We start from the raw sequence: 56,756 nt of genomic DNA on the forward strand, positions 1-56,756 counted from the left end.
GGGCAGGTGACCGGGGTCGACATCAACCCGTTCGCGGTGGCGATCGCCCGCTTTCGGCTGCTGATCGCTGCGATGAAGGTGTGCGGACTGACCAAGCTGGAGCGGACGCCGGCATTCCCGGTCCGGGTGGCGACCGGCGACTCGCTGCTGCCCTGGGGCGCGTTCCGTTCCCGTGCGCAGGGCGACCTCTTCGCCGCGTCCGAGGGGCGGCAGGTCTTCGCGTACGAGAGCGAGGACGCCGACCTGCTCAAGGACTACCTGGCCGAGAATCAGTACACGGTGGTGGTTGGCAACCCGCCCTACATAACCGTGGCCGACCCGGCCCGTAACAAACTTTACCGTGACATCTACCCGACAGTCTGCCACCGCCAGTATGCGCTGACCGTGCCGTTCGCCAAGCGCTTCTTCGACCTCGCCAAGCGGTCCGACGAGCATGGCGAGGTAGCTGGGCATGTCGGCCAGATCACCGGAAATGCCTTCATGAAGCGCGAGTTTGGCAAAAAGCTTATCAACGACTACTTCGCGCACGAGGTCGAACTGACCGAGGTCATAGATACCTCCGGTGCATACGTCCCCGGTCACGGTACGCCGACCGTGATTCTGGTTGGTCGCGCCAACAAGCGTCGCCGCTCACCCAGCCTGCGCACGGTCTTCGGCATTAAGGGAGAATCGTCCACCCCAGCCAATCCTGCAAGCGGCACGGTCTGGCAGGCGATCGTCAACCAAGTGCAGCAATCGGGGTCCGAGTCGGACTGGGTTAGCGTTGCTGATTCACTCCGCACCCAATTTGCTAGCCATCCGTGGAGTCTCAGCGGCGGTGGTGCTACGGGTCTATTGGAGCGAATTGAAAGCGCTGGGCGAGCGAAAGTTGGAGACGTTGTCACGGCAATTGGGCGAGTAACGCATACCGGTATGGATGATAGCTATTTTGCCCCCAATGGAAGTTGGCAGCGCTATGGCGTCGAGCATTCATCGGTTGTTTCGCTCGTTGCGGGCGAAGCTGTTCGGGATTGGGTTATTGCGCCGGAAACCGAGGCGCTATTCCCGTATGATGCAGACCTTCGCCCGTCGCTGCGGGACGAAGCGACCCGGCGGATCCTCTGGCTTACGGCAAGTGTCCTATGGCGTCGGCGTGAACCCGGAGGTACGCACGAAGAAATTGGTCTGACCTGGTTTGAGTGGAGCCGCTGGCACCCGGAGCGCTTCCTTGTTCCCCTTGGTATCGGGATGGGTGAGGTAGCGACACATAACCATTTCGTGTTGGACCGCGGCGGGAAGATTTTTAACCGTACTGCACCAGTCATGAAACTGTCAGGAGGGGCGAGCGAGGATGATCACTTGCGACTGCTTGGGCTGCTAAACAGCTCGACCTCTTGCTTCTGGCTCAAGCAGGCTTGCTTCCCGAAGGGTGGTACTGCGAACTCCAGTGGGGGAGGGAATCGGTGGAGTCCCGAGCCCTGGTTCGAAAGGTATGCGTTCAACGCATCCAATGTCGAGCGGTTTCCGTTGCCGGGGGCGTACCCGTTGGGGCGGGTGCGGGAGTTGGATGGGCTGGCGCAGCGGCTCGCGAGCTTGACCCCGGCGGCGGTTGCCGCGTCGGGGGTGCCCACCCGGCAGCGGCTCGCGGAAGCTGAGGCGGAGTACCACTCGGTGCGGGCGCGGATGATCGCGCTTCAGGAGGAGTTGGACTGGGAGGTCTACCGGCTCTACGGACTGATAGACGAGGACCTGACCTGTGACAACCCGCCCGAGTTGGCGTTGGGGGAGCGGGCCTTCGAGATCGTGCTGCATACGAGTGGGGCGCAGACCGAGTGGTTCAACCGGCACGGGTCGAAGCCGATCGACCGGCCGCAGCCGCACTGGCCGGCGGAATACCGATCCCTCGTGGAGCGGCGGATCGCCACCATCGAAGCGAACCGGCACATTGGGCTGATTGAGCGGCCGGAGTGCAAGCGGCGTTGGTCCACCGACGGGTGGGAGAAGATGCAGTCGGCCGCGTTGCGGGACTGGCTGCTCGACCGGTTGGAGGCGCCGGAGCTGTGGGGTGGGCAGCCGACGCCTTTGTCGGTGGCGCAGCTCGCCGACCGGGTCGGCAGCGATCAGGACTTCCGGGCGGTGCTGGACCTGTGGGTCGGGCACGACAACTACGACCTGACGAAGACGCTCGGCGTGCTGGTCGCCGACGAGCATGTGCCGTACCTGCCGGCGCAGCGTTACAAGCCGGCCGGGCTGCGTAAGCGGGCGCAGTGGGAGCGGACCTGGGCGTTGCAGCGCCGGGAGGACGCGGGGGAGAAGGTCACGATCGAGGTGCCGCCGAAGTACGCCTCGGCGGACTTTCTTCGGCCGTCGTACTGGCGGGCGCGCGGCAAGCTCGATGTGCCGAAGGAGCGGTTCATCTCTTACCCGCAGGGGGGGCGGGACAGCGACGGCAGTGAGCTGCTCGGTTGGGCCGGGTGGGACCACTTGAAGCAGGCGCAGGCGCTCGCCACTGTCTACCTTGACCGGAAGACGCAGGAGGCGTGGCCGGCGCACCGCCTGCTGCCGCTGCTCGCTGGGCTGGTCGAGATTGAGCCGTGGCTGCACCAGTGGCACTCGGGTGAGCAGCCCGGCTTCCCCGGGTCGCCCGCCGAGTTCTTCACCGACTTCATCAACGCCGAGCTGGCCCAGCTCAGCTCCGACCGTTCGGCGTTGGCGCTGCTGCGCGGGGTGCCCGAGCTGCCGTGAACTATCCGGGCTTGCTCGACTTGGCCGCAACGTGCGCACAGGCGGCTTTTCCTTACCACCGAAAGGCACCTGCATGGCACCACCAACCAAGATCCAGAATGCGGATGAGGCCATTCGCTGGATCAAGGAGGGCCGATCGTACGCCTGGATGACAGCGGAGCACGAGCGGAAGTACAACATCAGGATCAGCGCGTCCGGATGGAGTTACTTCCGCGGCAAGAATGGTCTCGACGTGCGTGCTGTCTCCGATGAGGAGTTGGTGCCGTGGTCAGTCAAGCACGAGCACCGCAACAACTACTACCTGTACTGCCTGCGGCAGGAGGGCCGGCGACGTCACGGCAAGAAGCTCGATGAACACGCCGAGACTCGGGTCAACGCCTTTCTGCGCGACCTGGCGGAGCAGCGCGTGGTGGTTGATTACGATCCGAGCACGGAGAACGGCTTTCGCCTTGTTCTACGAGAGGCGCAGGACGAAGGCAGCCTGGTCCGACGGCCCGCGAAGACGGGTGCCCGAAGGCGGCGGGGCCCGCAGTAGGAGGACGGCAGCCGTTCTTTTGACTAGCTTTCGTGGCGACCGAGCCGGGTTGCCTCGGATCGCCGCAGTCGCCAATCCTTCGTACGACCCGACTACCGGCAATTGATCAATCCGGTCTCCACGTGTTCGAAGCGTGGTTCAGGAGGGCCGTGGCCAGCAGTTGCCGTGAATCTTCTACGGAACTCTTCGGTTGGTCACGGGCCCCGTGGTCGGATGTCTCCCACACGCTCCTCATCAGCCTTCGTACTTCTGGAATCGCATGCATGTGCTCAAACCAGACATCGGTGGCTCTGCTTACGCTTTTCGTTGAATAGCGCTGCTCGCGATCGCGCCAACCGAGTCGGTAGGCACCGCCTTGAGAAAACGAGGAGACGCTCACCAGCCCACCTTCCAGGTCGGCGATCTCCCTGCCGTCGCTGACGCTTCCGCGAATGAAGGAGTGTTGGCTCAGCGACCGATCCTCCCACATGGATCGCTCTGGGCCGATTGAAGCGACAGCGGTCTGCATTTTCACGCCTGGAAGAATTCCCCGCCATCCGAGCCACGGATCGTAGGTGGGCTGCCGAAAGCCTACGAAGCCATTAAAAGGGTCGTCCTGGTGAAAATCAGTCACGATGCAGTTGGTGTAGACGCCGAAGAGGAGGAGCGCCGGTGTATCGAAGACGTAGAAGACTGATCCCTGCTTGCGCCGCTCCTCGGCCGCGTCCCGAGCAGACGCCTGATTCAAGAACATCGCGGCGCTTCCCTGGTAGCTGCGGATCCACTTCGAGTGCCATGCGTTCCGACCCTCAAGGAGAAGGGTGACTCGCTTGGGCGCAATGCCCACGAGTACGTCGTGCTCGTCGCCATCCTCCGGCCACTGGTATGGGCTGATTCTCACCGCTTCTCCTCGACCGTGGATCATGACTTAGGCGTGGACGCGAATCGTACACCGCGGTAAGGAGCTTTGTGCCTTGCGCATGGTCGGTTCGCCGGCCGTCCACGGCCGCAGGCATTCCACGTCCGGTTGCCACCGCCGCTGCGGTCGTTCGTGCAGTTGTGGTGCCTATTAGCTGACGATTTGCCATCTATCGTTGCCCGCCACAACTCCATGATCGACGGATTAGGGGAACGGAGGGCGGCGAATGAGGGCCGGAGTTGAGTAGGGAGGGAGGGTGCCAACGAGCGTGATGACAGGCGGGCATCAATATGCCTCAGAGTCATCACGCTCAAAGTGAACAGTGTCGTGCGGTCTGCTGGCCGAGTTGGCGTCGCTGGCTGGGCAAACACGGCGAGGGGATGCCGACAGGCGGCTTCCCCTCAATAAGTCGGCGTCAGTTGCCGAACGTCTCCCGCTTGACGTTGGCGACGAAGGTCGACCACACGCTCGGGTCGAACGTCAGCACCGGGCCGGTCGGGTCCTTGCTGTCGCGCAGCCCGACGACGCCGGGAAGGTTGTCGGCGACCTCGACACACTCACCGCCGTTGTTGCTGCGGGTCGACTTGCGCCAGACGGCACCGGTCAGGTCAGGCACGGGAGTACTCCTCTGCGACTTGCTGGATCAGATCCTTCGATTGGGACTCGTTGAGGGCGCGGCTGGTCATGTCGGCCCAGATCATGTTGTAGGCCTCAGTCTCGTGCGGCTTGTCCAGGTAGATCGCCCCGGTCGCGGCCTCCAGGTACGTCACCGGCGGTTCCGCCTCCTTGCCACTGCTGTCCCGCGGGAACCCCAGGATCGAGAAGGGGCCGGTCATCGCTCCGGCGTGGAGCCCGGCAGAAAAATTCAGCACCTGCACGGTTACGTTGGGTAGCTCCGCCGCCTTCAGGATCTGGTGTAGCTGCTCGGCCATGATCGTGGCGCTGCCGACCGGACGACGCAAGACTGCTTCGTTGATTATTACTCTGAGTTCCGGGGCGGAAAACCGCGTGAGAAGTGCCTGCCGCTCCACCCGGAGCTGGATTGCTCGCTGCTGCCCGTCGTGGTCCTCCGCCTCGATAGCACCGCCGGGCATTCGGAATAGCTGCTCGGCGTAGGCGCGTGTCTGAAGCAGGCCGGGCACCAACTCGGCTTGGTACTGCCGGATGGTGGAGGCCGCAGCCTCCAAGCCGATGTAGAGCTGGAACCAGCGGGGCAGGCCGGAGCCGATGTAGTCGTGCCACCAGTTCTTGTTCTCGCGGGTGGCCGCCGCCATCGCGAGGACCAACTCAATGTCGTCGTCCGAAGCGCCGTAGAGCTTGAGCATCTCCTTGACGTCCGCCGCGCGGAAGCGGACGTTTTCGGCACCACTCTCGATCCGGTAGAGGGTCGCTCGCGCTCGGTCCAGCTCCTCGGCGGCCTTCTCCATCGTCAGGCCGGCGGCCTTGCGAAGTGCTTCGAGCTTCCTGCCGAGCTGCCGCCGAAGCATGGTCGATCCCGTTACGGCCTGTGACACCCCTGCCTCCATGCTCAGGTCGCGGTTGACACGCGTCCGCCCAATTAGACGCTCCCGATGTATCAGAAACAATAGACACGTCACACTCCGCTGTCCTATCGATATCCGAGCATGTAAGACAGCGATTGTTAGACGTTGCATCTGACTCGAGGCGGTGCTTGACTGCCCAGGCGGCCACTGTGGAGCTATCGCTGCTCAGCCGCCATCTGTGCCCTGCTGTCGTACTGCTATTTGAAGGCTGCGGTGGCAAGTGCCGGGGTGGGTCCGCCGGTGCGGGGTGGGCCGGTGGGCTCACCCCATCCACGGGTCAATCTCGACGGTGAGAGGCAGGTCCTGTCATGCGCGTCTTCTTCCGGCGTGCCCGGAGTCGCCAACGGTCGGTCAGCGGGCCGACCTGCTACCGCTCGGTGGTCTACCATCCGCTGCGGCCCTGGCAGGTGCGCGAGCGGGGTTTCCGGCCGACTCCGCTCGGCCGTCGCGGGCTCGATCCGCAGGAGGTGCGGAAGTTCCTCGATCGGGTCGCCGGTGACCTGGCCGTGGTCTACGACGCGCTCGCGCAGAGTCGCCGGGAGACCGACCGGGTCAAGGACGCGCTGCGCCGCTGGCAGTCCCAGCAGGCCCGCGCCCGCAACGAGCGGGGGTACGACCGGTGACCGAGCGTTGGGTCATCCACCTGCCGGTGGTCGTGAACGACCTGGTCTCCGCTCAGCGCCTCGCCCGGGTGGTCGCGCACTGGACGCACGTCCTGCCGCAGACCGACCCGGGCGGCACCACCGTGTCGGCCGAGGACGCGCAGAACGTACGCCACTGGGTCTTCTGCGACCGGCTCTTGCCGGGCGGCCGACGCTGCCTGCTCCGGCCCGACCACGACGGCGGGTGTTCCCGGCGTTTCCGGCGGCGATGAGCGCGGCGGGACGGATCTCCTGAGCGCCGGACCGGCGGGCTGGGACCTGCGGCGATGACACCTTAGGATCGGCGGGTTGCCGGTGACGCCGGCCTCACGGGGCGCAAGTGCGAGGAGCGGTGATGACCCTGCTACGGGACGTGATCGAAATTCCGACCTCGGTCGGCGACGGTGACTTCGTCGTCCGCGCCGCCGAGGGCGCCGACCTGCGCCGCTACGTGGTCACCGACCAGCTCCGGGACAACTTCGCCGAGGCGCTGCGCCGAATCGGCCACGCCGTCACCACCGGCCGCTCCCAGGCGATGTTCCTGCACGGCTCGTTCGGCTCCGGCAAGTCGCACTTCATGGCGGTGCTGCGGGAAGTCCTCCAGCACAACCCCGCCGCCCGCGAGGTGCGCGGCCTGGCCGAGCCGGTCCTCGCCGCCGACCCCTGGCTGCGCGACCGCAAGCTGCTCACCCTCACCTTCCACATGCTCGACGCGCGCTCCGTCGAGCAGGCCGTCCTGGAGGGCTACCTCAACCAGATCACCGCGCTGCACCCGGAGGCGCCCGTCCCCGCCGTACACCGGTCGGACGCGATGCTCGACGACGCCGCACGGCTGCGCGAGCGGATGGGCGACGACGCCTTCTTCGCGGCGCTGCGCGACGGTGGCGGCGCACCCGCGGCCGGCGGCGGCCTCTCACTCGCCGCGCTGCGCGCCCAAGCCGACGGCTGGACCCCGCAGAGCTACGCCGCCGCTGCGGCGGCGGCGCCCGGCACCGAGCAGCGGGACCGGCTGGTTAGCGCGCTGACCAGCACGTTCTTCACCGGTGCGGTCCGCAGCGGGGAGTACCTCGACCTGGACACCGGCCTCGCAGTGATCACCCGGCACGCCAAGGCTCTCGGGTACGACGCGCTGGTGCTCTTCCTCGACGAGCTGATCCTCTGGCTCTCCACCAAGATCAGCGACCACACCTTCGTCAACACGGAGGGTGCCAAGCTCAACAAGCTCGTCGAGTCGGCCGACGCCACCCGGCCGCTGCCGCTGATCTCGTTCGTCGCCCGGCAGCGCAACCTGGAGGACTTCCTCGGCCCCCAGGTCGGCGGCACCGAGCGGGAAGCCCTCGCGCACGTCATGCGCAGCGTCCAGGGCCGCTTCGGTGAGATCGTCCTCGCCGACACCAACCTGCCCGAGATCACCGAGAAGCGGCTACTCAAGCCGCTCACCGACGAGGGCCGGGCGGTCATCGACAACGCCTTCGCCGCCGTGAAGGGCAACCGGGAGGTCTGGGACGCCCTGCTGCTCGGCGCCCAGTACGGCGACGCCGGAATCGGCTCCGACGCCGCCGCCTTCCGCAAGCTCTACCCGTTCTCGCCCGCGCTGGTCGCCACCCTGGTCGCCCTCTCCCAGGCGTTGCAGCGCGAGCGCACCGCGTTGAAGGTGATGACCGAGCTGCTCGTCGACCGCCGGGACACCCTGCGGGTCAACGACCTGATCGGGGTGGCCGCCCTCTTCGACCCCCTGGTGCTGCACGGCGAGCTGCCCGACCGGCCCAAGCTCAAGCAGCTCTTCCAGGCCGCCCGCACCCTCTACACCCAGAAGCTGCGCCCCATCCTGCTCAACCTCAACGGCATCACCGAGGAGCAGGCGGCCGGCCACCAGCAGTTCCAGCTCGACGACAAGCTGGTCAAGACGGTGCTGCTCGGCGCGCTGGTGCCCGAAGTGCCGGCCCTGCACAACCTCACCGCCGCCAAGCTGCACGCGCTGAACTTCGGCTCGATCACCTCGCCGATCCCCGGCTACGAGCGGCAGATCGTGCTCAACCGGCTCAACCGGGTCGCCGACGGCGCCGGCGAGCTGCACCTCACCAAGACCCCCGACCCGGTGGTCAGCCTCAAGCTGCACACCGTCGACTACGACAAGCTGCTCGACCTGGTCCCCGAGGACGAGGCCACCACCACCGGCGTCCGGCAGCAGCTCATCCGGGAACTGGTCACCGCGGAGATGGGCATCGCCGGCGCCGAGGGGCAGCTCGGTGAGCTGCTGCACTCCCGCGACTGGCGTGGCCGGCGGCACACCGTCCAGGTCAAGTTCGGCAACGTCCGCGACCCCGACACCATGCCGGTCTCCGCGCTGATCGCCACCGGCGAGGCGTGGCGCGTCATCATCGACTACCCGTTCGACCCCCAGGGCTACGAGCGCGTCGCCGACCGCGCCCGGATCGAACGCCTGGAACGTGGCTCCCGGACCGTCTTCTGGCTGCCCTACTTCCTGACTGACGAGCTGATGGGCAAGGTTGGCCAGCTCGCCAGGATCAATTACCTGCTGGGCAACGGCACCGGCGACCGGCTCAACTCGCTGGCCGCCGACTGGCCCCTCGCCGACCGGCAGCAGGGCCGGGTCTACCTCCAGCAGCGCCAGACCCAGCTGCGCGGCACGCTGATCAGCGCCATGATGCAGGCGTACGGGTCGGCGACGTCGCGCGGCTCCGACGTGCAGGACGACACCATCGGCGTGTTCCACACCCTCGCCGAGGGCCTGCACGTCGGCGACCCCCGAGGCGGCACCCTCGCCGAAGCGTTCGCCAACCTCACCGGCGAACTCCTCGCCTGGTCCTACCCGGGCCGTCCGGCCATGCCGGACGACGAAAAGCCCGTCACCCGCAGCGAGATGACCAAGATCCTGGAGTACGCCCGGCTGGCCGCCGCCGACCCTGCCCGCGGCGTCAGCGTGCCCAACCCGGTCGACCAGCGCATCCTCCGGCGCGTCTGCAACAACCTGCGCCTCGGTGAGCTGATCGAGGGCCGCTACGTGCTCAACACGAGCACCTGCCGGTGGAGTCAACACCTGCTTCAGGCCGCCGCCAACGAGGGCTACACCGACCACTTCCCGGTGCACGTGCTGCGCCGGCTCATCGACGAGCCCGCCGCGTTCGGCTTCGACCGGGAGCTGCAAAACCTGATCATCGTCGTTTTCGGGCTGGAGCAGCAGCTCGCCTGGTACCAGCACGGCGGCAAGGTCGACGTGGGCAACCTCGCCCTCGTGCGCGACGAGCTGGAGCTGCGCCACCCACCGATGCCCGACGAGCATGCCTGGGCAGATGCGGTCCGCCGGGGCTCGGCGATCTTCGGCGGCGTGCTGCCCGTCTGGCGGACGCCGGCCAACCTCGGTGAACTCGCCGGAACGCTGCGCACGGCGGCGAGTACGCGCACGAAAGCGGCGGGCGACCTCGTCCAGGCGCTCGAAGCCCACGCCGACGTGCTGGGCCTGGACATCTCGGCCCCGACGGGCCGGCTCGCCACCGCACGCCGCGCGGCCCGACTCGTGACCGAGCTGGCCACCGAGCGCGACGACGTGGTGCTGGTCGAGACGGTTGCCCGGGCCGACCTGGGTGACGTCGACGACCAGGCCGTCGGAGAGCTGCTCAGCCAGGCGGGCATCATCCTCACCGCCATGGCCCGAGGCCACCAGTGGTCCCTGCTCCAGGCGATCTCGGCCAGGGCTGCTCACGACGAGCAGGCGCAGGCAATCATCGGGCAGCTCCGGGAGGTCGCCCGGCACCAGCAGCACGGGCAGGACCTGGTGGACGCCCTCCAGACGGCAGTCGACGCGTCGGCGGCGCTGCTTGCCACCAACCCGCCGCAAGATCGCACCGTCACCCCCCGCGACACCACGCCAAACGGCGGGGGGACCATCCCCACCGTCACGGTGCCGGGGCAGCAGCCCCGTGAGTCCGGCCCTGTCGGGGTGGTGCCCGCGAATGGTGGCGATGGCGGGCCGGGCCGTGCGGCTGAGATCGAGGGGACCGGTGGGGCTGGGCCGGTCGCGGTGGCCGGTGGCGATCGGCTGATCGCGGTCGCCCATCAGCGTCGCGAGGTCGCCGATGCGGCCACCTGGGAAAAGGTCGCTGCCGAGATCGCGGCCGAGGTCACCGCCGGGCGGCGGGTCACTGTCACCTGGGAGATCCGGTGACCGGCTCGGCGGCCGGCCGCCTCGCAGACCGGCGAGCCGGCGCGGCGGGATCCGCGGCCGGTCGTAATGAGGTGACATCGTGAGCGTGCCAGTCGGTGTGGCCCCGCCCGACGCGATCCGGCGCAAGGTCGAGGCGTGGCTGGCCGAGGACGACCCGGCGGACGCCATCGCGCTGACCGCCCGCCCCGACGGGCCGGCCGAAACGGTGCTCAGCATCAACGGCTGTCGGGTCCGGGTCGTCCCGTGTCCCACACCGCTGGCCGCCCGCGCCGCCCTGCACGACCGGGCCGACGGCGAACGGCTGGTCCTGTTGACCGAGCTGACCGACAGCGAACTGGGCGACGGGGTCCTCGCCCACCTCAGCAAGCAGACCGTCCGCAAGATCGACCCGTGGGATCTGGTCCGGCAGATGTTCGGCGGGGTGGGCGCCCTCGACCCCACCCTGGTCCGGGTCGGACGCTGGGTCGCCAACGCGCTCACCGACCACGCTCCAGCCGACGGCTGGCCCGCCCCGCCCGGCGCGATCCTCACCCGCGACCACGCGCTGCGCAGCCTCACCTCCGAACTGCTCGACCTGCCACCCGCCGAACTCGACGACAGCGGCCTGGTGCAGTGGAGCACCGACGCCCGGCGGCAACTGCGCTTCACCCAGCTGCCGGAGGCCGTCGCCGACGGCATCACCGCGTACCTGACCGGGACCGCCGGCCATGCCGCCGTCCCGATGATGGCCGCCGTACGCGCCGGAAACGGCGTCGACGTCATTCCGCTGGGGCTGCTGGCCGGGCTGCTCTGGCCCGCTGGAAGCGAGCGGGCCGCCGAGGTGGAGGCTGCTGTCGGTCGTACCCGACTGGAGCCCCGATTCGGTGGGCTCCGGCCCAGCCCGCAGCAGGCCGAGTCGCTGCACCAGGCGGCCGAGGCGTGGGTCTACCGGACGCTCGAGTCGGGCGACAACGGCCGGGACGAGGCGATGCGGCTGCTGCGTCGGGCCGAGGCGATCGCCGCTGAGGTCGAGATCACCGCACTGCTCAGCGCCTCGACAGTCCTGCCCAGCGGGTTCGTTCAGCGACTGCGGGCCTTCGCCGACGCCGTACGACTCGCAGTGCCGGCCGGTGGGTCGGCATTTTCGGCGGCGGTGGCACGGGCACAGTGGGCCCTCGCCAGGATGGAGGAGCACCGGGCCGCCGAGCCGCGGCGCGTCGAGACCGCCCGGATGGCTGTCCGCCTGCTGCGCTGGCTGCACACCACCGACGGCCCGCCACCGGCCACGCTGCTCGACGCGTTGCACCGGCAGGTCCGGCAGGACGGCTGGGTCGACAGGGCCCGGCTCGACGTCTTCGCCGGGGACCCCGACGCGCAGGTCGCCGAGGCGTACCGACTGCTGCACCGGGCTGTCGACGCCCGCCGCTCTCGCCACGACCAGCAGTTCGCCACGCTGCTCGCCGCCGCCACCAGCGCCGAGACGGAGCCCGGTGCGCTACTGCGCGTCGAAGACGTGCTCGACCGGGTGGTCCAGCCGATCCTCGACACCGGTCGCCGGGTGCTGCTGCTCGTCATGGACGGCATGGGTGTCGCCGCCGCGACCGAGCTGGCCGAGTCCGTCACCCGGACCGGCGCCTGGGTGGAACTCACCCCCGACGGCGGCCCCCGCACGGGCGTGCTGGCGGCTTTGCCCACCGTCACTGAGGCCAGCCGGTGCAGTCTGCTGAGCGGGCGCATCGCTGCCGGCGGCCAGCAGGCCGAGCGGAAGGCGTTCCGGCAACGGTTCGCCGCCGGACGGCTGCTGCACAAGTCTGCGCTGCGAGCCGGAGCCGGAGCGGCCCTCGACCCGGACGTGCTCGCCGCCCTCGACGACAAGTCGATCCGCCTGGTCGCCGCCGTTGTCAACACGATCGACGACGCGCTGGACCGCAGCGACCCGGGTACCACCGTCTGGGGCGACGACACCATCACCGCCGTCGCCGACCTGCTGACGTCCGCGAGCGACCCGGACCGGGTGGTCGTCATCGTCTCCGACCATGGCCACGTCGTCGACCGAGGCCCCGAGTCGGTCACCCTGCCCAGCGCCAGCAACGAGAACCGGTGGCGACCGCCCACCGATCCGCCCAGCGACGCCGAGGTGGCCGTCGCCGGCAGCCGGGTAGCGCTCGGCGGCGGATCCGTCGTCCTGCCCTGGCGAGAAGAGGTTCGGTACGGGCCGCGCAAGGCGGGCTACCACGGCGGCGCAGCGCCGGCGGAAGCCGTCATCCCGCTGCTCGTGCTCATCGCCGGTGACGACTCCGCCGTGCCCGGCTGGGCCGGTGCGCCGGTGGCCAGCCCGGACTGGTGGCGGGAACCGCTGACGGAGAGCACATCCCTGCCGGCTGAACCCCCGCCGGCAACCCGGCGGCGCCCGCGCAAATCCGTCGAGCACCAGACCGACGGTCTGTTCGACCTGACGCCGGCCGTCGTCGCGCCGGCTGCCGCACCGCAGCCCGTACCCACCGCGCCCGACGCGGTGGCGGCCCTGCTCTCCAGCGAGCGCTACGCCCAACGGCGCGACCCCCGGCTGCCCCTGGCCGACGAACGGGTCGCCGCGCTGCTGAACACGCTGATCGCCGGCGGTGACCGGGCGACCCTCGACACCCTCGCCGCGCGGTCCGGCGTACCGGCGCACCGGATCAATGGCACGATCACGGCGTTGCGTCGGCTCCTTCAGGTCGAGGGATATCCCGTGCTTACCCTCGACGCGGACGGCCGTACCGTTCACCTCAACCGCGCGTTGCTGATCGAGCAGTTCGAGCTGGAGCCGCGGTGACCGTGGAATTGTCGGCCCGCCGGCGCCGGGACATCGTCGACGCGCTGCGCCGCGGGGTAGTCCCGAGCAACGGACTGGACGCACTCGCGGTCGGGCTGGACCGGTTCACCACCGCGCTGGACGACGACCTGGAACGGGTCGCCGGCGGCGGGAGCGTCTTCAAGGCCGTGCGCGGCGAATACGGGGCCGGCAAGACGTTTTTCACGCGGTGGCTGGCCGAACGCGCCAAGCGACGGGGCTTCGCCGCTGCAGAAGTGCAGATCTCCGAGCTGGAAACACCACTGCACCGGATGGAGACCGTCTACCGGCGGCTGGTCGAACACCTCAGCACCGAGCAGTTCGCCCCAAGCGCCTTCCGACCCGTACTCGATGGCTGGATTTTTGCGCTCGAAGAGGACGTCCTCGCCGGCGGCGCGGTCACCGAGGACGATGCCGAGGCGCTGGACCGAGCCGTCGGCGAGCTGCTGGAACGCCGGCTGGGCGACATCTCGCGGAGCACCCCGGGCTTCGCCGCAGCCCTGCGCGGTTACCGAGCCGCCAGTGCCAGCGGTGACCACCTCACCGCCGACGGATTGGCAGCCTGGCTGGGTGGGCAGCCGCACGTCGCCGCGTCCGCGCGGCGGGCAGCTGGGGTCAAGGGCGACCTTGACCACTACGGCGCGCTGAGCTTCCTCCAGGGGCTCCTCACCGTTCTGCGCGACAGCGGCCACCAGGGGCTGCTACTGGTGCTGGACGAGGTCGAGACTCTGCAACGGGTGCGCTCCGACGCCCGGGACAAGGCACTGAACGCTCTCCGGCAGCTCATCGACGAGGTTCACGCGGACCGGTTTCCGGGACTCATGCTCGTGATCACCGGGACGCCCGCGTTCTTCGACGGCCCGCAGGGCGTCCAGCGGCTCGCGCCGCTCGCGCAACGTCTCGCCACCGACCTCGGCCCCGACCCGCGTTGGGACAACCCCCGCGCCACCCAACTGCGGCTATCCGGGTTCACTGTCGACGCCCTGGTGGAACTCGGCAGCCGGGTCCGAGACATCTACGCCAGCGCACAGGTCGACGCTCGGGTGGACGACGACTACCTCGCCACACTGGCCCGTGCCGTCACCGGCGCGCTCGGCGGTCAGGTCGGGGTGGCACCCCGCGTCTACCTCAAGAAGCTCGTGGCGGACGTCTTTGACCGGGTGGACCAGTTCGCCGACTGGGAGCCGCGGCGACACTACGCACTCACCCTGCGGGCCGACGAACTGACCGAGGTCGAACGCAACGCCGCCGCTCGCGCCGACGACATCGAACTGACGCTCTGACGTGTTGCCAGACCTTGACCCGGTCGTGGTGCACCACGTGGTCAACACCCTGGGTTGGCGAGACCTGCGTCCATTGCAGCGCGCTGCGATCGCCCCGGTGCAGGGCGGTCTGGATGCGCTCCTGCTCGCCCCGACGGCGGGCGGCAAGACGGAGGCCGCGCTGTTCCCGCTGCTGTCCCGGATGGCCGCGCACCCCTGGACCGGTACGTCAGTGCTCTACCTCGCCCCGCTGAAGGCGCTGCTCAACAACCTGGAGCCTCGGCTGGAGCAGTACGCCGGTTGGCTCGGGCGGCGGGTGGCCCTCTGGCACGGGGACATCGGCGCCTCGCGGCGGCGGGCCGTGCTCTTCGAGCGGCCGGACATCCTGCTGACCACACCTGAGTCACTGGAAGCCATGCTGGTCAGCGCCAACGTCGACCACCGCCAGTTCTTCGCCGGTCTGCAAGCGGTGGTCATTGACGAGGTGCACGCCTTTGCGGGAGATGACCGAGGTTGGCACCTGCTCGCCGTCTTGGAACGGTTGGCCCGGGTGGCTGGTCGGCCCCTGCAGCGGATCGGCCTATCCGCCACCGTCGGGAACCCCGACCATCTGCTCACCTGGCTCCAGGGCTCCGGCGCGGGTAGCCGGCCGGCCCAGGTCGTCGCACCCGAGGCGGTCCATATCGCGGGTGGCGTACCAGCGGGCGAGATCGAGCTGGACTATGTCGGCTCGCTCACCAACGCCGCGGCCGTGATCGCCGCCCTGCATCCGGGCGAAAAGCGGCTGGTCTTCTGCGAATCCCGGCAGACAGTCGAGGAGCTCGGACAACTGCTACGGGAGCAGGGCGTTACCACCTTCCTGTCGCATGCGTCGCTGTCCGTGGACGAGCGGCGCCGCGCGGAACAGGCGTTTGGTGAGTCACGAGACTGCGTCATCGTTTCCACCAGCACACTCGAACTCGGCATCGACGTTGGCGACCTGGACCGCGTGATCCAGATCGACGCGCCAGCCACCGTAGCGTCCTTCCTGCAGCGGCTCGGGCGCACCGGTCGCCGTCCGGGAAGCAGCCGGAACTGCCTGTTCCTGACGCTCGGTGGCCAGCCGCTCGTGGAGGCGGCCGCGCTGCTCCTGCTCTGGTCACGAGGTTGGGTGGAGCCGGTCACCGCACCGCCGGAACCTCGGCACATCGTCGCGCAACAGGTGCTCGCGCTCTGCCTTCAGGAGCATCGGATAGGTGCGGAGACCTGGATCCAGGCATGGAATGAGCTGCCGCCCTTTGAGAAGAACGCCCGACCGATCGTTCGACACCTCGTCGAGCACGGCTATCTGGAGCAGGACGAGGGCATGCTCTTCATCGGTCCCACCGCCGAGGAGCGGTTCGGCCGTCGCCACTTCATGGAGATGACGGCCGTATTCACCGGGCCGCCCGAGTTCACCGTCCTGCTGGGCCGTAGCGAGCTGGGTCGGATCGATCCCAGCCTGCTCACCGAGGAGGTCCGGGGCGAACGCCGCCTGCTGTTGAGCGGCCGGAGTTGGCGCGTTACCTACATCGACTGGCGCCGTCGGCGGTGTTTCGTCGAACCTGCCGACGGCGGCGGACGTGCCCGTTGGACGGGCACCGGGTGGGCGTACCGCAGTCACGAGATCACCCGGGCGATGCGTGAGGTGCTGCTGGGAGCGGAGCCTCCGGTCACCCTCACCCGTCGTGCGGTGACTCGCCTGGCGCGGGAGCGCGAGGAGAAACTGCACCTGGTGCATCCCGGTGGCACTGTCATTGTCCGCGAGAGCGGCGGTGACCTGCGCTGGTGGACCTGGGCGGGTTTCCGGACGAACGCCACGTTGACCGCCACGCTGGGCGAAGTCGTCGATCCGGTGGAGCGGTTCGACGGCAACAGCATTCGACTACGGGAAGACGTCACACCTGCGAGCTGGCGGGCACTCACCGCGGACGCTGCCACCCGACTGTGCCTGCCCGAGGTCAACGACAAGGCCGTAGACGGTCTCAAGTTCGGCGCGGCCCTGCCGAAGCGGTTGGCCGCGGCCACGCTGGCTGCGCGCCTGGCTGACCTGGACGGGGCTGCCGTGGTGCTGGACGAGCCCGTGCGGTTCGTCATCGTCTAGCAGTGGCTGCACTGGTTCCTCAGTGAGTGTCGGCAATGGGCGGGGTCAGCGGCGGGGGGTTTCGCTGGCGATTGTCGCCTCGCGGGGCAGGGCCGCCGCGCGCAGCGCCCAGTCCAGCGCGTAGTCGGCGATCGGCTCCCAGCCGGGTTGTCCGACGGTGAAGTGCGATCGGCCGGGGAACTGCTCGTACGCGGTGAGGGCCCGGGACTTCTGGTAGAGCCCGGCGTTGGCGCGGACCACCGACGCCGGCACCACATGGTCGGCCTCGCCGGCCATCAGCAGCAGCGGTGCCCGGTCGTTGCGCCCGACGTCGACCCGGGCGGGTGAGCGCGGGTCGACGTTGGCGAAGGCACCCTCGAAGAAGACCCGGCCGGCGCCCGGGACGGCGTAGCGCTGCCAGGCCCGGTCGGACTCCTCGCGGTTCATCGTGTTGCCGAAGGTGTAGGCGAAGTCGTCAGGGGTGAACGGGACGGCCTTGCTGCGGTTGGCGGGGCTGCGCAGGATCGGGAAGCCCGAGCGGAGCTGACTCAGCGGCACCTTGAGCACCCCCTTGATCGCCGCGGGATGCACCCCCACCACTGCCGCGCCGAGACCCCGGTCGGCGAGGACCTGGGCGAACAGGCCGCCGAACGAGTGCCCCATGATGATCGGCGGTCGGGGCAGCGCCCGGATGATCTTGTCGTAGTGCGCGACGATGGTGGCCATGCTCTGCTCGGCGATGGGGCCGGGGTCGTCGCGCAACTGCTCCACGGACCGGTCCATGCCGGGCCAGGCTGGGGCGATGACGTGCATGCCGCGTTCGGTGTACCGCTGGGCCCACCCCTCCCAGCTGCGCGGCGTCATCCAGAGCCCGTGGATCAGCACGATCGTGTCGACCTGACCCTGCGGCGTGGCACCCATCGCGTCCTCCCGGTGTCGCGGCTTCGGCCCGGCGGTTACCCGCTGCCGGGCGTGGAAACCCTCCGGGGCAACGGGCCCCTGACAAATGTCACGGTCGGAGCGTGACGACCGCTCCGGGCATCGGGGTACGCGCCGCCGGAGCATGACTGGCATGACCAGTACCCATCCGGCTGTCGAGTTGGACGGCCTCACCAAGAGCTTCGGCGCGGTCACCGCTGTCGACGGGTTGAGCCTTCGGGTGCAGCCCGGCGAGGTGGTGGCGTTCCTCGGCCCGAACGGCGCGGGCAAGACCACCACCATCGACATGCTGCTCGGGCTGTCCCGCCCGGACACTGGCACCGTCCGCATCCTCGGTGGCACCCCTGACGACGCGGTGGCCCGAGGTCGCGTCGCCGCCGTACTCCAGACCGGTGGGCTGCTCAAGGACCTCACCGTGGGCGAGAAGGTGCGGATGACCGCGCACTTCTACCGGCACACCCGCCCGGCGGCGGAGGTGCTGGAGCGGGCCGGTATCACCGACATCGCCGACCGGGTGGTCGGGCGCTGCTCGGGTGGTCAGCAGCAGCGGTTGCGCTTCGCGCTGGCCCTGCTGCCCGACCCGGACCTGATGGTGCTCGACGAGCCGACCACCGGCATGGACGTCGAGGGTCGGCGGGACTTCTGGCAGGCGCTGCGCCGTGACGCCCGGCGCGGACGGACAGTCATCTTCGCCACCCACTACCTCGACGAGGCGGACGCGTACGCCGACCGGATCGTGCTGGTCCGGCAGGGACGCATCGTCGCCGACGGCACCACCGCAGAGATCAAGAACCTGGCCGCCGGCCGTACCGTGCGGGCCACCCTGCCCGGTGCCGACCAGGCCGCGCTCGCCGCGCTGCCCGGCGTGGACGCCGTCGAGGTGCGCGGCGACAGCGTGCTGGTGCGGACCGGCGACTCGGATGCCGTCGCCCGGCACCTGCTGACCCGGACCGCCGCCCGGGACGTCGAGATCACCTCCCGCAACCTCGAGGACGCGTTCCTCGCCCTGACCACAGCGCAGACCGGAGCCTGAGATGACCACCCCCACCCCCACCCGCGCCGCTGTCACCGAGCCGGACCGTCGGCTGCCCGCCCTGGGCGGGTTCGCTCCCGGCGCCCTGGGCATCGAGCTGCGCCGGGTGCTGCGCAACCGCCGCACCCTCGCCTTCACGCTGATCATGCCCGGCGTCTTCTTCCTCATCTTCGGCCTGCCGCAGGGCGGGCAGTCACTGGACAACGGTCGGCCGGTGACGGCGTACGTCATGATCAGCCTGGCCGTCTACGCGGCCATGGTGGCCACCACCAGCGTCGGTGGCGCGGTGGCCACCGAGCGGGCCCTGGGCTGGAGCCGGCAACTGCGGCTCACCCCGCTGCGCCCGGCGGCGTACGTGGCGACCAAGCTCATCACCGCGATGAGCCTCGGCCTGCTCGCGGTGGTCGTCGAGTTCCTGGTGGGTGCCGTGGCCGGCGTCCGCGTCCCGGCGTACGTCTGGCTGCTGTCCGGGCTCGCCGCCTGGGTCGGTTCGCTGGTCTTCGCCGCGTTCGGTCTGTTCATCGGCTACCTGGCGCCGGCCGAGAACGTCATGCAGATCATCGGCCCCGTGCTGGCGGTGCTGGCCATGTTCGGCGGGCTGTTCGTCCCGGTCGAGGTGCTGCCAGACGTGCTCCAGCAGGTCGCGAAGTTCACCCCGGTGTACGGCATGGGCGTGCTGGCCCGTGCCCCGCTGACCGGCGACGGGGTGAGCATTGCGGCGGTGGCGAACCTCGTCGTCTGGGCGTTGCTCTTCGGTGTCGGCGCGGCCCGGCTGTTCCGCCGGGACACCGCGCGGGTCTGAGCGACCGCGACCGCTAGCGTGAACCCGATGGACCTCCCGACCGGGCAGCCGTGGCCGGTGAGCCGCCACTGGCGGGTCACCGGCTGGCTGCTGGCCGCCGTCTGGCTGTTCTTCCTCAACGTGCCGCTCGCCACCGCGCTGCACCAGCCGGAGCTGTGGCGGCGGCTCCTCGGTGTGGTGGCCCTTGTCGTCTTCGGCATCGGTTACGTGTTGCTCTTCCAGTGGGCGCGCAAGCTGCGCCAGTCACTGTCGCCCATCCCGACCGGCCGGGCTCGGGCCGGGCTGGCGCTGCTGCTCGCGGTGGGCCTGGCCAGTGTCCCGGGCACCGAAGGGGACTGGCTGGCCACCCTGGTCTACGTGGCCGCGGCAGCGGTCTTCCTGCTGCCGCTACGGGAGGCGTTGGCCGTCGTCGTGCTCTGTGCGGTGACCCCCGTGGTGGCGTCCCAGCTGGTGCCGGGGTGGGAGGCGGAGAACGGCATCGTCTTCGCGGTGCTGCTCGCCTCGTTCGCCATGTTCGGGGTGGCCCAGTTGGCACAGCGCAACAGCGAGCTCCGCGCCGCCCAACAGGAGATCGGTCGGCTCGCCGTCGCCGAGGAGCGGTCCCGTGCCGCCCGCGACCTGCACGACATCCTCGGGCACTCGCTGACCGTGGTGGCGATCAAGGCCGAGTTGGCCGGCCGTCTGATCGAGGTCGACCGGGAGCGGGCCGCCACCGAGATCGCCGAGGTGGAGGCGCTGGCCCGGGCCGCGCTGGCCGACGTACGACAGACGGTCGGGGCGTACCGCGAGGTCAGCCTCGCCGCGGAGCTTGCCGGCGCCCGCTCCGCGCTGGCCTCGGCGGGCATCGCGGCGGACGTGTCGGCCGAGGTGCCCGAGCTGCCGCAGGAGTGGGACCGGTTGTTCGGCTGGGCGGTACGGGAAGGGGTGACCAACGTGGTCCGGCACAGCGGGGCGCGGTGCTGCGTCATTCGGGTACACCCGGATCGGGTCGAGATCAGTGACGACGGTGGCGGGCCGTCCACTCCCGACCCGAGCGGGCACGGGCTGGTGGGCCTGCGGGAGCGGGCGCGACGGCTGGACGCTGTGGTGACCGTCGGCCGGCGGCCGACGGGCGACGGTTTTCTGCTGCGGGTGCACGCGCCGGGGGAGGCCCGGTGAGCGGCGGCTCCACGCCGATCCGGCTGTTACTCGCCGACGACCAGGCGCTGGTCCGGGGTGCACTGGCCGCCCTGCTCTCGTTGGAGGAGGACCTGACAGTGGTCGCCGAGGTCGGCCGGGGCGACGAGGTGGTGCCCGAGGCCCGACGTAGCGCTCCGGACGTGGCTCTGCTGGACGTGGAGATGCCCGGCCTGGACGGGATCGCCGCCACCGCGGCGTTGCGGGCCGCGCTGCCGACCTGCCGGGTGCTGGTGGTGACCACCTTCGGTCGACCCGGCTACCTGCGGCGGGCCATGGAGGCCGGTGCGAGCGGTTTCGTGGTCAAGGACACGCCGGCCCGGCAGCTCGCCGACGCGGTCCGCCGGGTGCACGCCGGGCTGCGGGTGGTCGACCCGACGCTGGCCGCGGAGACGCTGGCCGCCGGGATCAGCCCGCTGACCGAGCGGGAGACCGAGGTGCTGCGGACGGCCCGGGGCGGTGGCAGCGTCGCGGACCTGGCCAGGGCGTTGCACCTGTCCGAGGGGACGGTACGCAACCACCTGTCGGCGGCGATCGGCAAGACCGGTGCCCGCAACCGGGCCGACGCGATCCGGGTCGCCGAGCAGAACGGCTGGTTGCTCGGCGACTGACAGTGCGAGCCGGTGCTCAGGTGCTCAGGCGGTCGGCGGTGGGGCGGCCAGTTGGTCGACGACGACGACGCTGCTGCCGGGGCGGACCTCGGCGAGCAGTTCCCGTTGACCGCTGCGGGTCAGCCGGATGCAGCCGTTGGTGGTGTTCTCGCCCAGCTCGTCGTCGTTGTGCCAGGTGTGCACGCCGATGTGCGCGCCGCGCAGCCCGGACGGCACCGACTCGGGGTCGTCGGGCACCGACCCGAGGGCGTAGATGTCCACCCCGCCGTAGACCTCCTCCGGCGGTGGGGTGCGGCCCAGGACGAAGGTCCGCCCCAGTGGAGTCTCCTGGCCCGACTGGCCGAGGCTGACCTCCCAGGAGCGCACCGCCTTGCCGGCCCGGTACCAGGTGAGCCGGTGGACCTTGCGTTCCACAACGATCTGGTCGCGCAGCGCCACCGTCTCGAACCCGCCGGGCGGCAGCCAGGCGAGCCGGCGGTTGGCCGAGGGCAGCAGGACCGCCGTCCAGCCGGCGCGCCGCTGGGCGATCGGCATTGTCAGCTCGACGCCGCGGATGGTCGGTTCGAGGAAGGCACGCGGCCGACCGCCGGGCGCGTCGTACGCGGCGATCCGTCTCGTCGGGTGCGCGCCGTCGGCCAGCGGTGTGACGTCCATGGTGAACGGATCGGCGGGGAACCCGCCGGGGGCGGGGTCGTAGTCGACCACCGGCAGCCCGTCCGGGGCGGGCGCGGCCGGGGGGATCGACTCCTCCGGGCTCTGCTCCACACTGCTCGGAGTGGGGTCGGCTGCCACCACGTCGCGGTCGTCGGGGGCCGTCGAGCTCGGGGTGAGGGCCTGGCCGACCAGCAGCGCGGTCACCAGCAGCGCGGGTACGCCGATGGCGGCGGCCACCCAGACGCCGCGACGGCGGTACGGAGTCTTTCGGTCAAACGGCACGAAACCACTCTATGGTGGCGGATGCTTCGGGGCCCCCGGTTCGGCGAGACCCGCCGTCCGGAGGCCCCGATCGCGTCAGACCCGCGCGCCGATGTGGATGGCCACCGCGTCGTGCGCCGGCACGTTCGCCGCGAACCAGCCGTTACCGTCCACCGTGATCACCGGACCGCTGCACGTCCCACCCGCGTAGGTGCCGTGGATGACGTCGCAGTACCGACCGGCGGGCAACCCCGTGTAGTAGGAGCGGCCGTTCACCGCGGCGTCCTCGTCGTTGACGGTGAGGAAGCCCTTGCCGCTGCGACTGAACGCGATGTGGTTGTTGCCGTTGTCGTACCAGTTGGCCACGCCGGCACCCTCGGTGGCGTTGCGGAAGCCGACCATGTTGGCGATCACCGGCCAGCGGTGCTCGCACTCCCAGCCGGAGTAACAGGTGGCGTTGAGCGTCTTGTTGGCGCCGTCCGACGGTGGGCCGGCGTCCCGGTTGCTGAAGGTGTAGCTGGACATGACGGTCGGAGAGCCGTACGGCCAGGCCAGCATGAAGGCGTTCGCCAGCGCGTAGATGCCCCGGTCGCGGTAGGTCAGCACCCCACCGGAGTCGCGCTGGGTGTCGTGGTTGTCGACGAACACCGAGGCCGGGCCGGCGGGCAGGTGCCCCCAACCCTCGCCGAAGTTGCGCAGGTACGCCAACCGCTCGGAGCGGAACACCCGGGCCAGGTCCTTGCCGTAGCGGAACTCGTGCACGTCACCGTTGCCGGTGTACTCGGTCGGCTGGACCGGCTCGCCGGCACCGTAGATGACCTCCTGCACGATGTACGCCGAGCGGGACAGCTTGCCCCTGATGGCCGCGATGTCGGCGGCCGGCATGTGCTTGCTGGCGTCCATCCGGAAGCCGTCGACGCCGAGCGAGAGCAGGTCGTTCAGGTACGAGGCGATCTTCGTGCGGACGTAGTCCGACTCGGTCTTCAGGTCCGAGAGGTTGACCAGTTCACAGTTCTGCACCTCGTACCTGTCGTTGTAGTTGGCGATGTCGTCGCCGCCGTTGCGCCCGCAGTGGTGGAAGTCCTGGGTCTGGTAGATGCCCGGGTAGTCGTAGTGCGAGTAGGACGAGCCGGCCCAGCCGGTGCCGCCGTTGTCCTGGCCGGACATGTGGTTGATCACCGCGTCGACGATCACCTTGACCCCGGCCGCGTGGCAGGTGTTCACCATCGACTGGAACTGGGCCCGGGTGCCCTTGCGGGACTCGATCCGATAGCTGACCGGCTGGTACGCCAGCCACCACTGGTTGCCCCGCACGTGCTCCTGCGGGGGCGAGACCTGCACGTAGCCGTAGCCCTTCGGGCCGAGGGTGCTCTGGCACTCGCTGGCCACCGAGGGCCAGTTCCACTCGAAGAGCTGGACGATGACCTTCTTGCCGCCGGACGGGGCGGCGGCGGCCGGGGGTGCCGTCACGGCGGTGGGGACGAGCAGGCTGACGAGCAGGCCGAGGGCGAGGAGCGTCGAACCACGTCGACGTCGGTGCATGGGGACTCCTGACGGGAGCGGGAGCGGGAGCGGGGGTGGTGGTGCGGTGGGGGAGTGCTATCGGCTTGCCGGGATCTTGCAAGCCTGACTGAAAATTGCTGAAAGGTTACAAGCGTGTTGCGAGGACTGTCAATGCATGGGCATTCGTCACTGTCCTGATCGGTGGGTGGGAGCGGGTGGAACGCACTGCCGCGCCCCTCGGTTCGATTTCGGCCGAGAAATTTCCTTCCGCAGGTGATCCGCGCGCCCCGCCGGCCCGTACTGGATGGGGGAGCAGGGGTCGGCCGGTGGTGCGCCGCCGCGAGACGATCGAGGAGCAGATGGCCCGGGCAGAGCAGGACAAGAAGGCGGCGACGGTCCGGACCAGCGCCAGCAGTCGGGGGGTGCGCGCGCCGTCACGGTCGGCGAGCGCCCTGCTGATCGCGTCGGTGCTCGCCGCGCTCTGGGCGGCGATCATGCTGACCGGCGTTGGCCAGACGGCGTACGCGTACGGCTTCTTCTTCACCGAGTTCTTCGCCGGGGTCATCTCCCTGGTGGCGTTGAGCCTCACCGTGATGCTCGGTCTGCTCGCCACCGACCGGCTGGTGCTGCGCATCCCGCACCGGGTGCTGATGCAGTCGGCGCACCGGGCCACCGGCGTGCTGGGCGTAGCCGGGCTCGGCTTCCACGTCCTCACCAAGGTCGCCACCGGGCGGGCGGCGGCGACCGACGCGCTGGTTCCGTTCGTCGGCGGCCGCGGGCTCTACATCGGGCTCGGCACCGTGGCGGCGCTGCTGATGGTCAGCGTGATCTGGACCGGCATCATCCGCGCCCGCTTCGCCGGCGTCGGTCCGAAGTGGCTGTGGCGCACGCTGCACTCCACCGCGTACCTGGCCTGGCCGTTCGCTGTCTTCCACGGCCTCAACGCCGGTCGGGCCGCCGCGCCCTGGGTGATGTTCAGCTACCTGGGCTGCATTCTGCTGGTGGTGCTGGCCCTGCTGGTCCGGTTCTCGGTCAGCATCGGTCGGCGCAGCCGCGAGCAGCACCAGGCAGCGGTGCGCAACGCGGTGATGATCGGCCGGGCCGAGGAGGCGAAGACCGCCAGATCGCTGCTGGCCGGGTTGGGTCGACGCCCGAAGGCCGCCGAGAAGCGTCCCGCCTGGGCGGACACCACGACCGCCACCTGGGCCGCGCCGGCCACGCGGCGCGACCCGGAACGGTTCACCGTCCCGGTGGTGCCCGAGCCCGGTTCCCTCGTCGAGCCGGCCCGGCCGAGCCGTCGTCGGCGGGAGGAGGAGCCGGCCGCCCGCCGCGACACCGAGCGGTCCTCGCGCGGCCGACGTGCCGAGGAGGAGTCGACGACCCGCCGGTCGGCCCGCCGCAGCGTGGAGGAGACCGACACCCGTCGACGGGACGAGGAGGAGGTCGAGCCGGTGACCCGGCGGCGCGCCTCGCGTACCCGCGACGAGGCCGTGCCGACCGGACGGCGCCGCGTCGAGGAGCCGGCCGCCGAGCGGTCCCGTCGCCGGTCCCGCTCCGAGGACGACGGCAGCCGTTACTCGGCGCCGCCGCTGCCGGCCCTCGCCGAGCCCGAGGAGCCCTGGGACAGCCCGCGCCGGTGGCAGGCCGACGAGCCGATCTCCGCCGGCCCGGTCTCCAGCAGCCCGATCTCGTCGGCGCCGCGCAGCGGCAGCGGCCGGCACAGCGTCGACGACGACCTGCCCGAGGAGCCGGACTACTGGCGTCCGCCGGCCCGGTACGTGCCGGACGAGGTGGCGCCGCCCGTCGACGACACCCCGACCCTTGTCGACCTGGCGTCCCGCCGCGCCAAGCGGGCAGCCGGCGAGGGCAAGTCCAAGCGCCGCAAGGCCAGCGCCGACGCGGTGGACGGGGCGTACTGGGCCGGGCTGCGGGGTGAGGCGAAGTGATGCGGACCGCCGTGCCACCCGTCGCCTGTGTGGGCGAGCCCCGGCTCACCGCCGGCTTCGCCGAGTACGGCCGACTCGACCTGCGCGCGCACGAGGAGGTGCACGGACCGATCGGCCCGATGGAGCCCGCGCAGCTGCTCCAGCTCGCCGAGGGCATGCAGCTCAAGGGCAAGGGCGGGGCGGGGTTCCCGTTCGCCCGCAAGATGCGCGCGGTGCTGGAGTCCTGCGAGCGGCAGGACCTGGCCGCCGTGGTGGTCGTCAACGCCACCGAGGGGGAGCCGGCCAGCTGGAAGGACAAGGTGCTGCTGACCCGCGCTCCGCACCTGATCCTGGACGGTGCCGCGCTGGCCGCGTACGCGCTGGACGCCGACGAGATCGTGATCGGCGTGGCGGACGACGGGGTCGGCCGGGACTCACTGATGGACGCGCTCGACGAGCGCCGGATGCCGGTGCAGACGACGATCGTCACAGTGCCGCACCGGTTCATCTCCGGCGAGGGCGGCGCACTCGTCAACGGCATCAACGGGCTGCCGCACATCCCGCCGGGCACCAAGAAACGCTCCAGCGACTCCGGGGTCAGCGGTCTGCCCACCCTGCTGTCCAACGCCGAGACGTTTGCGCAGCTCGCCATCGGTGCCCGACTGGGCCCGTACGAGTACGCGGCGCTCGGCACCGACGACGAGCCGGGCACCGTGCTGCTCACGGTGACCGGCGCAGCGGGCCGACCGGCCGTGGTGGAGTGCACCGCCGGCATGCCGCTGCGCGACGTCCTCGACCTGTGCGAGGTGCCGGACGTCCAGGGCATCCTCATGGGCGGCTACCACGGCAAGTGGATCACCCAGGAGGCGGCGGAGAAGGCCGAGGTCTCCCGCAAGGGCCTGGCCGCTGTCGGCGGCACCCTCGGCGCGGGCATCATCGTCCCGCTCGGCGTCGACACCTGCCCGCTCGGTGAGGCCGCCCAGGTGGTGCGCTACCTGGCCGGCGAGTCCGCCGGCCAGTGCGGGCCGTGCAAGATGGGTCTGCCGGATCTGGCCCGCGCGGTGGACCTGGCCGTGGCCGGCAGCCAACCGGCGGACGTGGTGCGCGCCGCCGCCGGCGAGGTGAAGGGCCGGGGCGCGTGCAGTCACCCCGACGGCACCGCCCGGTTCGCGCTCTCCGCGATCGAGGTCTTCGTCGAGGACCTGCGGCTGCACAGCACCGGCGACGGCTGTGGCCGGCGGGTCAAGGGCATGATGGGGCTGCCGGGCGCACCCGATGCGAATCCGCAGAAGCTCACCCTGGACTGGTCCCGCTGCGACGGGCACGGCCTCTGCGCGCACGTCGTACCGGACTTCATCCGGCTCGACGCCAACGGATATCCGGCCTTCCCGGCCACCCCCGTGCCGACCTGGCTGCGCGAGGGCGCGCTGAAGGCGGTCAAGGTCTGCCCGGAGTTGGCTCTCCGACTCGCCAAGGCGGAATAGCGAAGCGTCAGGCCCACCAGGGGTCCCTTCCGGACCGGAACGGAGAAACGGATGCGGATCAGCATGGCGTGGACAGGGGCCGGGCAGTTGCGCCGCGGGACCGCGGCCGGGCAGTTGCGCCGGGCCGCTGCCGCCGGGGCGTTCGTGGTAGCCCTGTTGGGTGTCGCCGCCTGCACCGGCACCGCGCCGGGTGGGCCCGCCGCCGCCGGGTCGGCCCCGGCCTCGACCGATGCCTCGTCAACCACGACCGGGGCGCCATCCGCACCGACCGGGGCAGCGTCCACGCCGACCGGCGGGCCGCCGGCCGCTCCGGCGCAGGTCCCGGACGTGCTGCGCTTCACCGGGACCACGCTCGGTGGGGCGGCGTTCGACGCGGCGCGGCTCGCCGGCAAACCGGTGGTGCTGTGGTTCTGGGCGCCGTGGTGCGCCACCTGCGCCAGCCAGGCCTGGACGGTGGCCGAGATCGAACCCCGATACCGCGACACCGTGCCGATCGTCGGCGTCGCCGGGCTGGGCGAGCGGAAGGCCATGAAGGAGTTCGTCACCGAGTTCGACCTCGGCGCGACGACGCAGATCGAGGACACCAGGGGCGCGCTCTGGAAGCGGTTCAAGGTGACCGAGCAGAGCATCTTCGTGGTCATCGACCGGAACGGCGCAGTCGTGCACCACGGCTTCCTGGACGGTGAGGCGCTCACCGCCAAGGTCGCCGCACTGGCCGGGGCGTGACCGCCACACTGCTGCTCGCGCTGACCGCCGGCATGCTCGGCGCTGTCAACCCGTGCGGCTTCGCGTTGCTGCCCGCGTACCTCTCGCTGTTGGTCGCCGGGAAGTCGGACACCCGCGGCGCGGTCGGCCGCGCGCTCACCGCGGCGGCCGGGCTGACAGTGGGGTACGTGCTGGTGTTCGGCGCGTTCGGCCTGGCGCTGGCACCGCTGGCCGGCTGGCTGCGACCCCGGCTGCCGTGGCTGACAGTGGCGCTCGGCGTGCTGCTGGTGGTGGCCGGCTGCTGGTTGCTCGCCGGTCGGCGGCTGCCCGCCCCCGGCTGGTCGGCCCGGGCACCTCGGCTGACCCGCTCCTGGCCGTCGATGGTGCTGTTCGGCGCCGCGTACGCGTTGGCGTCACTCGGCTGCGCCATCGCGCCGTTCCTGGCCATCGTGGTGACCAGCCTCCAGGCCGGCTCGACCGGTCAGGGGTTGGCGCTGTTCGGCGCGTACGCCCTCGGGATGGGTCTGGTGGTCGCGGTCGCCGCGCTCGGGGTGGCGCTGGTGCGCGACGGCCTGGTGGCCCGGCTGCGGGTCGCCGGCGCGCTGGTGCCCCGCCTCGGTGGACTGGTGCTGCTGGTCGCCGGCTGCTACGTCGCCTGGTACGGCTGGTACGAGCTACGGCTCGCCGCCGGCCGCCGGGACGCCCTGGACGACCCGGTCGTCCGGGTGGCCGCCCAGGTCCAGCGAGCCCTGGCCGACACTGTGGATCGCGCGGGCCCAACGGTCCTGCTGGCCGCCCTGGCCCTGCTCCTCCTGGCCGCGCTCCTGGTGAAGCGCGCCCACCGCCCGACCCCAGCCCTTGTTGATCATGAAGTTATCGCCGTGACACGCCGGGGCGACGGGCAATAACTTCATGATCAACCATGAGGGCCCGGTGGGGATTGACCACGGCGGCGGGGCCGGTGCGGACGCACCGGGCCCGCCGCCGTCGACCGCTTCGGGGGCCGGCTAGCGCAGGGGGGTCAGACGGTCGGTGCCCAGGCGGTCCTGGAGGACCTTGGGGACCAGGACACTGCCGTCGGCCTGCTGATTCTGCTCCAGGATGGCCGGGAAGAGCCGGCTGGTGGCCAGTGCCGACCCGTTGAGGGTGTGCACGAAGCGGGTCTGCTTGCCGCCCGGCTCGCGGTAACGGATGGCCGCCCGACGCGCCTGGTAGTCGCCGGCCCAGGAGACCGACGACACCTCCTTGTACTTGCCAGTGCTCGGCATCCACACCTCGATGTCGAGGGTCTTCTTCATCGAGGCGCTGGCGTCACCGGCCGAGAGCAGCGTGCGCTGGTAGTGCAGTCCCAGCCCTTCGACCAGGCTCTCGGCGTGGGCGAGCATCTCCTCCAGCGCCGCGTCGGCCTGCTCCGGCAGGGTGAACTGGAAGATCTCCACCTTGTTGAACTGGTGCCCCCGCACCGTGCCGCGCTCGTCCGAGTGCGAGCCGGCGGACTCCCGCCGGTAGCACGGGGTGTACGCGAACGCCTTCAGCGGCAGCTTCGGCGTCTCCAGGATCTCGTCCTGGTACGCGCCGAGGATCGCCGTCTCCGACGTGGGCAGCAGGAACTGCCCGCGCGGGGCGGACGCCGAGTCCAGGTGGTAGACGTCGTCGTAGAACTTGGGGAACTGCCCGGCGGCGAAGCCGGCCGAATCCAGCAGCAGGTGCGGCGGGAGCAGGAACTCGTAGCCGGCCCTGATGTGCTGGTCGACGAAGTAGTTGAGCAGCGCCCACTCCAGCCGGGCACCGACCCCGGTGTAGATCCAGAAACCGGACCCACCGAGCTTGACCCCGCGCTCGTAGTCGACCAGGCCCAACGCGCGGCTCAGCTCCACGTGGTCGCGGACCTTCTCGATCGCCGGCGGCTCACCGAAGGTCTTCACCACCCGGTTGGCTTCCTTGCCGCCGGCCACCACGTCGTCGCTGGGCAGGTTGGGCAGCTCACTCATCGCGTCGCGCAGCCGGGCCTGCACCTCGTCCAGCTGGGACTCCAGCTCGGCGAGCTGCTTACGCTCCGCCTCCGGTGCGGCGGCCTGCGGCTCCTCGCCGGCCCGCTTCGCCAGCGCGTACGCCCGGGCCTCGGCCTTGCGGCGCTGCCGCTCGGCGTCGATCTCCGTGATCAGGGCGCGGCGTTCCTGGTCGAGCCGCTGGATCTCGTCCAGGGCACGGGTGACCTCGGCGGGATCCAGACGCTTCGCCAGCGCGGTCGCCACCGCCTCGCGATCCTTCCGGATCAACTCCATGTCGAGCATGCTGCTCCGTACGCCTCCGTCCGGGGTTCACTGGTGAACCATCAGATGCTACCGTCGCGGCCCTCTCGGCCCGGGACGGGGAGGTTCTCCAGCCGGATCGGCATCAGCACCGAGTAGGTGTCGACGTCATCGGGTCGGCGTACGGCCAGCGGTGCGATCGGCCCATCCAGCTCCAGCACCAGTTGCGGCGCGCCGGCCGCGTTCAGCGCGTCCAGCAGGTAACCGCCGTCCACCCCGACCCGCAGCGCGTCGGTGCCCAGGTCGGCGGCGGGAAGCAGCCGCAGCCCGCCCTGCTCGTCGACGCCGAGCACGGTGACCGGCCGGGTCGTGCCGTCGTGGTCGAGGGCGACAGTGGGTGCCGCCGGGTCGGCCAGCGCGGCGCGCAGCGCGGCCACGTCCACCGGGATCCGGCGCGCGGTCGGCCGCTCACCGACGGACTTACGCAACAGCCGGTGGTAGTCCGGGAAGTCGTACGGCAGGGCGGCGGCGGTCAGCGTGCGGTCGGCCACCCGCACCCGCAGGTCCATGCCCGCCACCGTCAGCCGTACCGGCCAGGTGTCGCCGGTGTCGAGCAGCGGCCGGAGCTGGTCGACGAGGGCGACCGGCAGGAACACCCGCACGGGCGGCCCGTCGACGTCGGCCCCGGCCCGAGCCAGCGCGAGCCGGTACCGGTCGGTGGCGACGAGCCGGACGCCGTCGGACTCCACGTCGAACAGCACCCCGGCCAGCATCGGCAGCTCCGGATCGACGCCGACGGCGAAGCGCACCGCGTCGAGCGCTGCGGCCAGGGCGGTGGGGGTGACCAGGAGTGTGGTGGCGGTCGGCGGGGCCGGGTCCACCAGGGCGCGGAGCCGGTCGACCTCGCGGCGGGCGTCGCTGAGCCCGTCGGCCAGCCGACGTAGGTGCGCGTCGAGCAGTTGGTGCACCACTGCCGGCTCGGCGCGTACCGCGGCGGCGATCTCCGGCACCGGCATGCCGATCCGACGCAGCCCGGCCACCAGCCGGGCCGGCGCGATCTGCCCCTCGGTGTACCAGCGGTAGCCGGTCACCGGGTCGACCAGGGTCGGCTCCAGCACCCCCGCCGAGTCGTAGAAGCGCAGCGCGCTGACGGTCAGGCCGCTGGCTCGGGCCAGCTCGCCGATGCTGTGCAGGTCACTCACGCTGGGCATCCTGCCCCCTCGACCCGGTTGAGGGTCAAGCCGCAGGTTCCCGCGTCTCCTGCTTGAGCACCCGGAAGGTGAGGCCGGCCCGGACGAGCCGGTCGAGCAGCGCGTCACCCATCGCGGCGACCGGGGTGAGCTGACCGGCGGTCGACGGCAGCTCGTCGAACGCCAGGCACAGCGCCGACTCGGCGAGCATCTTCGCCGTCTCGTCGTAGCCGGGGTCACCGCCGGCGACCTCGGTGACCACCCGCTGCCCGCCGCCGGTGCCGACGAACCGGACCCGGAACCAGGACGACGCTCGCTGCTCCGCGGTGGGCCCCTGCCCGGACGCGAGCCGGCCGAGCAGCCAGCGTCGGCTGGGCGGCAGCTTCACCAGCCCGATCAGCGCGCCGAGCCCGGCCGCGCCGGCCAGCACGGTGGGCAGCCGCTTCACGGCGGCGAAGTGCCGGTAGCGGAAGTCCGGGCCGTACTCCGCGCGGGCCGCAGCCGAGCGGCGGACCACCTGCGGGTCGATGGTCGGCAGCGGCACGGTCCAGATGCCCAGCTCCGCCGAGCGGGCCAGCCGGCCGGGCACCGCCCGGACCCGCCGGTCGGTAGGGCGCGGCTCGACCGCCCGACGGTCCCGGGCGGCCTGGCTGGCCTGCCCGGCACGGGAGAACGCGGTGAGCGCCGAGTGGTAGGTGCCGGCGGAGAACCGACCGCCGGCGCGCACGTACCCGTCCACTGTGATCGGGACGTCGGTGGGCAGTTGCTTGACGGTGAACCAGACGCCCAGGTCGTGCGGGACGGAGTCGAAGCCGCAGGCGTGCACCAGCCGCGCGCCGGTGCGTGTCGCCTCGGCGTGGTGACGCACGTACATGAGGTCGACGAACTCCGGCTCGCCGGTGATGTCCAGGTAGTCGGTGCCGGCCCGGGCGCAGGCCCCGACCAGCGGCTCCCCGTGGTGGATGTACGGGCCGACAGTGCTGGCCACCACCCGGGCGCTCTCCGCCACCGCCCGCAGGGACTCGGCGTCCGTCACGTCGGCGGTGAGCAGCGGCAGGTCGGCCAGGCCCGGGTCGATCGCGGCGAGCCGGTCCCGCACGGCGGCGAGGCGCTGCGGGTTGCGCCCGGCCAACGCCCAGCGCAGCTCGGCCGGCGCGTGCCGGGCCAGGTATTCGGCGGTCAGGCCGCCGGTGAACCCGGTCGCTCCGAACAGCACCACGTCGTACGTTCGCTCGCCAGTCATCCTCAGAGTCTGCCATTCGTGGTCGCCGATCAGCGATCACGAGGAGGCGGTCACGGTGTGAACACGGCGCGTACGCAGCCGTCGGCCCGGTCCCGGAACAGCGCGTACCCCTCGGGGCCCTGCGCCAACGGCAGCCGGTGGGTGGCCAGGTGTTCGGTCCGCAGCTCGTCGCGGGCCATCCGGTCCAGCAGCATCGGCACGTCCCGCAGATCCGGCCGACCGGCGCCGCGAAGCGTGAGTCGCCGCTCGGTCAGCGCGCCCAGCGGGAACGCGTCGACGAACCCGCCCGTCGCGCCGAGCACCACCACCACACCGCTCTTGCGGCACGCGTGCACGGCCTCACGCAGCGCGTCCGGTCGGTCGGCGTGTTGGCCACCGAACCGGTCGGCCCTCGACCGGGCCGGCGGCGTGCCGACCGCCACCACGCACACGTCCGGCCCGCGCCCACCGCTTCGGTCGCGCAGTTCGGCCGCGACGTCGGTGTGGCGGTAGTCGAGCGGCTCGGCGTCGGAGTGCCGCTCGGCCATCCGCAACCGCTGCTCGTGCCGGTCCACGACCAGCACCCGGGCGGCTCCGCGCAGCACCGCCGCCCGGGCGGTCACCTGACCCACCGCCCCGGCGCCCCAGATCGCCACCACGTCGCCGGGACGCACCGCACCCAACTCGGCGGCGAGCCACCCGGTCGGTGCCACGTCGGCCGCGAACACCGCCCGGTCGTCGGCGACGGCGTCCGGCACCCGGAAGGCGCTCACATCGGCGTACGGCACCCGCACGTATTCGGCGTGGCCGCCCGCGAAACCGCCCGCCGCCCGGGGCCGGCCGAAACAGCCTGCGTCGGAGCGGGCCCAGTCGGGGTCGGCGCTGGGCAGGTCGGCGTGGGCGTTGTCGCAGCAGGAGTGCAGGCCCTGACGGCAGTACCAGCAGCCGCCGCAGCCCACGCTCGCACCGACCACCACCCGGTCGCCGGCGCGGTGTCGGCGGACCCCGGGGCCGACCTCCACCACCTCGCCCAGGAACTCCGCGCCGAGCACCTCGCCGGGCCGCAGCAGCGGGTGCCGGCCGGCCAGCAGCGGCAGGTCACCGCCGCAGGTGGCGCTGCGCCGAACCCGGACGATGACGTCACGCTCGTTGCGCAGCTCCGGGTCGGGGACCTCGCGTACGGCCAGTTCGTCGGCTGCCACCCAACAGAGCGCTCTCACCCGGGGACCCCGGGGCGGTCCAGCGCCGAGCGGTCCGCGCGGAGCACCTCACCGGTCTCCACCCGTTGCTTAATCTGGCGCAGGGTCCGGCGGACCAGCAGACCCGGGTCGTCGCCGACGACGTGCGCGGCGAGCCCGGTGGGCGGGGTGACGCCGGCCAGCGCTCGGGCGGCCAGTTCGGTGCCCCGGTCACCGGGCGCCGGGCGCACCCGCACCTCGACCGCCCCGTCCAGGCGACGCAGCGGCTCCGGCCAGCGGCCCTCCGGCAGCACCTGCTCCGGCGGCCGGTCGACGGTCACCACCTCCCACCGGGCCGACGCTGCGGCGTCGCCGTCCGCGCCGTGCCGGCCACGCGCCGCGGCGTCACCGTCCGCGCCAGGCCGGCCACCCCGACGGGGTACGCGCAGCAGCCGCGCCGCCCCGGCCAGCGCCGCCCCACCGAGTGCGGGTCCCGCCCGCGCCAGCCGTCCCATCGGTACCACCCGTCCTCCCGGTGCACGTCCCCCGATCGTCGGTCGCACCCGGGTGAAGCGCGCTCGCCCGGAAGGGGTGAACCGGCCCGTGCCGGGTAACCGCTCGCCGACCGGGGGCGGAGCGCGTGGTGGGGGTGGGGCTGGGTGCCGGAACAGGATCACGTACGGGTCGAACCGGCATCGGGGCCACCGCTGTTGGCGTCCCGGCTGACGCCGGCCGTGCCGCCGGAGCCGGTGGTCGCCCGGCCCCGCCTGCTGCGCCGGTTGGACGAGGGCAGCGCGGGACCGGTCACCCTGGTCGCCGCTCCCGCCGGCTGGGGCAAGACCACCCTGCTCGCGTCCTGGACACGGTTGGGCGGCGCGCCGCCCGACGTAGAGCCGGGCGGGATGGTGCCGGACTCCGGTGACCTGTCGGTCTCGTCGGCTGACGTCCCGGTCTCGGCGTGGATGTCGGTGGAGGCCGGCGACGACTCCGACCGGCTCTGGGCTTACCTCGCCGCGGCGCTGCGTTCGGCGACCGGGGCGACGGAGGGCGGCCCGGTGCCCGACCGGCCGCCCCGCCCCGACCAACTGGAGGCGCTGGCCGCCATGCTCGCCGCCGCCGACCGGCCGGTGCTGCTGATCCTGGACGACCTGCACCGGGTCGCCGACCCGGCGGCGTTGACCGGCCTGGAGTTCCTGCTGCGGCATGCCGGGCGGCGGCTCCGTCTGGTGATCGGCGCGCGGGCCGGACTGCACCTCCCACTGCACCGGCTTCGTCTCGCCGGCGAGCTGACCGAGATCGGCCCGGACGAGCTGGCGTTCACCGACGACGAGGTGGCCGACCTGCTCACCGCCCACGCCGCCGCGCTGCCGGCGACCGCGGTGCGCCGGCTGCGGGAGCGCACCGGCGGCTGGCCGGCCGCGCTGCGCATCGCCGCCCTCGCGGTACGCGGACAGTCCGACCCGGAACGCTGGGTGGGGCAGTTCGGCGGAGACCACCCGGAGATCGCCGGTTACCTGCGCGAGGAGGTGCTGGCGACGCTCGACCCGGCCGAGGAGGAGCTGCTGCGCCGTACCGCAGTCGTCGACACCGTCTGCGCCGACCTGGCCGAGGCGCTGACCGACCGCGCCGACGCCGGGCAGGTGCTGGCCGACCTGGCCGGGACCGGCGGTCTGCTGCACCGGGAGGACACCCGGCCGCCCTGGTACCGGTACGACTCCCTGCTCGCCGAGCTGCTCCGCGCCGACCTCGCCCGGTTGCCCGTCGACGAGCTACGCGACCTGCACGTCCGGGCCGCCAACTGGTACGCGGGTGACGGGCGGCCCGCCGACGCTCTCCGGCATGCCCTGGCCGCCGGCCGCTGGGACCTGGCCGGTGACCTGTTCGTCGCGCACTGGCCGGAGCTGACCCGCTACGACCGGGACCCGGTGCACGCCCTGGCACCCACCCCGCCACCGGCGGAGGTGATCAGGGCCGACCCGGAGGTGGCGCTGGCCTGCGCCGCCGAGCGCGCGTACGCCGGTGACCTGCCGGCCGCCACCGGTCACCTGCGGGCCGCCGCCGGTCACGCCGCAGGGCTGCCGGTGCCGCGCCGGGACCGGTTTCTGCGGTTGGTCACCGCACTGGAGCTGACAGTGGCCCGGCTCGCCGACGACCGCACCGAGGCCCGGGCCGCCGCCGCTCGCCTGCTGCGCACCCGCCCGGCGGAAGCCACGCCGACCCGGCTGCCGACGGGGGTTTCCAGTTCCGCCCCGACGGCCGGTGGCGGCGGCGCCGCCGACGACCTGGACCTGCGGGCGTTCACCGGTACCGCGCTGGGGCTGGTCGAGTTGGCCGACGGGGCGCTGCCCACCGCCCGGTTCGTGCGGGCCCGGGCGGCCGCGCGGGAAGCCGGCCGGCCGCGCACCGAGCTGGTCGCCGCAAGCCGCGCCGCGCTGCTGCTCGCGGTGCGCGGTGAGCTGCGAGCAGCCGAGCAGGCGGCCAGGGAGGCGCTCGGCATGCCGCCCTGTCGGGGCTGGTCCTGTCGGCTCGACTGCGGCCACGCGTACCTGGCTCTCGCCCTGGTGGCGCTGCTGCGCGACCAGCCCGAGGAGGCCGCCGCGAACCTCGCCCTCGCCGTCGGGGCGCTCGACGTCACTCACGGCTGGGCCGGCGACCCCTCCCTGGGCGGCGACTGGCTCGCCGCCGCCTCCGACGAGCCGGTGGCGGCGGCGGTGGCCGCGCTGTGCCGGGCACAGCTAGGCCGCGACTCCGGCGACCCGGCGACCGGCCAGCGGCTGCTCGTCCGGGCCCGGGAGGCGCTGGCCGACCGGCCGTCCGCCGACGAGCTGACTGGCCTGTTGCGGGCCGCCGAGGCCGAACTGCGGGCCGCGCGGGGCGACCTGGACTCCGCCCGCGACCTGCTGGCCGACGCCACCGACGAGGGGGCCGACCCGGTGCTCGCCGTGACGTTGGCGAAGGTGCAGCTGCGGGCCGGTGACGCCGCCATCGCCGAGCGGACCCTGCCGGACTGGCAGGCGCCGGCCGCCACGTCCTGGCCGCTACCGGTACGCCTGGACGCCGGTCTGCTCGACGCGGTGCTGGCCCAGCGCGCCGGGGACGGGCGTCGGGCGGGTCGGATCCTGGAGCAGACGCTGAGCCTGGCCGGCCCGCAGGGCTGCCGCAGGGTCTTCACCCGCGCCGAACCACCGGTGCGGGACCTGCTGGCCGCGCACCTGGACGCGGGCACCGCGCACTTCACGCTGGTCAGTGACCTGGTGCGGGGCGCGGGACAGGGCGCCGTCGGGCCGACCGCCGGGCCGGGGGGCGCGCTCGACGAGCCGCTCACCGAACGGGAGCTGACCATCCTGCGCTACCTGCAGAGCATCCTGTCCAACGTGGAGATCGCCGCCGAGTTGTCCCTCTCGGTCAACACCGTCAAGACCCACGTCCGCAACATCTACCGCAAACTCGACGCGACCCGCCGGCGCGAGGCGGTCCGGCGGGCGCGCGAGCTGCGTCTGATCTGAGCGGGTCAGGCGTTGGCGGCGGCATCCGCTGCCGTCAGCAGGTCGGGCAGGTCGTACCCGCCGTCGTGCCTGATGCCGTTCACGAACAGTGTCGGGGTGCCGTTCACCCCGCTGCGGATGCCCCCCACGAAGTCCCGACGCACCCGGTCCGCGTGCGCACGGTTCTCCACCTCGGCGTTCAACTCGTCCGGCGGCAAGCCGACCTGCTCGACGCCGAGCGAGAGGTGCACCGGGTCGAGCTGGTCCTGATGCTCGTAGAGCCAGTCGTGCATCTCCCAGAACCGGCCCCGGACCCCGGCGGCCTCGGCCGTCTCGGCGGCCCGTTCGGCGTACGGGTGCACGTTGGCGATCGGGAAGTAGCGGTAGACCAGCCGTACGGTGTCGGCCCGCTGCCGCAGCAACTCGTGCAGGTTCGGGTACGCGGCACCGCAGAACTGGCACTGGAAGTCGCCGTACTCGACGATGGTCACCGCCGCGTCGGCCGGCCCCCGGATGTGGTCGTCGGTGGTCACCGGGTCTCGAAGTCGGGCGGTGACCTGCAGTGGCGTGCTCATCGGGCCATCACCTTCCGATCGGCGGCGAGTTGGTCCAGCGCGTCGAAGATCCCGTCGGCGCCGGGGTTGACGTCGGGCGGCGACAGGTAGCTCCAGGTCACCTTCCCCGCCGGGTCCAGCACCACGAGCGCGCGGGCCGCCTCACCGTTGGGCATGTACGCGCCGTAGCTGCGGGCCACCTCGCCCTTGGGCTCGAAGTCGGCCAGCAGGGGGAACTCGATGCCCCGGCTCTCCGCGAACGCCCGGTGTGACCAGATGCCGTCCACCGACAGGCCGAGCACCACCGCCCGGTACTGGGCGAAGACGGGTGCCGCCGACTGGTAGAGCGACATCTGGTCACCGCAGACCGGGCTCCAGTCGGCGGGGTAGAAGGCGAGCACGACCGGCTGGCCACGGAACTGCTCGGGCCCGAGCAGGGCCCCGTCCGGGGTGGCCGGCAGGGTGAAACCGGGTGCGGTGCGTCCCGGTTGGATCAGCCCGTTCGGATCACTCATGCCACCAGGCTGCTCCCGGGGTGGGTGAGACGGGCTCACCCACCCCGGGTGGTTCCCCGCCCGTTCAGCGCCCGCTCAGCGGGCGTCCGCGCCCGCTCAGCGCAGCACCGGGGCGACCGCGATGTGGTTCTGCACCTCCCGGATGCCCGGTGCGGACCAGGCCACCTGCTCGACCTCGGCTCGTTCGGGCATCGAGTGCACCAAGCCGGCGAGGATCGCGGTGTCGCCGTGCACCCGGACGCTGATCCGTTCGGCCTCGGTCGCTCCGGCCCGGGCGAGGGCGTCGACGATCCGGTCGGCCAGGTTGCGGGCGTCCGGCGCGCTGGCCGGTCGGACGGTGATGCCGTTGCTCACCCCGCGTACGCCGGTCAGCCGGGCCACCGCGCGTTCGGCCGCCCGCCGTTGGTACTCCCACTCGACGTCGCCGTGCAGCGTCACCCAGCCGGCGGAGACGGTGACCTGGAGCTTCTCGATGGGTACGAACGCGTCCCACTCCAGCCCGTGGCTGGCCGCGGCGGCCAGGTCGCTGTCGGCGCGCTCGGTGCCGTTGGTGAGCTGCACTGCCAGGTCGTTCGCGACCGCCCGGACCGAGGCGACCCGGTGGGTGGCTCGTTCGGCGGCCCACTTCTTGGCGTAGCTGTCCACGCGGCCGGTCAGGGTGACGACGCCCTCGGCGACGGTGACGCCGATTTCGTGCGGCTGCACCCGTGGTTCCCAGGTCAGCTCGTCGAGCACGGCGGACTGGATGTCCTGGTCGGTACGACTGATCTCCGCGATGGCCATCTGTCCCTCCTCCGCTGTTCCGATGGCGGACCGGGTGCTGGCCGCGGCCGGAGGCCCGCCGTGCTGCGATCTTGCCGCCGCCCCGGGTGAGCCGTCCTCGCCCGGACCGGGTGACGGAGGGGCCCGACCTGGGCGGGGCGGGTGGGGGAGCGCGTCGAACATCGATGATGGGAGCGCTTCCAAAGCGAGCTGGTTTCGGTTACGGTAATCGCATTCCTCGATTGCGGGAGCCGTCGCGTCGGGTGGTGGAGCCAGGGCAGCTCTAGCCGTCTCGTCGTCGTGCTCGTCCCCCGGGCCACGGCGGCAGTCAGGTGATCGACCCCGTCCCCCGGGGCCCGATCCCGAGAGGAACAGCCCTTGCGCAGATCAGTCCAGCGACCTCCACCGGCGCCGACGTCCACTTCGGCCTGCCACCGACCGACAGCCTCCGAGTACCGCGCCGACAACCACCCAGACCTGCGGCCGACACGGGCGCGAGCCACCGATCAGGTGATCCGGACGGGATCCCGGATCACCACCGATGCACCGGTCCGCCGGGCCGCCTGAGGGGTCCGGCACCCGGCGGACCGGGTTCCACCCGAGCGGGCAGATGACAGCAGGCCCCGCCCGACCGGGGTCGAGCGGGGCCGATGGTGGTGCCGTCGGTCAGACGGCGGGGGAGTTGGGGCGATCGACGTCGACGAACTCCACGTCGTCGACCGTGTCGTCCCGGCTGCCGGCGGCCCGCGCGGCGGAGCCGACGGCCCAGCCGACCGCCGCGCCGACGAGGGCGGCGCCGATCAGGAGCGTCCAGGGCAGTGCCGGCTGGCGGCCGGCGAGCGCGTCGAAGGCCAGCGAGGCGCGGCGTCGCGCCTCCTCGGCGGCGGAGCCCACCAGGTCACCCGCCCCGTCGGCGAGGTCGCTGCTGTTCTGGCGGGCCGATCGGGCGGTGTCCCGCACACTGTCACCGGCGTAGCTGACCGCTGAGAGCAGGTGCTCCCATGCCTGGTCCGCGATCCGCTCCGGCTTGCTGCGGCGGTCCAGCAGGTTGGTTCCGAACATCGTGGTTACCTCCTCAGGTGCCGAAGCCGCCGGCCACTTCGGACTTCGGCGTCTTTCCAGCGCGTCACGGTGTCGCCTATCCCGCAGTGCCCCGCGTCAGCCGGACGCAAACCCCGAGCTGCACGCAGCACCAGTAGCCCGGCGCGCCGGAACTCGGCACGCCACCGAATCAGCGCACGGCTGACACGGCGACACCTCGGGCGAAGTCGTCGTCATCGTCGTCATCGTCGTCTCCGCCACCGAAACCGCAGGCCAGGACGAGGGCGAGCAGAACACCGACGCCGGCCAGCCCGGCAAGTCGCTTGATCATCGAAGATCCTCTCCGTAGCGGTGGTGTCCCGGCCGATGCTAGGGCGCGTCGGCAACCGGGGGCGCGGGCCGCGCCGGCCGACGGTGGGCGACACGCCGACGGCACACGGGGCGGGCGTACGTCACGGGCCGTATGTCGGGCGCGCCGGTTCCGGACCGCTACCCTGGTTCGGCGGCGGGCCGGCCCCGACTGATCGCCGATGGTCAGATAACGAAAAGTCTTGAGTAATCAGATACTGAAAAGTACGGATATGGGTGGCTTTGTGGGCCCGGATCCGTGAATTGCTCATCCCGAGGGGTGGCGACCGAGGCCGTCAGAGGAATACTCTCGGTCGCGGCCCGCGTACTGATGAGGCGCCCGGGGGACGGGCGGGTGGAGGTGCTCGCGTGAGCCTGTCGATCGTGAAGTCGGTTCTGTCCGGTGGTGTCGTGGAGATCGCCCCGCGGGGTGAGATCGACGTCGACACAGCGTACGAGGTGCGCGAAGCGATCGCAGAGGTGCTGGCCAAGGGCCGCCCGCTGCGCATCGAACTCAACATGAGGTTGGTCACCTTCATCGACTCGGTCGGCATCAGCGCCATGGTCGCCGGCTTCCAGACGGCTGAGGTCAGCGACGTCAAGCTGGTGGTGACCCAGCCGAGCCGGTTCGTGCACCGGCAGCTCTGGGTGACCGGCCTGCTCGGCCTCTTCGGTGCCCCGGAGCCCTACTTCGCCGGCGCTGCCACCCCCGAGGTGCTCCCCGGCGCCTGAGCGCGCCGGGTCTCCCCGTCAGGGCTGCTCGTCCAGACCGGTCAGGTCGATGTCGGTCGCCTCGGTGACCGCTCGGATGGCCGTCACCGACGCGTACCCGGCGGCCAGCAACGCCACGTCCGTGCCCGGCTGTGCGGCCTGCCCCGGCTCCTCCAGCGAGGTACGGACGAACCCGTGGCCGGATTCGGCCACCGTCATCTGCACCTGGCCGAAGCTGGCCAGGGTGCCGCGCCGCACCCCGCGCAACTGCCCGTGCGGCAGGTCCGGGGTGTTCACGTTGAGCACGCTCTCCATCGGCGCGGAGGTCAGGCGAGGGAGCAGGTCCAGGGCGACCCGCGCGGCGGTGCCCCAGTGCCTCTCGGCGTCGCGTATCCGGGCTGCGGCATCCACCGCGGAGCCACCGCTCGCGGCCGTCGCCTCGCCGACGGAGAGCACGTCCAGGGAGACCGCCATCGCCCGGCAGCCGTTGCTGGCGGCGGTGAACGCGGCGCCCACGGTCCCGGAGTGCAGCACCGCCCGGCCGGCGTTGGCGCCCCGGTTGACGCCCGAGAGCACCACCGCCGGCGGTGGTCCGAACGCCCCGTGCAGGGCGATCAGCGTGATGAAGCCCGGCGACCCGGCGACCCCGTACGTCGGCACCCCCGCCAGGTCCGGCAGCGGATGGTCGTTCACGACGACCCGCCCGTCGCGCTCCACGGCGCTCATCGCGGCGCTGGTGCCGCTCGCCTCCTCCATCGGGGCGGCCACGACGACGTCCAGGCCCCGCCGCCTGGCTGCCCAGGCCAGCGCCTGGATGCCCGGCGCGGCGACCCCGTCGTCGTTGGTGATCAACACCCGCAGGGTCATCGCTCGACCACCCGGCCGGCCAACTCGTCCGGGGTGGTCCGCTCCTGTTGACGGCTGTCCGCCGGCACCAGCCGGACCCGGTCCACCAGGCCGGTGATCGAGTCCAGGCGCCCGGTGCCCAGGCCGTGCCGGGTCACGTTCAGCGCGCCGGCGGCGGCGCCGGTGCGGATGGCGGTCCGAATGTCGCCGCCCCTGGCCACGACGGCGGCCACTCCGGCCGTCATCGAGTCGCCCGCGCCGCGTGGGTCGGCGGCCTCCAGCCGGGGCATCTCGACCTGGAACAGTTCCCCGTCGATGAGCGCCAACGCCGGCTGGTCGGCGCGGCTCACCACCACCGTCTCGGCGCCGCCCGCGTGCAACTCGTACAGGGCCCGGGTCAGCTCCTCGGTGTCGTCGCTGCGGGCGCGGCCGTCGCGGATCAACTCCTCGTGACTGACCTTGAGGAAGAACACCCCGCTCTCCAGCACCGAAGCGAGGTGATCGCCGGAGAGGTCGACCACCACCCGAGCACCGTTCGCGCCGAGGTCGGCGGCGAAGCGTCGGTACAGGTCGGCCGGTACGAGCCACGGTTCGTTCGGCCCACTGAGGATGCTCACCGAGGCCCGTAGGCCCTCGCCGAGGGCGAGGTTGTACAGCTCGTCGATCTCGTGCCGACTCAGCGGCTGTCCGGGCACGTCGGCGATCTCCTGTCGGGAGCCGTCGCGGCGATCGTGCACGTACCCGCCGCTGCCGGAGTCACGGACCACCACCTTGAGGTCCACACCCTCGCTGACCAGCAGTGGCTCCAGCACCTGGCCGATCTCACCGCCGAGGGCGGCGCAGAGCACCACGTCGACTCCGAGGGAGAGCACCATCCGGGCCTGCCAGACACCCTGCCCGCCGGGGTGCAGGTGCAGCTCGGGGTGGTCGTTGGGCTGGTCCACCATCACCGTCAGCTGTGGGGTGGGCGCGAAGACCATCACGTGCCCACTCATCGGTCGTCGCCGTTCATGCTGGCCGCCCTCCGGCACCTTCGGAAGATTTCGTACTAACCGACCTTAATGGCGCAGGTGGTGGCAGGTCGTCGCATCGGCCCGGTCCGGCGCGGCGCTGAGGGTCCGTGGGGCGTTGCCAGCCAGACATCGGTACGGGACGATCGGGCGACCAGACGACGGCGGGAGACGGTGTGCTCAGCAGCGATACCTTCAGCTACACCGTCCAGGCCCGGTGCTCACCCGCCGAGGCGGCAGCGTTGCTCAGCGACCTGACCCGGCAGGGCGAGCTGCATCCGCTGATCGTGCGGGTTCGCCGGGTACCGCCCCGGCCCGGTGCCCAGGCGAGCTACACGATCAACGACCGGTTGGCGGCCGGTCCGCTGCGCTTCCGGACCACCTACCACGCGGACGTGCTGATCAGCGAGGCCGACGAGATCGTCATGGTGGCCCGCCAGTGGCCGGCCACCACGGTGCGGAACCACACCCGACTACGCGCCGAGCCGGACGGCCTGACCCGCATCGACGTCGAGATCACCCTGACCGCGCCGAGGCCCCTGTTCCGCTACGCGTTCCGCCAGGCCCAGGCCGCTCACCTCGCCCTCGCCACCCGACTGGGCGCCGCCCTGGACCGCACCAACAACACCCCGCCCCCCTGACCCGCCCCTGGCGCGCCGATCTTGCAGTTTCGGCTGTCGATATCAGTGGGATGAACCCATATGTCGGCGCAGTAACTGCAAGATCGCGGGCGTGCGGGGTGTGCGGGGCGGGCCGTGGGGTGCGTTAGGTCGGGGTTGGCGCGCTGTTGCGGGTCGGGCGGGTGGTGGGACGTCGGCCCCACGGCTTGTAGGTGGAGAGCACTGTCGCGATGACCATCAGGCTGGTCGACACGGCCGGTGCGATGACCAGGTCGGCGCGATCGCGGGCGGGCAGAGCGGCGCCGACCGCTCCGGCGTGACGCAGAGTCGGGGTGAGCAGGAACAGCACCAGCCCGACCATCACCGTGGTGAGCACGAGCTTGACCAGCACCCACCGGTGGCGCAGCAGGCCCCACGGGGTGAGCAGCGAGCTGGCGACTCCGATCAACCACACCAGGACGCTCAGCGGCGCGAACAGCACCGTGCCGACCAAGGCCGTGACCGGATAGACCACTGCCGGATCGGCACCCCGCTGAACGGCGACGCCGAGGGTGAGCAGCACCAGGTCGGCGCCGAGCCAGCCGAGCGAGGTGACGAGGTGCAGGGTGAGCAGCGCCTTGCGGGTGGTGGGTCGGATCCGAGGCATACCGCGATGCTGCCCGCCGGCCACGGCCGGGTCGTCCGACGAGCGACGACATCAGGGGTACGCCCGGTGACGTAGCCCGGCCCCTGACGCACGTGATGCCTGTGAGCCATCCAGTGGCTCACAGGCATCACGACGAGTGGGTCAGTAGACCGACAGGTGTACGTGGTTGGTGTGGTCGCTGGACGGGTCGCCGCCCGCCCCGCTGTACGACTTCCACCCGCTGCTGGGCAGCCAGATCTGCCTGTACCAGATCACGTAGAGCACGGCGAGCCGGTCCGCGTTGCGGATGAAGTACGCGGCCAGGTTGTTGCCGTACGTCTTGTCGCCGCCGGTGGCGTCGCCGCCGAAGCCGTTCTTCTGCGCCGCGAAGTCGCAGGCCCGGCCCTTCGGGTGTTCACCCGAGCCGCTGGGGCGGTGGCACGAGACGTACCGGGTGAATCCCGCGGCCTTGGCCTGGTTGAGCGCGTGCAGGGTGCGCGGGGTGATGCAGCCGTTGGCCGGCGTGGGGTCGTTGACGCTGCACGACTCGGAGGGCCAGGAGCCGTCGGAGTTGCGTGGTGCGGCCTTCGCGTTGGCGCTGGAGGTGCCGCGGTTGGAGCCGGCGTCGGCGGTGGTCTGCGGCTTGGGCGTGGTGGCCACGGTCAGGGCCCGTTCGGCCTGCTCCTTGCGCTTGGCCATCACCGCGACCTGCTTGCGCTGTTCGTTGATCTCGCCGTCCAGGGCGACCCGGGTGCGGTTGGCCTTGTCCTTGGTGTCCAGCAGGTCGCGCAGCACCCGGTCCTCGTTGGCCGCCACCGCGTCCAGCGCGGCCGCCCGGTCCATGAAGCCTTCCGGGGTGTTGCTGTTGAGCAGCGCCGACACCGCACCGAGCCGGCCGGTGCGGTAGGCGACCTCGGCGATCTCGCCGACCTTGCCGTTGCGCTGGTCGATCTCGACCTCGATGGTCTCCAACTGGGTGCCGAGCTGCTTCTGCCGTTGCACTGAGGTGTCCAGGGCGCGCTTCGCGTCCAGGTAGCCCTTGCTGGCCGCATCGAGCTGGGCCCGCAACGCCGGGGTGCCGCCCTCCTCGTCGGAGTCGGGTGCGGCGGCTCGCAGGCCGGTCGGGGGAGCGGCCGAGGCGGTGCCGGCCGGAAGCGCGACGCCGAGGGCGAACATCGCGACGATCAGGGCCGCCAGTCGGGCGGCGGGTGGTCGTGCTGGTGCCACTGCGCATGTCCTTCCGTCAGCCGCCGACCGGGTTAGCTGACGGGTTCGGGACGGAAGATCCCTACCGCTGACGCGGATACACCCCAGGAACATGGTTCCCCGGTTCGCCCAGGTGGGCGATTAGGCGGCGACCGCCACCGGCGCCGGGAGGGCGCCGCCTGGTGACGGCCGGGACCGAGCCTACCGGTGCGGGTGGGGCCGCTGCAGCCGATGTGACGGACGGTGCGTGCGTCACCACGGAAATCGACGAACCGGTCACCATTCGATGGAGCCGCAGGCTCCAGAAGCGGCGCCAGGCTCGATCTGCAAGGTCGCGTGTTCGATGCGGAAGTCGTCGTGCAGGGCCGTACGTGCTGCGGTGAGCACCGCGCCGACCTCCGCGCCCGGTGCCATGGTCAGGTGGGCGGAGGCCACCTCCATGCCCGAGGTGAGCGTCCAGACGTGCAGGTCGTGCACCTCGACGACACCGGGGACGGCGGCGAGCCGGTCGTGCACGGCGGTCACCTGGAGGTGCTCCGGGGCGGCCTGCACCAGGATGCGGATGGCGGCGCGGGCCAGCCGCCAGGTGCGCGGCAGGATGAACACGCCGATGGCGACCGCGACCAGAGGGTCGGCCCACCACCAGTCGGTGACGGTGATGAGCAGCGCCGCGCCGATGACGCCGACCGAGCCGAGCAGGTCACCGAGCACCTCCAGGTAGGCGCCCTGGAGGTTGATGCTCTCCTTGGCTCCGGCGCGCAGCAGCGCGAATGCGGCAATGTTCGCGAGCAGGCCGAGCACGGCCACCACGAGCATCGGGCCGGCGATGACCTCATGCGGGTCACCGAAGCGGCGGATCGCCTCGACCACCACGTAGATCGCGACGCCGGAGAGCAGAACGGCGTTGGCCAGCGCGGCGAGCACCTCGAGCCGGTAGAGCCCGAAGGTGCGCTGCGGGTCGCCGGTGGCCCGCCGGGTCGCCGTGATGGCGGCGAGCGCCATCCCGATGCCGAGCACGTCGGTGAACATGTGCCCGGCGTCGGAGAGCAGGGCGAGCGAGCCGGTGTGCAGTGCGACCACCGCTTCGACCACCATCAGGGTGGCGAGCAACCCGAACGCCGCCCAGAGTCGACCTCGGTGCTGGTGTGCGGCATTGGCGACGGACCCATGGTGGTGGTCATGACCTGCGCCCACGAGAACCACCTTCCGCTGCTGGTCGGGACCCGGTCAAATGTATGCTCACATCGCTATGTATGCAAGTGTACGGGCAGGGCGTTCCGCCGGCGGCAGTCCGCACACGTCAGCCGGTCGGGTCGATGGTGGTGAGACGCTGGGTGGCCCGGGAGAGCGCCACGTACAGGGTGCGCACCCCGGCGCCCGGATCCGCCCGGATCTCGCTCGGGGCGACCAGCACCACCCCGTCGTACTCCATGCCCTTGGCCTCCAGGCTGGTCACCACCTGCAACCTGGGCGCGCCGAGCGCGCCCAGCCAACCGGCGACCTCGTCCCGGCGGGGGACCGGCGTGATCACCCCGACCGTGCCCTCCACCTCGGCCAGCAGGCCGGCGGCGGCCTCCACGGTCGCGGTCTCCAAGCCCGTCGGGGGCACCACCAGCTCCACCGGCTCGACCCCGGTGGAGCGGACGGCGGTCGGCAGCGGCAGGTCCGGGTAGAGCCGCCGGATCTCCGCCGCCGCCACCGCGAAGATCTCCGCCGAGTTCCGGTAGTTGGTGGTGAGCGTGAAGTCGTGTCGCTTACGCCGGCCCAGCGCCTGGTCGCGGGCCCGGGTCAGCTCCTCCGGATCGCCGGTCCACGCGGTCTGCGCGGGGTCGCCCACCACGGTCCAGGAGGCCAGTCGGCCGCGTCGACCGATCATCCGCCACTGCATCGGTGAGACGTCCTGTGCCTCGTCCACCACCACGTGCGCGTAGTCCCGGTAGTCCTCCGGGCGCTCCCGGGCCGCCGCGCGGGCGGCCCGTTGCCGTTCACCGAGGGTGCTCAGCTCACGGACGCCGCCGGCGAGCTGGAACGGGTCGCGTCGCGCGCGGGCCGGCTGCGCGGGCTTGCCGAGCAGCGCGTCCAACTCGTCCAGCAGTGCCACGTCGGCGATGGTCAGCCCGGCCGAGTCCAGGTTCCGGTAGGCGGCGTTGAGCAGCCGGATCTCCGCCGAGGAGAGGATCCCGCTGGCGTACCGGCGCAGCCGATCCGGCTGCGCCAGCCAGCCGAGGACGTGCCGGGGGTGCAGCCGAGGCCACCACGCCTTGAGGAACTCCCGGAACTCCGACCGCTCGGCGATCTCCGCCTCGAAGGCCGGTTGCTCCGGCAGCCGACCGCTGCTCAGCTCACGGGCCTGCGCCCAGAGCGCGGCGAACACCCCGTCGAAACCGGCCCGGCGCACCTCGTTGCGCCGTGCCCCGCGTTGCAGCGCACGGTCCCGGACCCGGTCCAGCGCGACCCGGTCCAACCGCAGCAGCGTGCCCCGGTAGAGCAGCCGCAGCTCACCCGGGCCGCCCGGCACCGCGTCGCGGGCCGCCCGCTCCAGCACCCGACGCATCCGCAGCGAGCCCTTCACCGCCGCCACCTCGGGCGGGTCGGGGCGGGTGGCTGTCATCCCCGGGAAGAGGGTGCCCAGCGAGTGCAGGGTCGCGGTGTCCTCACCGAGCGACGGCAGCACGGACCCGATGTACTCGACGAAGACCGACGACGGGCCGACCACCAGGATGCCGCCGCCGGCGTAGCGACTGCGGTCGGAGTAGAGCAGGAACGCGGCCCGGTGCAGGGCGACAGCGGTCTTGCCGGTGCCGGGACCGCCCGCGACGATCGTCACCCCGGAGCCGGGCGAGCGGATCGCCTCGTCCTGCTCCCGCTGGATGGTCGCCACGATGTCGCGCATGCCCCGGCCGGTGGCCTTGGACAGGGTGGCCAGCAACGCGCCGTCACCGACGACCGTCATCCCCTCGGGGGCGTCGGTCGGGTCCAGCAACTCGTCCTCGATCCGGGTCACCCGCTCGGCGCGGGACTGGATCGTGCGCCGCCGCACCACGCCCAGCGCTTGCGCCGGGGTGGCCTGGTAGAAGGCGGCGGCGGCCGGCGCGCGCCAGTCGACGACAAGCGTGACGGCGTTCTCGTCGCGGATCCCCAGCCGCCCGACGTGCAGCACCTGACGGTCGCGCAGGTCCAGCCGGCCGAAGACCAGCCCCTCGTGCTCGGCGTCCAGGGTGTGCCGCCGCTGCGCCGCGTGGAAGACCATCGCGTCGCGCTCGACCAGGGCGCCGTGCGTGCCCACCCGGGCCATCCGGTAGCCGTCACGCTCGGCGCGGACGGCCGACTGCCGCAGCTCGGCCAGTCGGGCGTACACCCGGTCGAGGTGTCGTTGCTCGACGGCGATCTCCTGCTCGAGGCCGGTCTGGTCGGTCAACGCACGCTCCTTCAGAGGTCGCCGGCAGGCGGCGAAAACCGCGCGGGCCAACCGAGAAGAGTACGGCCCTGCGCCCGACCCGCCGCGCCCGAGGTGCGCGAACGTGCTCAGGCACCCGTCTCGGCGGGGGCCGCGCCACGGTGAGCCGGCGACGACGCGCCGAGGTGGGCCGGCGGCGATTCGGCGAGCGCCCGTCGTACGACGCCGGTCAGCGCGGCGTTGACCTCGTCCGGACGCTCCATCATCAGCATGTGCCCGGCGCCCGGGCAGACGGTCAGCTCGGTGGCCGGCAGAGCCGCCGCGATCGACTCGGCGCACGGCGGTGGGGTCAGCCGGTCCCGGTCGCCGACCAGGGCGGCGGCCGGCAGGTGGGCCAACGCGGCGAGGGTGTCCAGGCGGTGCTGGGTGCCGATGGAGGCGCGGAACCCGCCGATCGAACGCAGCGAGGCCCGGGCCACCGCCGACGTCACCAGGCGGATGTCGGCCGGCTCGCAGCGGTCACCGAAGAGCATCCACCGGATGCTCGGTCGCAGCGCGTTCAGCAGTGCCCGGGGAGCACGCCACGAGCCACACCGGGCCAGCACACCGGCGCCGGTCGTCTCGGCCAGCCGGATCAACCGGGCGATCCGCGGCGAGAGCCCGTAGACGGTGTGCGTGTGCCCCTCGGCGGTGGTCGAGACGAAGACCAGGCCGGCGGCACGGGCGGCGAAGTGCGCGGGGTGGCGGTGGGCGTACTCCATGATCGTCATGCCGCCCATCGAGTGCCCGACCAGCACCACCGGGCCGGTCGGCGCGACCGCGTCGATGACCGCGGCCAGGTCGTCACCCAACTGGGCCAGGGTGGCAGTGGGCAGCGCCATGCAGCTGGACCGGCCGTGCCCCCGCGCGTCGTAGGCGACCACCCGCACCGCCTCGCCGAACTGCGGCGCGGTGAGCGCCTCGACCTGCCGGTGCCAGGCGCGCCCGTCCAGCGTCCAGCCGTGCAGCAGGATGGCGGTGACCTGGGCGTCCGTCGGACCCGTCGCCTCGACGTTGAGCCGTACACCGTCCGGCAGGCCGACCTCGAACCGCTCCGGCATCGCCACCTCCCCAGGGCCGCCCAGTATCACCAGCACCTCCGATACCCGGCGGTAACACCGGCTACCCGCCATGACACCACGCCAATCGCGCCGTGGCGAACATTCCCGACCACGCCCGTGCCGGACGGCGGCGGGCCAAGCTGGACGGCATGGGGTCGTCGGGAGCGCCCATGGGTGCGACGTCGGGGCAGGGGCGGCAGGCCGGCGGTACGCCCCGCGCCGCCCTGGCCGACCTGCTTGCCGGCAATCGGCGGTTCGTCAGCGGCCAGCCGGTGCACGGGCACGACGTCACGGCCGCCGCCGCGGCCTCCGGCGACCAGCAGCCGTACGCGGTGGTGCTGGGCTGCATCGACTCCCGGGTGCCGTTGGAGGCGATCTTCGACCAGACCTTCGGCGCGATCTGCGTGATCCGCACCGGGGGGCACGTGCTCGATCGCGCGGTCTGCGGCTCGATCGAGTACGTGGTCGGCCAGCTCGGCGTACCGCTGGTGATGGTCCTCGGCCACGAGCGGTGTGGCGCGGTGCAGGCCACGGTAGAGGCGCTGCGCATCGGCCAGCGTCCCGGCGGGTCGCTGGCGCACCTGGTGGACGAGATCGCGCCGGCGGTCACCGAGGCGGGGATCGACGATCCGGCGGTGCTGCCGCTGGCTATCCGCCGGCACGTCCGGCGTACGGTGCGCACCCTGCGCCAGGACGATCTGCTGGCCGGGCCGGTGGCCGCCGGCCGGGTGGCAGTGGTCGGCGGCCTCTACGACCTGGCCACCGGCGAGGTCGCCCTGCTCGATCCGGGCTGACCCGCCCTGACCCGTGAACCGTCCCCGCCGCCGCCCGCCGCCGCCCGCGTCGATCATGGAGTTGTGGTGGGTGACAAACCGGCCTGGATGACTCCAAGCCGGGCACCACAACTCCATGATCGACGAAGTTGATCCTCGCGCATGCGAAACCGCCCGCCGGGAACTCCCGGCGGGCGGTTCGTTGGTGCGGTGGGGGAGGGCTCAGCCCTCGAAGACGCCGGCCGCGACCAGGCGCTTCTCGGTGGCCTCCCAGCCGTCACCCGGGTGGGTGGCAGCCAGGTTGTTGATCTCAGCCCGGATCTTGGCGGCGTGGCCGGCGGCGGCCAGAACGCGGATCTCCTCGACGAAGGCGTCGGAGTCCGTGCGCAGGTGCGCGGTCTTGCCGTTGGTCAGGTTCCGCACGTAGGCGTGCTTGCCGCCGTTGAGCGGGATGAGGTACTTGAACTCGCCCAGCACGCTGAGGGCGCCACCCTGGCCAGCCTGGCCGGCCCGGACTGACGCGCGCGCGGTCTTAGAGGTGTTGCTCGCCACGGAGGTACTCCTTGCAAGACGTACGGGAGGACTAGACGTCCGGGGGCTGTGTGCGGGTCGTACGTGACTCGGCCCGCGAAGGTGTAACGCGGCATAAGCCGCCGGTGGAACTGTACAGGACCACGACATCATGCTGGTCGTCGCGGTGTCCTGAGAGGCAACGGCGACCACCCGTCCGGCTATTCCACCCGGCGTTCTTTCCGATTCCCTGGCGCACCACGCGTCACAGGAGTCATCATGTGTTGCAGCAGCCACCTGGGTGGACGAGGTCGTAGGGGAAGACGCACCTCGCTCTCCGGGAGGTCACCGTGCCAACGCGTGGCGTCGTATACGTCCACTCGACCCCGCTCGCCGTGTGCTCACACGTCGAGTGGGCGATCGCGCGCGTCCTAGCCGCGCCGGTCAACCTGCAGTGGACGGCTCAGCCCGTCGACCCCGGCGCACGCCGGGCCGAGTGCGGGTGGACCGGTCGTCCGGGGACGGGCGCCGAGCTGGCCGCTGCCCTACGGCAGTGGCCCATGATCCGTTTCGAGGTCACCGAGGAGCCGAGTCCCGGCGCCGACGGTGAGCGCTTCATGTACGTGCCAGCCCGTGGCCTGTTCCGGGCGACGGTCGGCGTGGCCGGCGACATCCAGCTCGGCGAGGACCGGCTCCGAGCGCTGATGGCGGCCTCCCGGGCCCCCGAGGCCCTGGCGCACGCCCTCGACAAGGCGCTCGGCACGGCATGGGACGCTGACCTGGAGCCCTACCGGTACGCCGGCGACGGCGCCCCGGTGACCTTGCTCACTCGGGTCGGCTGACCCGGCCGGCGGGCCGCTGGCCGTACGCCCTCGCGCCGGCGACGACCGGTAAGGTCAAGTTGCCCCGATAAGGGAGAAGCTGGTGGGATGGGCGACGTGTCGAATCGCCCGTGGCGCGCCAGTGTCGCTGTCGCCGCCCTGACCGCCCTGCTCGTCTCCGGCTGCTCAGGTGACCCGGAGCGCCCCACGCCGACGCCCAGCCCCGTCGGGACGTCGGCGGGCCCGAGCGTCCCGCCCGCGCCGCCGGCCAGCGACCCCGCCGGCCGCGCCGCCGCGCTGGTGGCGACGCTGTCCGACGAAGACCTGGTCGGCCAGGTGCTGATGCCGTACGCCTACGGCGACTCGGCGACGAAGGTCTCCGCCGGTTCGGCGGCCGGCAACCAGGCCCTCGCCGGGGTGGACACCCCCGCCGAAATGATCGCCAAGTACCGACTGGGTGGCCTGATCCTGGTCGGCTTCAGCGCCGACGACCCGACCAAGGGCAACCAGGAAACCACGAACGTCGACAACCCCAAGCAGGTCCACGAGCTCACCACCGGGCTGCGCAGCGCCGCCGGTCGGCTCGCCGCCGGTTCGGCGCCGCTGCTCATCGGCACCGACCAGGAGTACGGGGTCGTCACCCGCGTGACCGACGGTGTCACGGTGCTGCCCAGCGCCCTCGCGGCCGGCGCGGCTGGTGACCCGAAGCTCACCGAGGCCGCCTGGCGGGCCGCCGGCGCCGAGCTGGCCGCGATGGGCATCAACATCGACTTCGCCCCGGTGGCCGACGTGCTGGCCACCCGCAGCACAGTGATCGGCTCCCGGTCCTACGGCTCCGACCCGAAGCAGGCCGCCGCGCAGGTGGGCGGCGCGGTCCGTGGCCTCCAGGCGGTCGGGGTCGCGGCCACCCTGAAGCACTTCCCCGGGCACGGCCACAGCGCCGACGACTCGCACAAGGACCTTCCGGTGCTGACCCAGTCCGCCGCGGCGTTGCAGAGCGGCGCGTGGCCGCCGTTCACCGCCGGAATGGACGCGGGCGCGATGGCCGTGATGTCCGGTCACCTGGACGCGCGCGCGATCGACCCGGGGACCCCGGCGACGTTCTCGCACAAGCTGCTCACCGACGTCCTGCGCGGCCAACTCGGCTTCAAGGGCGTAGTGATCACCGACGGGATGAACATGCCGCCCGCGATGCGCTGGGCTCCCGGCGAGGCGGCGGTCCGGGCGCTCAACGCCGGTAACGACCTCATCCTGATGACCCCGAACGTCGGTCAGGCGTACGACGGGCTGCTCGCCGCGCTGCGCGGCGGGTCGCTGCCCCGGACCCGGCTGGTTGACGCGGTCACCCGGGTGCTGACGATGAAGTTCCAGCTCGCCGAGCTGCCGGCGGCGCAGATGTCCACGCTCAACACCCCGGCACACCGGGCGGCGGCCGACGCGCTGGCCGCTGCCGCCGTCACCGTGCTGCGTGGCGCCTGCGGAGGAGCGGTACGCGGGCCGGTCACCGTCACCTCGTCCGGCGGTCGGGACGGCACCCGGGCCGCCCTCACCGCCGCGTTGACCGCCGCCGGAGTGCAGGTCAAGCCCAGCGGCGGCACTGTCGTGCACCTGGTGGGCTACGGCGACGGCGCCAAGGACCTGAGCCCCGACGCGGCGATCACTGTCGCCATGGACACCCCGTACGTGCTGGCCGACGCGAAGTCACCGAGGCTGCTGGCCACGTACTCGTCCAGCCGGGCATCGATGACCGCCCTGGCCGCTGTGCTCGCCGGCAAGGCCCGGCCGGGCGGCCGGTCCCCGGTGACCGTTCCCGGACTTCCTGCGACGACCTGCGCCAGCAACTGAGCCAACGGGGCCGATCTCAGCCGGCAGGCGTGAGCCCGCGCACCGCGAGCCGGTACGCCGGCAGCACGTCGGTCCGTTCGGTGATCAGGCCCTCGTTGACCGCGAAGACCAGCGTCTGCCCCGCCGACTGAACGGCCAGCGCCCAGTTCCGCGCCGCCTCCTCCTCGGCCAGCGGGCTGGTGGCGAGCCAGGTCGTCTCGGTGACGTCGAAGCCGCCGGCGCGGAGGTCGCGGAACTGCTGGCCGGTGACCGTCTCGCCGGCTCCGGCGGCGAAGCTCTCCAGCGCGGCGCGCGGAGCGGCAGTCGGCGTGTCCGTCGCCCAGATCCGCAGGAACCCGCCGCCGGCCGGCCGGCCGTCAACCTCGCAACGCACTGTGGTGCCGCCGCGCTTGGTGAGCGCCTCGCCGACCAGCTCGGCCAGCTCACCCTCGGGAGGCTCGACTGCCTTCGCCGTCCACCCGTCGGCCAGCGGAAACGTCACCGGTACCGGGCAGGGGGAACCAGCGCCGCCGGTGGTGCCGCCGGACGCCGCCGGGGTCGTCTCGTCGTACCAGGGCTCGCCAGTGGCCTGTGGGGCCGGGTCGCCAGCCGCGGGCCCGGCGGGAGCGGCGGCGTCGTCGCCGCAGCCGGCCAGCAGGCCGAGGATGAGCGCCGCCGACACGGCGACGCGGGTACGAGCGTCCATTGTGGTGATCCCCGTCAGTCGATCTTCAGTCGGCCCATCTAAGCGGCGCGGTCCCTCGACGTCAATCCGGATCGAGTGCCCGCGACGGAAATCCGGTCGCCTCCGCGCCGATCGGTCTGACAGCCTCACCCCATGGGAGCGGCAGCAGGATTCCGGCACGTACGACGGGCGGACGGCACCGTGGTCATCACCCACCACGGCCGGGTCGCCGGCACGCTGCGTGGCGCTCGGGCCGCCGAGTTCCTGGCCGAGGTCGACGACGACCCGCAGCTGGTGATGGCCCGCTGGACCGGCAACTACCGCCACGGCAACGAGCGCACCGCGAAGCAGCACCCCCGCAACCGGGGCTGAACGACGAAAGGGCCCCTCCTCTCGACGAGGAGGGGCCCTTTCGCGGGATCTCAGGGACGGGCGAAGACGAGCGCCACGTTGTGGCCGCCGAAGCCGAACGCGTTGTTCAACGCGGCCGGGATCTCCATGTGACGGGCCTTGTGCGCGGCGACATCCAGGGTGAGGCCTGGCTCCGGGTCGTCGAGGTTGATCGTCGGAGGAACGACACTGTCGCGGATCGCCAGGATGGTGGCGATCGACTCCAGCGCACCGGCCGCACCGAGCAGGTGACCGGTCATCGACTTCGTCGCGGACAGCACCGGGTGGTCGCCGAGCGCCTTGTGCAGCCCACCGATCTCCAGCATGTCCCCGACCGGGGTCGAGGTGGCGTGCGCGTTGACGTGCACGATGTCCCGCTTCGCCACGTCCGCGTCGGCGATCGCCTTGGCGATGGCCCGGATGGCGCCCTCGCCCTCGGCGTGCGGCTGCACGATGTCGTACGCGTCCGAGGTGATGCCGGCGCCGGCGAGGCGCGCGTACACCCGGGCGCCCCGGGCCGCGGCGTGCTCGGCCCGCTCCAGCACCACGATGCCGGCGCCCTCGCCGAGGACGAAGCCGTCCCGGCCCCGGTCCCACGGGCGGGAGGCCCGCTCCGGGTCGTCGTTGCGGGTCGACATGGCCCGCATCGAGCTGAAGCCGGCGATTGGCAGGGGGTGGATGACCGCCTCGGTGCCGCCGGCCACCACCACGTCGGCCCGGCCGGAGCGGATGATGTCCAGACCGAGGGCGATCGCCTCGGCGCCGGTGGCGCAGGCGCTGGCCACCGAGTGCACGCCGGCCTTGGCGCCCAGCTCAAGCCCGACCCAGGCGGCCGGACCGTTCGGCATCAGCATCGGGATGGTGTGCGGGGAGACCCGCCGTGGCCCGGAGGCCTCCAGGATGTCGTCCTGGGCGAGCAGCGTGGTGGCACCACCGATGCCGGAGCCGACACTGACGGCCAACCGCTCCCCGTCGAGGTCGGAGCCGGCGAGGCCGGCGTCCGCCCAGGCCTGCTGCGCCGCGATGATCGCGATCGCCTCGGAACGGTCCAGGCGGCGCAGGCGGACCCGGTCCAGCACCTCGGACGGCTCCACGGCCAGCTGGGCGGCGATCCGGACCGGCAGTTGCTCGGCCCACTCCTGGGTGAGGGCACTCACCCCGGAGCGGCCGGCGAGCATTGCGTCCCAGGTCGACGCGACGTCCCCGCCAAGCGGGGTCGTCGCGCCGAGCCCGGTGACGACGACGTCTGGACGACTCATGATCAGGACTGCGCCGCGATGTAGCTGACAGCGTCGCCGACGGTCTTCAGGTTCTGCACCTCGTTGTCCGGGATCTTGACGCCGAACTTCTCCTCGGCCGCGACCACTACCTCAACCATGGAGAGCGAGTCGACGTCGAGGTCGTCGGTGAAGGACTTCCCCTCGGCCACGTCGTCCGGGTTCACCCCGGCAACCTCTTCGAGGATCTCGGCGAGGCCGGTGGTGATCTCGTCACGGGTCATTGCGGTTGGTTCCTTTCATCGGGGTTCTCTGGCGGCCGGCGTCGCCGACCGCCAATCCTGGACGCGTACGCGCCCGAGGGGGTCATCAGGGGCAGCGGACGACCTGACCGGCGTAGGTCAGGCCACCGCCGAAGCCGAACAGCAGCACCGGTGCACCCGAGGGCACCTCCCGGCGCTCGACCAGCTTGGACAGGGCCAGCGGCACGCTCGCCGCGGAGGTGTTGCCGGACTCGACGATGTCCTTCGCGATGATCGCGTCGGGGATGTTGAGCCGCTTGGCGATGCCGTCGATGATGCGGGCGTTGGCCTGGTGCGGCACGAACGCGGCCAGCTCCGACGGGTCGACCCCGGCCCGCTCGCAGGCCTGTAGCGCGAGCGGCGCGATGGCGGTGGT

Annotated in this window: 51 protein-coding genes and 1 riboswitch (1 of these 52 running past the window's edge); of the genes, 23 read left to right on the forward strand and 28 right to left on the reverse strand. The window is 71.8% G+C overall.

Annotated elements, in window-relative coordinates:
- On the forward strand, window positions 1-2,724 hold a 2,724-nt coding region (gene pglX / locus ABZU43_RS24240; RefSeq protein WP_355008774.1), incomplete at its 5' end, for a BREX-2 system adenine-specific DNA-methyltransferase PglX.
- Window positions 2,725-2,797: 73 nt separating this feature from the next.
- A complete protein-coding gene (locus ABZU43_RS24245; protein ID WP_355008775.1) occupies window positions 2,798-3,259 on the forward strand; it encodes a hypothetical protein in 462 nt (153 codons plus the stop codon).
- 106 nt (window positions 3,260-3,365) lie between these two features.
- On the opposite strand, the gene ABZU43_RS24250 is transcribed toward ABZU43_RS24245, so the two are convergent.
- The 3 genes from ABZU43_RS24250 to ABZU43_RS24260 all read right to left on the reverse strand — a co-directional run bounded on the left by ABZU43_RS24250 (window position 3,366) and on the right by ABZU43_RS24260 (window position 5,644).
- Window positions 3,366-4,139, reverse strand: coding sequence for a hypothetical protein (locus ABZU43_RS24250; RefSeq protein ID WP_355008776.1), 774 nt, complete (start codon window positions 4,137-4,139; stop codon window positions 3,366-3,368).
- A gap of 433 nt (window positions 4,140-4,572) precedes the next feature.
- Window positions 4,573-4,773 carry a DUF397 domain-containing protein gene (locus tag ABZU43_RS24255; RefSeq protein WP_355008777.1) on the reverse strand — a complete coding sequence of 67 codons (201 nt, stop codon included), beginning with the start codon at window positions 4,771-4,773 and terminating at the stop codon, window positions 4,573-4,575.
- Entirely contained in the window at window positions 4,766-5,644 is an 879-nt protein-coding gene (locus tag ABZU43_RS24260) for a helix-turn-helix transcriptional regulator (protein ID WP_355008889.1), read from the reverse strand. The genes ABZU43_RS24255 and ABZU43_RS24260 overlap by 8 nt, the downstream gene beginning before the upstream one ends.
- 365 nt (window positions 5,645-6,009) lie before the next feature.
- On the opposite strand from ABZU43_RS24260, the gene ABZU43_RS24265 reads away from it, so the two are divergent.
- The 6 genes from ABZU43_RS24265 to ABZU43_RS24290 all read left to right on the forward strand — a co-directional run bounded on the left by ABZU43_RS24265 (window position 6,010) and on the right by ABZU43_RS24290 (window position 16,724).
- Window positions 6,010-6,324 carry a DivIVA domain-containing protein gene (locus ABZU43_RS24265; protein WP_355008778.1) on the forward strand — a complete coding sequence of 105 codons (315 nt, stop codon included), beginning with the start codon at window positions 6,010-6,012 and terminating at the stop codon, window positions 6,322-6,324.
- A complete protein-coding gene (locus ABZU43_RS24270; protein ID WP_355008779.1) occupies window positions 6,321-6,575 on the forward strand; it encodes a hypothetical protein in 255 nt (84 codons plus the stop codon). Before ABZU43_RS24265 ends, ABZU43_RS24270 begins: the two co-directional genes overlap by 4 nt.
- 122 nt (window positions 6,576-6,697) lie before the next feature.
- Window positions 6,698-10,528, forward strand: a complete 3,831-nt coding sequence (locus ABZU43_RS24275) for a phage resistance protein (protein WP_355008780.1) — start codon at window positions 6,698-6,700, stop codon at window positions 10,526-10,528.
- Window positions 10,529-10,607: 79 nt separating this feature from the next.
- On the forward strand, window positions 10,608-13,322 hold the full coding sequence (gene pglZ / locus ABZU43_RS24280; protein WP_355008781.1) for a BREX-2 system phosphatase PglZ: 2,715 nt from the start codon (window positions 10,608-10,610) through the stop codon (window positions 13,320-13,322).
- Complete coding sequence (brxD, locus tag ABZU43_RS24285; protein ID WP_355008782.1) at window positions 13,319-14,623, forward strand: BREX system ATP-binding protein BrxD; 1,305 nt, start codon at window positions 13,319-13,321, stop codon at window positions 14,621-14,623. The genes pglZ and brxD overlap by 4 nt, the downstream gene beginning before the upstream one ends.
- Window position 14,624: 1 nt before the next feature.
- On the forward strand, window positions 14,625-16,724 hold the full coding sequence (locus ABZU43_RS24290) for a DEAD/DEAH box helicase (RefSeq protein WP_355008783.1): 2,100 nt from the start codon (window positions 14,625-14,627) through the stop codon (window positions 16,722-16,724).
- 45 nt (window positions 16,725-16,769) lie between these two features.
- Here the strand turns inward: ABZU43_RS24290 and ABZU43_RS24295 are convergent, their stop codons facing one another.
- A complete protein-coding gene (locus tag ABZU43_RS24295; protein WP_355008784.1) occupies window positions 16,770-17,624 on the reverse strand; it encodes an alpha/beta fold hydrolase in 855 nt (284 codons plus the stop codon).
- Between the two features lie 151 nt (window positions 17,625-17,775).
- Between ABZU43_RS24295 and ABZU43_RS24300 the strand changes: the two genes are divergently transcribed.
- From ABZU43_RS24300 to ABZU43_RS24315, 4 genes are read left to right on the forward strand one after another with little or no spacing between them, the layout of a single operon-like run.
- Window positions 17,776-18,675, forward strand: coding sequence for an ABC transporter ATP-binding protein (locus tag ABZU43_RS24300; RefSeq protein WP_355008785.1), 900 nt, complete (start codon window positions 17,776-17,778; stop codon window positions 18,673-18,675).
- A gap of 1 nt (window position 18,676) precedes the next feature.
- Window positions 18,677-19,477: an ABC transporter permease gene (locus ABZU43_RS24305; RefSeq protein WP_355008786.1), complete on the forward strand. Its 801-nt coding sequence runs from the start codon at window positions 18,677-18,679 to the stop codon at window positions 19,475-19,477.
- Window positions 19,478-19,504: 27 nt separating this feature from the next.
- Window positions 19,505-20,635, forward strand: a complete 1,131-nt coding sequence (locus tag ABZU43_RS24310; RefSeq protein ID WP_355008787.1) for a sensor histidine kinase — start codon at window positions 19,505-19,507, stop codon at window positions 20,633-20,635.
- The gene (locus tag ABZU43_RS24315; RefSeq protein WP_355008788.1) at window positions 20,632-21,264 is read left to right on the forward strand and encodes a response regulator transcription factor; all 633 of its coding nucleotides are present in this window, start codon (window positions 20,632-20,634) and stop codon (window positions 21,262-21,264) included. Before ABZU43_RS24310 ends, ABZU43_RS24315 begins: the two co-directional genes overlap by 4 nt.
- A gap of 24 nt (window positions 21,265-21,288) precedes the next feature.
- Here ABZU43_RS24315 and ABZU43_RS24320 read toward each other — a convergent pair whose 3' ends face one another.
- Both ABZU43_RS24320 and ABZU43_RS24325 read right to left on the reverse strand, forming a co-directional pair.
- The gene (locus ABZU43_RS24320; RefSeq protein WP_355008789.1) at window positions 21,289-22,200 is read right to left on the reverse strand and encodes a L,D-transpeptidase; all 912 of its coding nucleotides are present in this window, start codon (window positions 22,198-22,200) and stop codon (window positions 21,289-21,291) included.
- 75 nt (window positions 22,201-22,275) lie between these two features.
- Window positions 22,276-23,721: an alpha-amylase family glycosyl hydrolase gene (locus ABZU43_RS24325; protein WP_355008790.1), complete on the reverse strand. Its 1,446-nt coding sequence runs from the start codon at window positions 23,719-23,721 to the stop codon at window positions 22,276-22,278.
- Between the two features lie 287 nt (window positions 23,722-24,008).
- Here ABZU43_RS24325 and ABZU43_RS24330 point away from each other — a divergent pair, with 287 nt between their 5' ends.
- From ABZU43_RS24330 to ABZU43_RS24345, 4 genes are read left to right on the forward strand one after another with little or no spacing between them, the layout of a single operon-like run.
- On the forward strand, window positions 24,009-25,628 hold the full coding sequence (locus ABZU43_RS24330; protein ID WP_355008791.1) for a ferric reductase-like transmembrane domain-containing protein: 1,620 nt from the start codon (window positions 24,009-24,011) through the stop codon (window positions 25,626-25,628).
- Window positions 25,628-27,091, forward strand: coding sequence for an NADH-ubiquinone oxidoreductase-F iron-sulfur binding region domain-containing protein (locus tag ABZU43_RS24335; protein ID WP_355008792.1), 1,464 nt, complete (start codon window positions 25,628-25,630; stop codon window positions 27,089-27,091). Before ABZU43_RS24330 ends, ABZU43_RS24335 begins: the two co-directional genes overlap by 1 nt.
- Before the next feature lie 51 nt (window positions 27,092-27,142).
- Window positions 27,143-27,817 (forward strand): thioredoxin-like domain-containing protein, encoded by a 675-nt coding sequence (locus ABZU43_RS24340; RefSeq protein WP_355008793.1) that lies wholly within the window; start codon window positions 27,143-27,145, stop codon window positions 27,815-27,817.
- Window positions 27,814-28,704 carry a cytochrome c biogenesis CcdA family protein gene (locus tag ABZU43_RS24345; RefSeq protein WP_355008794.1) on the forward strand — a complete coding sequence of 297 codons (891 nt, stop codon included), beginning with the start codon at window positions 27,814-27,816 and terminating at the stop codon, window positions 28,702-28,704. The genes ABZU43_RS24340 and ABZU43_RS24345 overlap by 4 nt, the downstream gene beginning before the upstream one ends.
- A 99-nt stretch (window positions 28,705-28,803) precedes the next feature.
- Here the strand turns inward: ABZU43_RS24345 and serS are convergent, their stop codons facing one another.
- From serS to ABZU43_RS24370, 5 genes are read right to left on the reverse strand one after another with little or no spacing between them, the layout of a single operon-like run.
- On the reverse strand, window positions 28,804-30,090 hold the full coding sequence (gene serS, locus ABZU43_RS24350; protein ID WP_355008795.1) for a serine--tRNA ligase: 1,287 nt from the start codon (window positions 30,088-30,090) through the stop codon (window positions 28,804-28,806).
- Window positions 30,091-30,131: 41 nt separating this feature from the next.
- Window positions 30,132-31,259: a MerR family transcriptional regulator gene (locus ABZU43_RS24355; protein WP_355008796.1), complete on the reverse strand. Its 1,128-nt coding sequence runs from the start codon at window positions 31,257-31,259 to the stop codon at window positions 30,132-30,134.
- Window positions 31,260-31,284: 25 nt separating this feature from the next.
- Entirely contained in the window at window positions 31,285-32,481 is a 1,197-nt protein-coding gene (locus ABZU43_RS24360; protein ID WP_355008797.1) for a saccharopine dehydrogenase NADP-binding domain-containing protein, read from the reverse strand.
- A 50-nt stretch (window positions 32,482-32,531) separates the two neighbouring features.
- Window positions 32,532-33,680, reverse strand: coding sequence for an alcohol dehydrogenase catalytic domain-containing protein (locus tag ABZU43_RS24365; RefSeq protein ID WP_355008798.1), 1,149 nt, complete (start codon window positions 33,678-33,680; stop codon window positions 32,532-32,534).
- Window positions 33,677-34,162 (reverse strand): hypothetical protein, encoded by a 486-nt coding sequence (locus ABZU43_RS24370; protein ID WP_355008799.1) that lies wholly within the window; start codon window positions 34,160-34,162, stop codon window positions 33,677-33,679. The genes ABZU43_RS24365 and ABZU43_RS24370 overlap by 4 nt, the downstream gene beginning before the upstream one ends.
- 135 nt (window positions 34,163-34,297) lie before the next feature.
- Between ABZU43_RS24370 and ABZU43_RS24375 the strand changes: the two genes are divergently transcribed.
- Window positions 34,298-37,144: a LuxR C-terminal-related transcriptional regulator gene (locus ABZU43_RS24375; protein WP_355008800.1), complete on the forward strand. Its 2,847-nt coding sequence runs from the start codon at window positions 34,298-34,300 to the stop codon at window positions 37,142-37,144.
- 5 nt (window positions 37,145-37,149) lie between these two features.
- Here the strand turns inward: ABZU43_RS24375 and ABZU43_RS24380 are convergent, their stop codons facing one another.
- The 5 genes from ABZU43_RS24380 to ABZU43_RS24400 form a co-directional block, all read right to left on the reverse strand.
- On the reverse strand, window positions 37,150-37,698 hold the full coding sequence (locus ABZU43_RS24380) for a DsbA family protein (RefSeq protein WP_091409221.1): 549 nt from the start codon (window positions 37,696-37,698) through the stop codon (window positions 37,150-37,152).
- Complete coding sequence (locus tag ABZU43_RS24385; protein ID WP_355008801.1) at window positions 37,695-38,192, reverse strand: redoxin domain-containing protein; 498 nt, start codon at window positions 38,190-38,192, stop codon at window positions 37,695-37,697. The genes ABZU43_RS24380 and ABZU43_RS24385 overlap by 4 nt, the downstream gene beginning before the upstream one ends.
- Before the next feature lie 96 nt (window positions 38,193-38,288).
- Window positions 38,289-38,975, reverse strand: coding sequence for a BON domain-containing protein (locus tag ABZU43_RS24390; RefSeq protein WP_355008802.1), 687 nt, complete (start codon window positions 38,973-38,975; stop codon window positions 38,289-38,291).
- Window positions 38,976-39,620: 645 nt separating this feature from the next.
- On the reverse strand, window positions 39,621-40,016 hold the full coding sequence (locus ABZU43_RS24395; RefSeq protein ID WP_355008803.1) for a hypothetical protein: 396 nt from the start codon (window positions 40,014-40,016) through the stop codon (window positions 39,621-39,623).
- Between the two features lie 169 nt (window positions 40,017-40,185).
- Window positions 40,186-40,326, reverse strand: a complete 141-nt coding sequence (locus tag ABZU43_RS24400) for a hypothetical protein (RefSeq protein ID WP_238670080.1) — start codon at window positions 40,324-40,326, stop codon at window positions 40,186-40,188.
- Window positions 40,327-40,712: 386 nt separating this feature from the next.
- Here ABZU43_RS24400 and ABZU43_RS24405 point away from each other — a divergent pair, with 386 nt between their 5' ends.
- Complete coding sequence (locus tag ABZU43_RS24405; RefSeq protein WP_088949581.1) at window positions 40,713-41,075, forward strand: STAS domain-containing protein; 363 nt, start codon at window positions 40,713-40,715, stop codon at window positions 41,073-41,075.
- A gap of 18 nt (window positions 41,076-41,093) precedes the next feature.
- On the opposite strand, the gene ABZU43_RS24410 is transcribed toward ABZU43_RS24405, so the two are convergent.
- Window positions 41,094-41,921 carry a 5'/3'-nucleotidase SurE gene (locus tag ABZU43_RS24410; RefSeq protein WP_355008804.1) on the reverse strand — a complete coding sequence of 276 codons (828 nt, stop codon included), beginning with the start codon at window positions 41,919-41,921 and terminating at the stop codon, window positions 41,094-41,096.
- Window positions 41,918-42,895, reverse strand: a complete 978-nt coding sequence (locus ABZU43_RS24415; protein WP_355008805.1) for a PfkB family carbohydrate kinase — start codon at window positions 42,893-42,895, stop codon at window positions 41,918-41,920. Before ABZU43_RS24415 ends, ABZU43_RS24410 begins: the two co-directional genes overlap by 4 nt.
- A 191-nt stretch (window positions 42,896-43,086) precedes the next feature.
- On the opposite strand from ABZU43_RS24415, the gene ABZU43_RS24420 reads away from it, so the two are divergent.
- Window positions 43,087-43,551 (forward strand): SRPBCC family protein, encoded by a 465-nt coding sequence (locus tag ABZU43_RS24420; protein WP_355008806.1) that lies wholly within the window; start codon window positions 43,087-43,089, stop codon window positions 43,549-43,551.
- Between the two features lie 124 nt (window positions 43,552-43,675).
- Here ABZU43_RS24420 and ABZU43_RS24425 read toward each other — a convergent pair whose 3' ends face one another.
- The 5 genes from ABZU43_RS24425 to ABZU43_RS24445 form a co-directional block, all read right to left on the reverse strand.
- Window positions 43,676-44,176, reverse strand: a complete 501-nt coding sequence (locus tag ABZU43_RS24425) for a hypothetical protein (protein ID WP_355008807.1) — start codon at window positions 44,174-44,176, stop codon at window positions 43,676-43,678.
- A 141-nt stretch (window positions 44,177-44,317) separates the two neighbouring features.
- Window positions 44,318-45,331, reverse strand: coding sequence for a hypothetical protein (locus ABZU43_RS24430; RefSeq protein ID WP_355008890.1), 1,014 nt, complete (start codon window positions 45,329-45,331; stop codon window positions 44,318-44,320).
- 56 nt (window positions 45,332-45,387) lie between these two features.
- A riboswitch (cyclic di-AMP (ydaO/yuaA leader) is annotated at window positions 45,388-45,519 on the reverse strand.
- A 118-nt stretch (window positions 45,520-45,637) separates the two neighbouring features.
- On the reverse strand, window positions 45,638-46,555 hold the full coding sequence (locus ABZU43_RS24435) for a cation diffusion facilitator family transporter (protein WP_355008808.1): 918 nt from the start codon (window positions 46,553-46,555) through the stop codon (window positions 45,638-45,640).
- A gap of 106 nt (window positions 46,556-46,661) precedes the next feature.
- On the reverse strand, window positions 46,662-48,779 hold the full coding sequence (locus tag ABZU43_RS24440; RefSeq protein ID WP_355008809.1) for an AAA family ATPase: 2,118 nt from the start codon (window positions 48,777-48,779) through the stop codon (window positions 46,662-46,664).
- 107 nt (window positions 48,780-48,886) lie between these two features.
- Window positions 48,887-49,858, reverse strand: coding sequence for an alpha/beta hydrolase (locus tag ABZU43_RS24445; RefSeq protein ID WP_355008810.1), 972 nt, complete (start codon window positions 49,856-49,858; stop codon window positions 48,887-48,889).
- Window positions 49,859-50,028: 170 nt separating this feature from the next.
- Between ABZU43_RS24445 and ABZU43_RS24450 the strand changes: the two genes are divergently transcribed.
- Complete coding sequence (locus tag ABZU43_RS24450; RefSeq protein WP_355008891.1) at window positions 50,029-50,652, forward strand: carbonic anhydrase; 624 nt, start codon at window positions 50,029-50,031, stop codon at window positions 50,650-50,652.
- A gap of 201 nt (window positions 50,653-50,853) precedes the next feature.
- Here the strand turns inward: ABZU43_RS24450 and ABZU43_RS24455 are convergent, their stop codons facing one another.
- A complete protein-coding gene (locus ABZU43_RS24455) occupies window positions 50,854-51,183 on the reverse strand; it encodes a hypothetical protein (RefSeq protein WP_030330285.1) in 330 nt (109 codons plus the stop codon).
- A 308-nt stretch (window positions 51,184-51,491) separates the two neighbouring features.
- Between ABZU43_RS24455 and ABZU43_RS24460 the strand changes: the two genes are divergently transcribed.
- Together ABZU43_RS24460 and ABZU43_RS24465 are read left to right on the forward strand one after the other, a co-directional pair.
- Window positions 51,492-51,983, forward strand: coding sequence for a DUF3145 domain-containing protein (locus tag ABZU43_RS24460; RefSeq protein WP_091409261.1), 492 nt, complete (start codon window positions 51,492-51,494; stop codon window positions 51,981-51,983).
- A gap of 87 nt (window positions 51,984-52,070) precedes the next feature.
- On the forward strand, window positions 52,071-53,807 hold the full coding sequence (locus ABZU43_RS24465) for a glycoside hydrolase family 3 protein (RefSeq protein ID WP_355008811.1): 1,737 nt from the start codon (window positions 52,071-52,073) through the stop codon (window positions 53,805-53,807).
- A 16-nt stretch (window positions 53,808-53,823) separates the two neighbouring features.
- On the opposite strand, the gene ABZU43_RS24470 is transcribed toward ABZU43_RS24465, so the two are convergent.
- Entirely contained in the window at window positions 53,824-54,492 is a 669-nt protein-coding gene (locus ABZU43_RS24470) for a lipoprotein (protein ID WP_355008812.1), read from the reverse strand.
- Between the two features lie 132 nt (window positions 54,493-54,624).
- Here ABZU43_RS24470 and ABZU43_RS24475 point away from each other — a divergent pair, with 132 nt between their 5' ends.
- Window positions 54,625-54,843 carry a hypothetical protein gene (locus ABZU43_RS24475; protein ID WP_355008813.1) on the forward strand — a complete coding sequence of 73 codons (219 nt, stop codon included), beginning with the start codon at window positions 54,625-54,627 and terminating at the stop codon, window positions 54,841-54,843.
- A 50-nt stretch (window positions 54,844-54,893) separates the two neighbouring features.
- Here ABZU43_RS24475 and fabF read toward each other — a convergent pair whose 3' ends face one another.
- The 3 genes from fabF to ABZU43_RS24490 form a co-directional block, all read right to left on the reverse strand.
- Window positions 54,894-56,120, reverse strand: coding sequence for a beta-ketoacyl-ACP synthase II (gene fabF / locus ABZU43_RS24480; RefSeq protein WP_124855678.1), 1,227 nt, complete (start codon window positions 56,118-56,120; stop codon window positions 54,894-54,896).
- A gap of 2 nt (window positions 56,121-56,122) precedes the next feature.
- Window positions 56,123-56,362 (reverse strand): acyl carrier protein, encoded by a 240-nt coding sequence (locus tag ABZU43_RS24485; protein ID WP_030330276.1) that lies wholly within the window; start codon window positions 56,360-56,362, stop codon window positions 56,123-56,125.
- An 85-nt stretch (window positions 56,363-56,447) separates the two neighbouring features.
- A protein-coding gene (locus ABZU43_RS24490) for a beta-ketoacyl-ACP synthase III (protein ID WP_355008814.1) crosses the window boundary here: on the reverse strand, window positions 56,448-56,756 show its 3' end. Its footprint extends 636 nt past the window's final position; only the last 309 of its 945 coding nucleotides appear in the window; the start codon falls outside the window, past its right edge — the gene reads right to left on this strand; it ends in the stop codon at window positions 56,448-56,450.

Source organism: Micromonospora sp. NPDC005205 (genome assembly GCF_040608275.1).
In the GTDB taxonomy this organism is placed as follows: domain Bacteria; phylum Actinomycetota; class Actinomycetes; order Mycobacteriales; family Micromonosporaceae; genus Micromonospora.

Coding starts and splice junctions, on each gene's coding strand:
- ABZU43_RS24275 (WP_355008780.1), top strand. CDS start 6,698: ATGACCCTGCTACGGGACGTGATCGAAATTCCGACCTCGGTCGGCGAC.
- ABZU43_RS24325 (WP_355008790.1), bottom strand. CDS start 23,721: ATGCACCGACGTCGACGTGGTTCGACGCTCCTCGCCCTCGGCCTGCTC.
- ABZU43_RS24265 (WP_355008778.1), top strand. CDS start 6,010: ATGCGCGTCTTCTTCCGGCGTGCCCGGAGTCGCCAACGGTCGGTCAGC.
- ABZU43_RS24465 (WP_355008811.1), top strand. CDS start 52,071: ATGGGCGACGTGTCGAATCGCCCGTGGCGCGCCAGTGTCGCTGTCGCC.
- ABZU43_RS24305 (WP_355008786.1), top strand. CDS start 18,677: ATGACCACCCCCACCCCCACCCGCGCCGCTGTCACCGAGCCGGACCGT.
- ABZU43_RS24300 (WP_355008785.1), top strand. CDS start 17,776: ATGACCAGTACCCATCCGGCTGTCGAGTTGGACGGCCTCACCAAGAGC.
- ABZU43_RS24430 (WP_355008890.1), bottom strand. CDS start 45,331: ATGTTCGCCCTCGGCGTCGCGCTTCCGGCCGGCACCGCCTCGGCCGCT.
- ABZU43_RS24360 (WP_355008797.1), bottom strand. CDS start 32,481: ATGACTGGCGAGCGAACGTACGACGTGGTGCTGTTCGGAGCGACCGGG.
- ABZU43_RS24445 (WP_355008810.1), bottom strand. CDS start 49,858: ATGCCGGAGCGGTTCGAGGTCGGCCTGCCGGACGGTGTACGGCTCAAC.
- ABZU43_RS24395 (WP_355008803.1), bottom strand. CDS start 40,016: ATGTTCGGAACCAACCTGCTGGACCGCCGCAGCAAGCCGGAGCGGATC.
- ABZU43_RS24425 (WP_355008807.1), bottom strand. CDS start 44,176: ATGCCTCGGATCCGACCCACCACCCGCAAGGCGCTGCTCACCCTGCAC.
- serS (WP_355008795.1), bottom strand. CDS start 30,090: ATGCTCGACATGGAGTTGATCCGGAAGGATCGCGAGGCGGTGGCGACC.
- ABZU43_RS24380 (WP_091409221.1), bottom strand. CDS start 37,698: ATGAGCACGCCACTGCAGGTCACCGCCCGACTTCGAGACCCGGTGACC.
- ABZU43_RS24475 (WP_355008813.1), top strand. CDS start 54,625: ATGGGAGCGGCAGCAGGATTCCGGCACGTACGACGGGCGGACGGCACC.
- fabF (WP_124855678.1), bottom strand. CDS start 56,120: ATGAGTCGTCCAGACGTCGTCGTCACCGGGCTCGGCGCGACGACCCCG.
- ABZU43_RS24410 (WP_355008804.1), bottom strand. CDS start 41,921: ATGACCCTGCGGGTGTTGATCACCAACGACGACGGGGTCGCCGCGCCG.
- ABZU43_RS24245 (WP_355008775.1), top strand. CDS start 2,798: ATGGCACCACCAACCAAGATCCAGAATGCGGATGAGGCCATTCGCTGG.
- ABZU43_RS24335 (WP_355008792.1), top strand. CDS start 25,628: ATGCGGACCGCCGTGCCACCCGTCGCCTGTGTGGGCGAGCCCCGGCTC.
- ABZU43_RS24340 (WP_355008793.1), top strand. CDS start 27,143: ATGCGGATCAGCATGGCGTGGACAGGGGCCGGGCAGTTGCGCCGCGGG.
- ABZU43_RS24310 (WP_355008787.1), top strand. CDS start 19,505: ATGGACCTCCCGACCGGGCAGCCGTGGCCGGTGAGCCGCCACTGGCGG.
- ABZU43_RS24485 (WP_030330276.1), bottom strand. CDS start 56,362: ATGACCCGTGACGAGATCACCACCGGCCTCGCCGAGATCCTCGAAGAG.
- ABZU43_RS24470 (WP_355008812.1), bottom strand. CDS start 54,492: ATGGACGCTCGTACCCGCGTCGCCGTGTCGGCGGCGCTCATCCTCGGC.
- ABZU43_RS24385 (WP_355008801.1), bottom strand. CDS start 38,192: ATGAGTGATCCGAACGGGCTGATCCAACCGGGACGCACCGCACCCGGT.
- ABZU43_RS24355 (WP_355008796.1), bottom strand. CDS start 31,259: ATGCCCAGCGTGAGTGACCTGCACAGCATCGGCGAGCTGGCCCGAGCC.
- ABZU43_RS24390 (WP_355008802.1), bottom strand. CDS start 38,975: ATGGCCATCGCGGAGATCAGTCGTACCGACCAGGACATCCAGTCCGCC.
- ABZU43_RS24260 (WP_355008889.1), bottom strand. CDS start 5,644: ATGCTTCGGCGGCAGCTCGGCAGGAAGCTCGAAGCACTTCGCAAGGCC.
- ABZU43_RS24295 (WP_355008784.1), bottom strand. CDS start 17,624: ATGGGTGCCACGCCGCAGGGTCAGGTCGACACGATCGTGCTGATCCAC.
- ABZU43_RS24400 (WP_238670080.1), bottom strand. CDS start 40,326: ATGATCAAGCGACTTGCCGGGCTGGCCGGCGTCGGTGTTCTGCTCGCC.
- ABZU43_RS24450 (WP_355008891.1), top strand. CDS start 50,029: ATGGGTGCGACGTCGGGGCAGGGGCGGCAGGCCGGCGGTACGCCCCGC.
- ABZU43_RS24415 (WP_355008805.1), bottom strand. CDS start 42,895: ATGAGTGGGCACGTGATGGTCTTCGCGCCCACCCCACAGCTGACGGTG.